Here is a 57,671-nt window from a genome sequence, read left to right on the forward strand (position 1 = left end):
CCCCCCCCCATGACCCGCAGCGGCCCTCTGCTGCGCCCCCAACGCCCCTGGAGAGCCGCCACTGCCTCTGCCGACTGCAGCCGCTGATCGGTCATCAGAATGAGCGGATTGTCGAGCACCACCTGCATTCTCTCGATGTCCGTGACCATATGGTGAGAGAGGTAGCCGCGATCGAACGCCATCCCATCGACCACTTCGAGACGGGTTTCGACCGTCGTGCCGTACTCGACATCGACGATGCCATCGGGACCCACTCGCTCGAGCGCTTCGGCCACCATCGCGCCGGTGACCTCGTCATTGGCGGCGACCACGGCCACGGCGCGCACCTCTTCGCTCCCGCGCAGCGGTGTCGCTGCCCGCCTGAGCGCCGCGATCACCTCGTCTACCGCGATCTCCAGCCCCTGAACCAGTTCAACGGGGTTGGCGCCGTCCGCGAGACTGGCGAGACCCTCCTGGACCAATGCATCGGCCAGCACGGTGGCTGTGGTGGTGCCGTCGCCGGCGACTTCATTGGTCTGCTTCGAGACTTCGCGCACCACCTGCGCACCGATGTTTTCGAATGGATCTTCCAGCTCGATCTCGTTGGCGATGCTCACACCATCGCGCGAGATGATCGGCGTGCCAATCGGGCGGTCGATGATCGCATTCATTCCGCGAGGGCCGAGCGTGCCTCGTACCGCTTTGGCCAGTTTGGCGACACCGCGGCCGAGCGCCATGCGGGCCTCGTCGTCGTGCAGCATGATATTCGGCATGATTCATCTCCTCCTGTTGGAATATTCTGGATTGCTACATTTCGAACTGATACCGCAGTGTTGCCGAATTACGCCAGCCCGACGGCCCTCTTCCAGTCGCCGACCGGCACGAAGTGCACGGGCTTGATCTCGACTTGTGGCGCGGCTGCGGCTGCGTCCGCCTCGCCGTACCGCGCCGCCAGCAAGCCGCGACACAACGCACTGTTGAATTCCGCATTGACGCCGACCCGCCGCAAGGCACGCAGGTAGGCGCCAAGCCCATCCGCATCGAGCAACGCACCCTGGCTGTCGACGAAAGCCGCTTCATCGGCCTGCGCGGCACCACTGGCACAGCCTCTGACGACGAAGCGCCGCTCCAGATAGCGTTCCACGAGTCGTCGGCTTGCGGAATCGTCAGGCAAGCCAGCGAGTTCCGCCACGCTCATGCGCACGAGCCGCGCAGGTTCAAGGCCGCGTTCGAGCAGTGACGTCAGGAGCGCTTCCTGTCGCCGCTGAAAAGCCTTGACCATGAAGGTCCGGCGGATGTCCTCGAGTTCACCGCTGGCCTCGGCTCCAAAGGTGTCCTGGAATGACCGCCCGGCCGCCACGCCGCGGTTTATTTCGTCGGCATACATATGTTCGCCGAGTCCGATCGTCACCTTCGTCACCCACGGTAAGCCCGCGACAGCAATGCGCATGTCGTCGGCCATCAGGAAGGCGAAGTTGGCGGCGCACCAGTAAGTCGGCAAGCGGAAGCCAATCTGCACGCCGCCGCCTGCGTCCACCTCCACGCGGGTGACGAAACCCAGCTCGGTCACCGATTCGTCGAGTTCAGGGTCGGCGACCGATGCGAGTTGCGCCCACACCTCGGCGGTCCGATCGACGGCGGCCGTTGCGGCTTTCGCGTTCGTGGCGGCCATGGTATTCATGCCCCGACCGCAGCCGGCTGCCGGACATCCTTCAGCAACTTCTTCTGCGCCTCGACGTCAATACCGTACAACCGCGCCGCGTTGAGCCCGAGAATCTTCTTCTTCGCCGTCAGCGACAGTTGCACGCCAGTTTCCTTGCTGACGGACTCCGGCAATTCGAAGGCCATGAACTTCTCGATCAGCCACTTGGGCGACCAGATGCCGTAGTCGCTGCCGTAGAGGATCTTGTCTTCGCCGATCCAGAACAGCAGCTCCGAGATCACATGCGCGAAGTACTCCGGACGCGTGTGAATGAACGGCAGCACCACCGCAAGACCGCCGTAGACGTTCGTCTCCTGGGTCGCGATCCAGCAGAAATCATCCAGACGCGGCAGGCCGCAGTGCTCGACGATGAAGTTCAGGTTCTGGAAGCTGGTCGCCACGTCGTCGACATCGGCAACGTCGAAAGCGTCGCGATTCAGCGGCAGAATCGTCGGACCCTTGTGGACGTGGATGTTCTTGATGCCGAGCTTCTCGCAGCGCTCCAGGTACTTCTGCACGCTGGGGTCCGACAGCTTGTAACCCTTGCTGTCACCGCGCCACTCCGCCGTGTAGAGCTTGACGCCCTTGATCCCATACGTCTCGGACAGCTCGTCCAGGTAGTCGAGTCCCGCCTCGCCGTCGCGCGGATCGAACGCGCCATTGACGATGAAACGGTGCGGGTGTTTTTTCTTCAGCTCGTAATTTTTCTCAGTCGTGTTGAATCCGTTCTTGTAAAAGTCCGTGAGGTAAGTCGGCTGGCAGATCGCCATGTCGTCGTAACCTTTGACGAACAGGTCGTCATACATGACTTCCGGGCCGTAGTTGTCGAACTTCTCCTTCGGCCACAAATACTCCTTGGGACTCAGGTTCGAGTGATACGCGTAAAAGCAATCGATGAACTGCTGGCCATGCACGTTCTTCAAGTTGGCCTTGCTGCCGTCCCATAGATGGACGTGTCCGTCGATGATGAAGATGTCTTCACCGTCCGTGGTTCGATACATGGCATGTGTCTCCGTAGTTGTTGCGAGCGGCCCGCCCCCGTCAGGGCGGCCGGACGCCTCATCAGATAGCGGGCTGCACGGTCACTCGTAGGCCATCGCGTCGTCCATGTTGCCGAACAGCACGACGGTCTCGTCATCGACCATCACCATCCGCCCATAGTGAGTCGAGGTGGATATCTCGAACAGATGCGGGGTCATCTCCCGGCCCAGCGCTTCGCTGATCTCGCCCATTTTGAATTCGATCTTGCCCTGCCCATCGATCCGGATCATGGCGGGCAGATAGGTCACCGTGATGCCGGGTTTATGGGTCATCAATTCGGCGATAGCACGAGCCTCGACGCTGTCGTTCATCGTGACGCCGCACTGATGGGAAATGGTCTGCTCGAAGCGAACATCTTTCATCGACTTGAAAATGTTGTCGTTATGCACTGACATTGCGTACTCCTCTTCGCGGTTGGGTTGTGCGGTTGGGTTATGCCGTTAGCTTGCGCGGTTGGATCAACTGGGCAAGGAACCCGTCAGGCCTGGAGTCCCAGCGGAAAGTGGACGCCAATCTCTCTGGCGATCATCTCCGCCCGCTCGATCGAACTGTTCAGGCAGTCGTTGAACTGCGCCGTCTTCACATGCGGAATCGACCAGATCGGCTGCAGGTGCTTCGCTGCTGAGGCGGCAAGCGCACCGTGCTTCTCCAGCCACTCGCCGAACAGTTTCCGATTGGCCTCGCCGTGCCTCGGATCGTTGGCCAGCATGTGAAACAGTTCAACTGCATTGGCCAGATTGCGCTCGTAGTCCCCCTCCGCTGCGGACACGACCGTGGGCGTCAGGAAGTCGTTCTGCGAAGCGGCGACCTGCATGATGAAACCGCTGCGGAACAGGTCCGCCACCATCGGCTCGAACACGACATTCACCGCAAAGTACTTCTCGAGGAAATCGGTGGCGCCGCCGATAGCCTCGACGGCCCGACGCGTTTCCTGCCAGATGGGATCGTTCAGCCAATGCTCCTTGCCGGCGTCTAGATCCATATTCGCCAGGTCCAGTGCGATCTCACCCAGGTAGAGCGTCAGGTCCTGAGCGAAGCGCAGCTTGTAGGAGGCGTTGGTCAGGATCGCGCTATTGATCATCTGCGTATAGCCGTAGCGCTGGGCGTGCATGGTGGCGGTGCCGAGGCCGAACTCCGCATGCTTGTACGCGCCAAGATGCTGCTCCAGCACCTTGACCCAGGTCTTATCGAAGCGCTTCACCGCGCCCGAGCGCCGCGCGTTGTTGACGGCGCCGGTGATCATGCCGACGATCGTCGACTGACGCTGGTAATGCGTGCGTTCCCACTCCTCGTCGACCGCACGGAATTTATGCCAGTCCGTGCTTTTGACTGCCGTCCACGTTTCCGAATAGGTCGGCGTACCATCCGCGAACGCGAGAATCCAGTCCTGAAGCAGATAGCGCTTCGGGTCCGGCTGGACATCGACGGTCATGTCCTCGTAGTGGGTCGCCTTGCGGCCCTTGGGTTCGAAGTAGTTGTATTTGCGGCTCTCCGAGCCCGCAAACTGGGCCGCGCCGGCTGCGCCTGACTTCAACGGTGCGACTTCCTGTAGCGACGTGCTCATGTTGCTCCTCCTTCCTCTTTCGGTTATCGGACTTTCGATCTGGCGCGATGCCTTGGCTTCCGTCAGCGAATAGCCTGGGTAAATTTGTCGAAATAGAGCCGCTCGGGCGCGACGCCCGCCATCTGCAGGACCGGCATCACCGCGTCGATCATCGGCGTCGGGCCGCATGTGTACGCGTCGATCTCACCATCCAGCGATTCCTCGCGCAATGCGCGGCCCAGCACTTCGTGAATGAAGCCGGTCGCGCCGGTCCAGTCATCGCCCGGCTCGGCGTCGGAAAGCGCCGGAATAAAGCGGAAATCAGGCAGCCGGTCCTCCAGTTCCGCGAAATCGTCGAGATAGAACAGATCGCGACGGCTGCGAGCGCCGTAGAAAAAACGAATCGGTCGTTCTTCGCCGCTTTGCACGTGATCGTTGAGGATCGACCACAGCGGCGACATCCCCGACCCTCCGCCTACCAGCACCAGTGGCCCCGGTTGCTCCTCGCGCCGGAAACATGTGCCGTACGGTCCCTTCGCCACCAGCCTGTCGCCCGGCTTCAGACCGCCGTCCAGTTGCGACGAAAACGCGCCGTTGGGATACTTCTTGATGATGAATTCGAGCTTTCTCTGACCGTTTGGCGTGCTCGCCATCGAGAACGATCGCGTAATGCCGAGGCCCGGAATCGTCAGGTCCACATACTGACCCGCCCAGAAGCGCAGCGGCCGGGACAACTCCACTTCCAGCAGCCTGATGTCATGCGTCAGCGCGGTGATCTTCGTTAGCGTTGCGTCGTATTCACTCACGGCTATCGAACGGCGCATGAGGTCTTCGTCGTAGTTCAGCAGTTCGACTGTCAGATCGCTGAAGGCGAGCGCCCGGCACAACAGGATGTGATTGGTCTCGCGCTCGTAGTCAGGCAAAGCGAAGGTCGAGTACTTCTTCATTTCGACATCGCCCTCGATCAGCAAAGACTTGCAACTGCTGCACTGCCCCTCCTTGCACCCATGCATCACCGAAATACCCTGGCGAAAAGCGGCATCGAGCACGGTCTCGCCCTCCTCAACCGTCATCTCCACGCCGACCGGTTCGAATCGCACGGTATGAAGTACCTTGTCCTCTTCTGCGTCCGGCATGTCGGCCCTCTTCTCTTGCGTGTCACTCATGTCCATGTCGCCCACCTCACGCTTCTCGTTCGTCCGGGGCAGCCGCACCGCTGCCGCCGGACGACACGGCCTCGTCAGTTCACCGGATTGATCTTGAAACCAGCGCGATACTCGGCGATGTGTTTCTCGCGCTGTTCCGGTGTCATGTTGCGCAGCAGAACGATCGGGCTCTGGATGGTGTGCCCGCGAACATCGTCGAGCGTCCACATGTTCCTGTCATCGAAACGCAGATGCGGTTGCGGCACCAGCGTCTTGCCGTCACTGCGCACGAAGCCGAGATCCTTGATGCAATCGGCCAGATCCCAGCCGTGGTAGCACTCTTCCCATTCGCGGCGTCCGCTGAAGCGTCCCATTGCCGGAGTCGGCCGCCCCTCGTATTCCGAGGCGAACGCCACCTTGTGAGTCCAGCGGCACAACTCCGAGCAGTACGTGTAGAGCTGACCATCGACCTCGTCGACTACGAAGTCTTCACGGATCAGGCACGGCACCAGGCAGCTCCAGCAGCGGTGCGGATACACATAGCCGTTCTCCTGGTCGAACAGCATGTTGGTCTCGCCGGGCACGCTCTTCTTCGCGTACCACTTCCAGAAGTCGCCGAATTCGGCGTACCAGCCCGGGTACTTGTGCTCGAACCACTCGAAGTCTTTTTCGGTCTGCGCTTCGATGCGCCAGAAGTTGACCGGCCAGCCCACGGCAAAGAACTGCGCGACCTTGTGGACATAGTTCTGTTTGACGATGCGATCCCACGCCGCGGCGACATCGTCGTGATGGATCTTGATACCGTACTTTTCCAGCGGCAGCATGTAGGTACGGTAGTAATCCTCATAGATCCACCGGTGCCACAGCTCGGCATACGATTCCTTGTTCTTGTCGCGATCCGCGGTGCCGTATTCGATGAAGGTGCCGATGGCCGCGTCGACGATCGCGTGGTTTTGCCAGAAGGCGTAGCGCAGGTCGCGCTCGAGCAGCAGGTGGTTGTCCGGGTCGTTGATGATCGACATCACCAGCGAATGGCCATTGCCGATGTGCCGGCTTTCATCGGACTGCACTGAAAGAAACACCGTCGGCAGCGCATAGTCGCCGTTGCGTGCGGCTTCCGACGGCATGGCGACAAACAGCGTATTGGTGAATGCCGTTTCAGCGACCACCTGCAGAAACACGTTGGCCGCGGTCACCGCATCGCCGGTGAGGAAGCCTTCGGCGAACTGACGGCCGATGGTGGTGGCGTAGCATTTGCCGAATGCCGCCTCGGTAATATCGAACCCGGCGGGGTCGATATAGTTCTCCATGTACCACTTCTTCAGATTCATCTGGATCGTCGAGTGCCGGAACTCGTCGACCATCTGCATCGTGAAACCGGTTCGCAACTCTTCGCCGGGCGCGAGCCGTCCAAGCATCGCCATCGAACGTGCCGCCGAGATTTCCGGGAACGGGATGATCGCAAGGAACAGCTTCATCCACTCGACCCAGCGCGGCTCGACATTGCGGAACATGTCGCCGCGCAACGCCGCGTCGAGTGCGCCATAGACGCGGTTATCCTTTTCCTCCTGCATCGGAAAATACGAGCGCAGCACCTGCTTCATCGGGTCGCGCGGCGCCTTGCTGATCTTGTAGTCGGTCGGGAAGGTCATCGCTTCCTGGACGTAACTGGGTGTCCAGCCGAGATCGGCGACGCGACGGGCCGCCTCGCCGATACTGATCCCTCGCTGCGAGGTGATCTTGTTTAGCGTTAATCCATCAGACATTGGGCTCTCCTTGTTCCATTTCACGATAACCGTCGTACGGCGACGCTTCGGGGCAGGGCTGGCTCGTGCCGCGGCCAGAGTCAACAACGCGGGTGTAGTCGCGCACGCTAGCGAAAATTGGCGGGAGCAATGCTGAAGGACGTATGTCCAGATTCGTTCTTCATGAACGTGTCTCCTGCCATTTCTGTTTTGCGCTTCGGGACTGCAACGCTTTCCTTGTGACTTGCCTTAATAGAGCGATAAGCGTGCCAGGCAACGTTGGCTCAGGGTTGACGAGGCTGAGCCGTGCAAACAGGTCTTTGTGAAGCCATCAGCGCAAGTGTTCTGTTGTGTTATGCGACATTCGTGTTTGATGGACCTGTCCGATATTGGGACGCATCCCCTGCCGAATAAATAATCTGGTGTACTGATCTAACTTCGTGAATGACGGCCAGGGGAACCGCAAAAAATTCAGGTGCGAACTGCTACTAAAGGCCGATCCCCCCGTGACTCACGCCCTTATAGATCACGCTGGGAGAGTTATCGCCAGGCGGCTTGCCCTCGGCGACAAAGCGCGCGGCGAGGATCATGGCGCCCATGGCGAAATCTTTGCCATAGGCCGCGATCATCGCGTCTGCGAGCGAGCCTAACCGCTCGAAGAACTGGTCCTTGGACGGGTATTGCTCATTCATAGCTGCCTCCTTCCTCGCATGTGATGAATCTCGTTACACGCTCATCCCGGACTTCTGAAGCGGAACAACAGGTCCGGCAAGAACACGAGCGCAAGCTCGCCGGCCTCCGTGCCCAACGCCAACCGCGCGCCGTCAGGGGACCACGCAACGGTGCTGACCGGACTGCTGCCGGAATGCTTGATGACCAGGACATCGCCGCTGCCCGGCTGGCACAGCAGCACCGCGCCGCTGTGGTAACCCACTGCAATCAGCGGATGCGTGGGATGGCAGGCGACCTGGCTGACCGGCGTCTTGCTGGCCACGCCGCATTCGTGCGGCTGGTCATCGCCGCCGGGCGGATCGAACCGCCAGCAGACGGGCCGCAGACCACCGCTCGTTGCAAGAAACCGGCTGTCCGCGGAAAAAGATAGCGATCGAGGTTGCCCCGGGTACCCCCCCATTTCGATGTCGCCACCGTCGGAGAGTCGCCAGCCGTGCAGCGCGTTTTCTTCCATACCGCTCACCAGATAGCGGCCGTCAGGGCTCCACGCGACGGTGCGGTGATAACCGGGCCACGCCAGATGGTGTTGTTCAAGAGTGTCAGCGGACCATAGCGTGACTCCGCCCTTATGCGAGATCGCCACTTGCGTGCCGGTGGGATCGAAAGCGAGGGCCGTCGCAGAGCCGGCTAGTGTCAGACTGCCGGGCTTCGTCCCCAACAAGTGGACCCGGCGGCCGGTTGCATAGGCGCGGACGCCCGCAGGACTCGCGGCGACCAGGTCGATCCACTCGCCGGCCAGGTTCGCCAGGACTTCGCTGGCGCCATCGACGTTCAGGTGGACGAGGCGACCGTCGTCTCCGCCGCTGAGAAATCCTCCAGCAGGGTCGGCAGCAAGCCCAAGGCAGGTACTCTCGTGGACGCTAAAGCGCGCCAGTGGCGTGGGCGGTGCTTGCGCCTGCACGAACTCGACACCCCCGCTCTCGCGCGGCGTGAGCCGTGGCCCGCCTTCCCATGTGCCGGTTGCGAGCGCCAGCGTGCCGTCACCCAGCGCGAAGCCGGCGTATAGCCCGGTGGCGTCCCAGACGGCCGCGACGACGGGCGCCTCCGCCACCCAACGCGCGCCGAGCAACTCGATCAGAGGCGGGGGCGCATTCATGAGTCGATCTCACAGTGTCGGATGCTCTCGCGCAAGCCTCGCCGATCGAGATTGCGCCCGATGAACACCAGCCGGCTATCGCGATGTTCGTCCACTCGCCAGGGCCGGTCGAAGTCCGTGTCCATCGTCATGTGCACGCCCTGGAAGACGAAGCGGCGCTCCGATCCGGCCAGGTCGACGATGCCTTTCGCCCGCAGCAGATCCTGGCCTTGCTCAACCACCAGTTGCTGCAGCCACGAGAGGAAGCGGGTGCGTTCAAGGGGCCTGTCGACGCGCAGCGACACGCTGTCTATGTCGTGACTGTGCCGTCCGCGATGGATGGAAGCGCGAGAATCGACGCGAGAGTCGACGGGAACATAGCGATAGCTGCGGTCGCCACGCGGCAACGCGCTACTCTCGTCTTGCGACGGGGCGAGATGCATACGCTTGAGATCGAACGCACCGCGATCGAGCAGCGTAGCGAGTGGCACCGCACATCTGACACTGGGCAGCAGTTCCGCGGTCGGGTTGATGCGCCGGATTTCCTCCTGTATCGCCGCGAGCCCAGCCATGTCGACCAGGTCGGTCTTGTTGAGCAGCACGATGTCCGCTTGCGCGAGTTGCTCCGCAGCCTCGCGGCTGTCGGAGAGGCGCGCTTGCAGGTGGCAGGCATCGACGACGCAGATCACGCTGTCGAGACGCGTGTGCTGCCGGATGAGATCGTCGATAAAGAATGTTTGCACCACGGGCGCGGGGTCCGCCAAACCGGACGTTTCGATCAGGATTCCATCGAAACCGCCCTTGCGTCTGACGAGCCCCGACACCACGCGAATCAGGTCGCCCCGGACCTTGCAGCAGATACAGCCGTTATTCAGTTCGACGACTTCGTCTTCAGCGCCCACGACGAGATCGCCGTCGATACCGATCGCGCCGAATTCATTGACGATCACCGCATAGCGCCGGCCATGCTGCTCACGCAGAATGCGATTGAGCAGCGTGGTCTTACCCGCGCCGAGAAAACCGGTGAGAACAGTGACCGGGATTCGATTCATTGCCAGCCCCCCTGGTTTGCGCCCGGAAGCGTCGCATCGAGATTGACCAACTCGTCTTCGAGCCGGGCGCGCTCGGATTCGATCGCCTGCAATGCGCGTTCGGCGTCGCTCAGCCGTTCACGCAATTGCGCGATGTTCCGCGTGCCATCGGGCGAGACGCCGTCGCGCTTCTCGCATGCCAGCGCGCACGCCAACTCGATCTCGGCGCCCGCACGGCGGCTCTCGCCGCGCAAGTGGTGGGAGTTGACCTCAGTCAGTGCGATGACCAGTCGCATGCGCTCAAAGAGCCGCATTGCGTCTTGCTGCGCCACGGTGTTCTCCCTTCAGGCCGAAGCCGATCCGCTACGGAATCAGCACCGCACGGCCCTTGATCTTGCCGTGGTGCAGGTCTTTGAGCGCCTGGTTCGCGTCGCTCAAGCGGTATTCCCGGGTCGCCAGATGAACCAGTCCACGGTCGGCCAGCGCCATCAGTTCGACCAGCTCCGGATAGGTGCCGACCAGATTGCCGACAATCGTTTTCTCGCTGGTGATCATGTCGATGGTCGGCAACTCGATCTTCCCGCCATAGCCGACGATGTAATAGAACCCGGCGTTGCGCGTCATGGCGAGTCCCTTGGCGATCGCGTCGCCTTCGCCGACAAAATCGATGACCGCCTCCGCGCCGTTGCCGCCAGTCAACTCAAGCACGCTCTCGACTTCGTTTCCATCGCCCTTGACGGTATGGTGCGCGCCGCATTCCTTCGCAAGCTGCAGCGCGGTCTCGGACCGGTCGACCACGATGATTTCCGCCGCGCACAGTGCATTCAATACCTGAATGCCGATGTGACCCAGGCCGCCGGCGCCGATCACGACCGCAAACTGGCCGGGAAGCAGATGGCGCGACGCCTTTTTTGCCGCGCGATACGCCGTGAGTCCGGCGTCGGTATAAGGTGCGACGTCTTTAGGCGCGAGCGACTTCGGTAGCTGAATCAGCGAGCGTTCGCCGGTCAGCAGATACTGGGCATAGCCGCCATTCGCATTGATGCCGGGAAACCGGCTGTCGGTCGCATGCATGTCGTCGCCGCGGCGGCATGCAAGACAATGGCCGCTCGTCACCAGCGGATGGCAGATCACCGGATCACCCACCTTCACGCTTTCGACGCCGCGTCCGACCGCTTCGACCCAGCCGGCATTCTCATGGCCCATGATGTAGGGCAAAGCCACGTCGACCTTGCTGCGCCATATGCCTTCAACAACGTGAAGATCGGTGCGGCACACACCGGCGCCGCCGATACGGACGATCACGTCGGTAGGGCGTTCGATCTTCGGATCCGCGAACTCTTCGTAGCGCACGAATTCGTCGCGGGACAATGACTCGTCGTACTGATGCAGCACTGCGGCTTTCACGTTTCGCCTCCTCCAATCGTTGTGTTTCGAGTTCGAGCATGTGGCCGGCCACTGCAAGACTCGCCTCGGACGCTTGCGACTTTTTCTATCTCTTTCTGAGCAAGCCCTGTGCCAATGATCCTGAAATCACCAGGAGTGGGCGCGGTCTACACGATGGACAAGGCGCGACTGATACGCACGGAACTCAACGCCAGTCGTGGCCGGCCCGTACTGTCGCAAAATCGGACATAGGGTTAGAGACAGACCGTTGGGTCTGTTTCAAAATGGGACATATCGCATTTGCTGAAGTGTGCGGCTCTTCAAGGCATCGCGCGGCGGAGCCAAGCGTATGGCGCACCCTGGCAGGGCCGCGCGTGTACGCCCAGCGCCGAACGTTCGCTCGTTCATCGCGAGTCGGTTCGGCGCTGAGCCATCTCACTGCGCCCGAACTTCGATGGAAACCCGCCTGTCCGGCTGAAGGCAAGCGATAACTGCCCTGCTCTCGCCGGCTGGACATTGGGTTGTCGAGTCACGGGAGCCCACTCCCGTCGCGTGAATCACCTCACCGTTCAGCCCATGATTGACCATGTATTCCCGTATCGTCTCTGCACGGGCCAGTGACAATGGCTGGTTGAGCGTTTCCGGCCCGAGGCGGTCGGTGGTATGGCCGACTACCGAAATGGATTGAATACCGCTTCGTTGCTTGATACGCGCGATGACCTGCTCGAGGTTGGCCGCGCCGCCCGGCAAGATCGAAGCCAGACTGGACTGCCCAAAGGCAAACAGGGTATCGGTTTGCAGCACGAACTGGGCGACCGTTTGCTCGGACGCGCCCGGCTGCGCGGCCGCTGCAGGCGCGGTATCAGGCACGCCACCGCACGCGAAAGTGAGCCGTCGCGTTACATCGGCGTCGTCATTATCCGCCTGGAGGCGCCCGATCTTCTGCACCGCTCGAACAGGTTCTCCGCGGCATATCTGCTGGGCCACTTTCATACATGTGGCGGGCCCCTCGAAGAGCCCATGACATTCGACCTGATGAAGCCTCGTACCGTCCGCGGCCGTGACCGTATAAGCATTAAACGTCGGCCCGGAGGCACTCGAACATCCGGCAAGCAAAGCAAGGCTCAGCGATAAGCCCCATCCAGAAAGCTGCTTCATTGTGTTCTCCATACTGTTTTTCGTACGTGCGGTTCGGAGCACGATCACGTTGTCCGTACTTGAGCGAAGGCGTCTGCGCTCTACCATTGCATGGCCGCGCCCATCCCGAAGGTCGTGCCGCCGGGACTCATGCCCACACCGGCTTTCATCTTGATGTTCTCGGTGATGCGCGCGGTTCCGCCCAGCGCGACGGCCTGATAGCCGCGGAAACCCGCCGTGCCGATGCCAAATGACAAGGTTCTGTCCTTGTCGACCTCCGGAATCATCGTCAAAGCCGTCGCTGCGGCGATACCGGAATAAGCGTTGCGCGCGACGGAGTTGATGCCCGATTGCAACTGGTCCACCCGTTGATCGGTATAGGCATTCGCCTGCGCGAGCCCGGCATTGAGCTGGTTCACGTTGACTGCATCCGTCCCCTGCGTTCCCGCCGCCACATTCGCCACCTGCCGCGTATCGTTAAGTGCGCCGACAGATACCACGTTGCTGCGGCCCCCGTCCGTGCTATTGGAACCCAGCGCCACCGAGTTATTCCCGCTCGCGGCTGCGCCGACACCCACAGCGGTCGCGCCATTCGCGCTGGCTTGCGAACTGTTGCCGACCGCCGTGCTATTCGAGCCGGAAGCTACCGAGCCCTGCCCGCCCGCCGAAGAATTCGATCCGGTGGACGCAGGTGAAGAACCAGGAGTGGACGAGAAGGGGGCACCGCCGCCGCCGTTTTGATTATTGATCAGCGTGGTCAACTGCGTGGTGACTGCGGCAAGCTGGCTTACGTTCACCGCGTCGGTTCCAGCCTTGCCGGCTGCCACGCCGGTGATCTGCCGATTGCCGATATTGACCTCGCCCGCGGACGACTGCGGACTGCTCAACCCATACGCGATGTAGTTGCTCAACGCGCCAACCGTCGTCACCGATCCCGCGCCTAGCGCAACGCTGTTTGCCATCGACGCGCTCGCGCCTGAACCCATCGCGACCGCATCGATGGCGCTGCTTTGCGCCCCCGAACCGATAGCAATGCCGCCTGCATTCGCAGCCTTTGCGTTCGCCCCTTGTGCGATCGACTGGGCGCCGCTTGCGATGGAGCCGCTGCCGAGTGCAATTGCGTCGGCCTGTGCCGCATTCGAGCTTTCGCCGATTGCGACGCCACCCGGTGCAGTCGAATCGACGATGGCGCCGTTGCCGATACCCACGCCGTTGTCGCCGTTGACCACCGTTGTCGGTCCGACAGCAATCGACTGCGCGCCGACCGCGAGCGAATCCGCCGCCGTCGAGTTCGCGTGAAAGTACATCTGTCCGCTAACGGCGAACGACGACAGCGCGCCGGCAAGCTGCCTGATGGTCACCGCATCCTGCGCCTGCGTGCCGTCCGCGACGTTGGTCAACTGGCGATACGTATTGCCGGTCGCGCTGCCGAAAGATACTGCGCCGAGCAGTGTTTGATCCGACGTGTTGAAGGGAATCGCATGGGTGCCGTTGGCGATCGAACCGATGCCGGAGAGAACCGCGCGGTTGGACACCGAGCCAGAGCCGATGGCGACCCCGCCGGCCACCGATGCGCTCGACAGAGCACCCAGTGCAAGCGCGTTGTCCGCCTGTGCGGCAGCGCCGTTGCCGCCGGCGAAGCTGCTCACGCCGCTTGCGGTTGCCCCCACGCCCGCCGCCAGTGCGTTGGTGCCGGTGGCGCCATCGTTGTTGTAGTTGCCGCCCTGCGTGCCGCCATCGTTGACGCTGTAGTAGTGCGTCTTGCTGGCCGTCACTACGCTGGCGAGGCTGCCGACCGCCTGATCCGTCGCGTAGAGCTGCGAGCCGTTCACCGCGTCGGTACTGGTCGCGCTCACCCGGCCTGCCGCCACGTTGGTCACCGTACGCTCGTTACCTGCGCTGCCCACGCTCACCGTGCTCGTCGGGGCAGTACCTGCGTACGTGTAGGCCGTGCCGTTGATCGTGTCGCCGGTCGTCACCACTGCCGCAGCCGTGGTCGAACCGCTGCCCAGCGCAACGGCATTGGCGTTATTGGCCACCGCGCCCTGACCCAGGGCCGTGCTGTTGGCGCCGGCCGCGGTGGCGGCCACGCCCGCCGCAAGCGCGTTGGTGCCGGTGGCGCCGTCGTCAGCGTAGTTGGCACTCTGAGTACCGCCGTCGTTGACGCTGTAGTAGTGCGTCTTGTTGGCGGTTATCGTCGTGGACAGACTGCTGACTGCCTGATCGGTCGCATACAGCTGCGAGCCGTTCACTCCGTCGGTGCTGGTCGCGCTCACCCGGCCTGCCGCCACGTTGGTCACCGTGCGCTCGTTACCCGCGCTGCCCACGCTCACCGTGCTCGTCGGGACAGTACCGGCGTACGTGTAGGCCGTGCCGTTGATCGTGACGCCTGTCGTCGGCACCGCCGCGGCTGTTGTCGATGCGCTGCCCAGCGCCACGCTATTGGCAAACGTCGAGCTCGCCCCTGCTCCAAGCGCTACGGCGTCCGTGGCGCTACTCTGCGCGCCTGAGCCCACAGCAACGCCGCCCTGGTTAGCGGCATTCGCGTTGGCACCTTGCGCGATCGACTGCGCACCGCTCGCGACTGCGCCGCTGCCGAGCGCCATGGCGTCGGCCGCGGCCGAATGCGTTTGCTGGCCGATTGCGATCCCACCAGGCGCCGTCGTATCGACCACTGCCCCGTCGCCGACACCGACGCCGTTGTCTCCGTTGACGACGGTCGTCGGTCCGACAGCGATCGACTGCGCACCCACGGCCAGCGAATCGGCCGCCGTCGAATTCGCGTGAAAATAGTTCGTGCCCGTCACCGAGAACGATGACAATGCGCCCGCGAGTTGCCTGACGGTGACTGCGTCTTGCGCCTGCGTGCCGTCGGCGACGTTAGTCAACTGACGGTAGGCGGTGCTACTGCCGACGGACACCGCACCCAGCAAGGTCTCGTCGGAGGTATTGAACGGAATCGCGTGGGAGCCGTTGGCGATAGATCCGACTCCGGGCAGAACCGTGCGATCTGAAACCGATCCCGATCCGATCGCCACACCGCCGACGATCGAAGCAGTCGCTTGCAGTCCGAATGCTGTTGCGTTGTTTGCCAACGCCTGGGCGCCGTTGCCCAGTGCCGTACTGCTTACCCCCGAAGCCAGGGCGCCGACACCCGCAGCGAGGGCGTTAACGCCAGTGGCGCCGTCGTCGGCATAGTTGGCGCCCTGTGTACCGCCGTCGTTGACGCTGTAGTAATGCGTCTTGTTGGCGGTTACCGTCGAGGACAGAGTGTCGACTGCCTGATCGGTCGCATACAACTGCGAGCCGTTCACGGCGTCGGTACTGGTCGCGCTCAACCGGCCCGCAGCAACGTTCGTCACGGTGCGTTCCGCGCCCACCTTGCCGACACTCACCGTACTCGCCGGCGTGGTGCCCGCAAACGTGTAGGCGGTGCCGTTGATGGTTGCCCCTGGCGTCCCCACCGCTGCGGCCGTCGTGCTTCCCGCACCCAGTGCCACCGCGCCGGCATTGGTGACCGTGGCTCCGGATCCGATCGCGACACCTTGCGTCGCCGCGGCCGACACCGTAGCAGCGTCGCCGAACGCAACCGAACCGGCATTGTTCGCTTGCGATGCATTGCCGAGCGCGACAGCGCCCTGCCCAGTCGCTGTATTGGCATTGCCGAGCGCCACCGCGCCCTGGCCGTTGGACGTATTGTTCGCGCCCATGGTTATCGCACCGGTCCCGATCGCCGAGTTCGGATCGCCGATGGCGACCGCGCCATTGCCGCTGGCAGTATTGCCAACGCCAATCGACACGGCCTTACCACCTGTCGCCGTTGCCGTCTGACCAATCGCTATGGCACCGGCCGTGTTCGCGGTTGCCCCGGTACCCTGGGCGATCGAATCGCCGCCCGTGGCTTGAGCCCCGTTGCCCAAGGCAATATCGTTGGCCGTCGTCGGCGCGCCATTCACGCCGGCTACCGCATTCAGGCCCTGGGCGATTGAATCGTTGCCGAAAGCATTGGCAGCCGGCCCCACTGCAATCGCGTTGGTGCCAGTTGGAACGCTGTCCGCCAGCACCGAATTGGTGTGGAAATATTTGATCCCGGCGCCATTGTTGATGTTGGAGATCGCCGTGGTATTGACCGATACCTGCTGGTTGGTTGCAAACAGCTGCGAACCGTTCACCGCGTTCGTGCTCGTAGCGCTCAGTTGCCCTGCCGCCACATTTGCAATCTGCCGGTCAGCGCCTGCCGTGCCCACGCTCACGACACCTGCCGGCGCACCGCCGGCAAATGTATAAGCCGTGCCGCCAATGATCGCACCGGTGGTGGCGACAGCGCCAGTTGTCACAGTGCTGCCCTGGCCCAGCGCAACATTGCTGCCGGTCGTACCAGCGGCAATGCTTGCACCCTGGCCCAATACCGTCGCATTGGCATTCCCGTTGTCAGTAGACTGGTTGCCCAGCACCGTGGAGGATGCACCCGTCGCGCTCGCGCCGAAACCACCGGCACTGGCATTGGCTCCGCTCGATACCGGTTGTACTGCCGTCACACTGTTGTTCGATACAAATGGACCAGACTGGCCGTTGACGATAGACGTCAGATTCTGGTTCGTTGCAAACAATTGCGACCCATTCACAGCGTCCGTGCTTGTTGCGTTCAACGCAGCCGGCGCCATGTTGGTAATCGTCACCGGGGACCCGGCTCCCACTCCGCCAGTCGCACCGAGGGTGATCTTCGTACCACCAGCCGCGTCGTATTTGACCGCGATATTCGCCGTGTTATCGATATTCGTGTTCAGCGCAGTCAAAGCACCCGCAACCGTCGTCTGCGCCGAGGGTCCGGTTACGGCTCCGGTACTGCTGACGCTGTTGATCGGCTGACTAAAGCCAGTGAGATTGCCGGTAGCTGCGCTATAGCTTGCGCCGCCGCCTAATGTGCTCGCCGTCGACGTGCCCAGGTTATTGACGCCGGTGACGACGGTATTCAGCTGCGAGCCGTTGATGGCATCGGTGCTGGCGGCCGAAATCACGCCCGCCGCCACGTTCTGCAGTTGCCGCTCCTGCCCCGCCGAGCCGACCGACACCACGCCGTTGGCCGCGCTCGCGATGCCGGCCGCGGTGCCGCCGTAAAGGGCAGTGGTACCCGCATGCGGCGCTGCAGTTGTACTTCCCGCACCCAGCGCAACGTCATTCGCGTTGCTGGCCGACGCGTTCGGTCCGATCGCGACACTGTTGGCGCCCAGCGCCTGGCTGTCCGGTGCACTCGAGTTAGCGTGGAAGTACTTGATGCCCGGCGTCGTGCCGCCACCGGTCAAGGCGTTGACCAGATTCTGCACCGAGGTATAGGTATTGCCGCCGTAGCTCAGGCTGGTGGTCAACGCACCGGTCGTGGTGTTATAGGTGCTGCCACCGCCCAGGCTGGAGGCCGCACTGTTGCCCAGACCGGTCACCTGGCCGCTCAGCGTATGGCCCACGTTGTACAACTGGCTGCCATTCACCGCATCGGTGCTGGTGGCGCTCACCTCGCCGTCGGCCAGTTGGGTAATCTGGCGCTGACCGACCGCCACCGCACCGTTGGTCGGCGCCTGGCGCACGGTGAAAGTCTGGCCGTTCACCACGGCATTGGCCGTCGTGTAGGTGGTGGTCGCGTCCGCTCCGTTGCTGGTCGTGCCGTTACCGAGCGCGACATCCCCCGCGCCGTTGGCCACCGCCCCCGAACCCACCGCTGTGCTGTTGGTGCCGGTCGCCGTTGGCGCCGTATATGTGGTCGGATTACCGGTGATCCACCTGTTTGCCGCCGAGGTGGTCGAGCTGGTCAACTGACTGACGTTCACCGCATCGGTTGGATTGACCCCCGCGGCGAGGTTGGTGATAGTGACGCCGCCCGCGGGTGCGCCCACGCCGCCGGTCGCACCGAGGGTGATCTTCGTGCCACCCGCCGCGTCGTACTTGACCGCGATATTCGCAGTGTTATCTATATTCGTGTTCAGCGCAGTCAAAGCACCCGCAACCGTCGTCTGCGCAGTAGGTCCGGTCACGGCCCCGGTACCGCTGACGCTGTTGATCGGCTGGCTAAAGCCGGTGAGATTGCCGGTGGCTGCGCTATAGCTGGCGCCGCCGCCTAATGTGCTTGCTGTCGACGTGCCCAGGTTATTGACGCCGGTGACGACAGTATTCAGTTGCGAGCCGTTGATGGCATCGGTGCTGGCGGCCGAAATCACGCCCGCCGCCACGTTCTGCAGTTGCCGCTCCTTCCCAGCCGAGCCGACCGACACCACGCCATTGGCCGCGCTCGCGATCCCGGCCGCCGTGCCGCCGTAAAGCGCAGTGGTGCCCGTATGTGGCGCTGCCGTTGTACTGCCCGCACCCAACGCGACGTCGTTCGCGTTGCTGGCTGACGCGCCGGCACCCAGCGCGATCGCACGGGCCTGGTTGGCCACCGCCGAATCGCCAAGTGCCAGCGCGCTCGCGCCGTTCGCGTTGCTCGCGTTGCCCAGCGCGACGGCGCCTTGACCATTGGCGGTATTGCCGTTGCCCTGCGCTACCGCGCCATCGCCCGTGGCGGTATTGTTCGCACCCACAGCGACAGCACCATTGCCGGTCGCGGGATTGGGATCGCCAATCGCGACCGCGCCGTTGCCGCTGGCGGTCTGCGCCTGACCGAGCGCCACTGCGCCCGCCCCGCCGAGTACCTGTGAGTTGTGCCCGCCGGCGAACGAACCCGCGCCGGCTGCGGCAGCGACGGTGCTGCTGTCGCCGATGGCGACCGTGGAAGCGGCGAGCGCACGTGCGCCATTGCCTATGGCAGAGGCATTGGTAGCGTTAGCCGTCGCTGAGGTACCCATGGCGACGGCATCGGTATTGGCTTCCGTCTGGGCCGAATCGCCTATCGCAATGGACGAGGAGCCAGCCGAGCTCGCGCCAGAGCCAATCGCAATGGCGCGGATGCCCGACGCCGCGGCGCCCGCCACCGTCGCTGGGGCAGACGCGCCGCCTTCCGCGACAGAATCCGCTCCGCCCAACGCTATCGCATTAGCACCACTCGCATTGGAGCCGTTCATCATGCCGAGCGAGTTGAGCCCTGAGGCGGCGGCGCCCGCCCCCAATGCCACCGCATTCTGTGCCGTGGCTTTGGACACTGTGCCGGCGGCCAGCGAAGAGGGACCGGATGCAGTCACGTCCGTGCCAATGCCAATCGCACCCGCCGCCGTTGCGCCCGTGCCTGCGACGGCACGCGGCCCAAGATAAACGGCGTTGAGGCCGCTTGCGATGGATTGAAAACCGACTGCGACAGCATGCGTCCCGGAGGCTGTGGCGATATAACCCATCCCGACGGCTCCAGGCCCGCTCACCACCGCCTGGAAGCCAATCGCGGTGGCATAGTCAGCGTTCGAGGTAACGTCGGTGCCAATGGCAATGGACGATATCCCCGTCGAACCGGTACCCGCGACGGTGCGCGCTCCCAGATAAACGGCGTTGACACCAGTGGCACTGGCTCCCGAGCCAACGGCTACACCGTTGGTTTGCGAACCGGTGGCTCCGCTGCCCAACGCGACGACGCCCGACGCGGCAGCGTTGGCGCTCGCGCCCAGTGCAACGCCGTTATCTCCAGTTGCTTTCGCCAAGGGGCCGACGGCAGTCGACTGGTTGCCGCTCGAGACGACGTCAAGGCCAACACCGATGGCCGACGTTCCGGTAGCGGCGACATCCGTGCCAATGGCAATCGCCGACTGTGCGGTCGCGCCGGTACCCCCGGCGCTGCGCGCACCCAGGTAGATAGCGTTGGTAGCACTGGCAATGGCTTGAAAGCCAACGGACAAGGCATTAAGTCCCGTACTGTTGGCGGCATAACCTACCGCAGTGGCTCCGCCTCCAGAGGCCGTGGACTGAAAGCCCACGCACGTGGTGCTGCCGCTATAGAAGTTGAAGGGTGCCGTAGCGCAGCTCACCTGCGCCTGCGCCTGCGCGGCCCACCCCCCCAAACCCATCAACAACAGTACGGTGACGACACGCGGACTGGAACCGTGCAGCGCCGAAGCACCATGTTCACCATGCTCACCGCTGCGCCCATCGCATAGGGAGGCAGCCGCTCCTGACTTTCCCTTGCCGCGCGACGTGTCCAACTCCGAAGCGGCTACGAAGGCGCCCAGCGCCTTGTTCCAGATGGTCCGATATGCTTTGTTCATGTCGTTGCCTCACCAGATAATTGAAATGAGAAGTTCATAAGCACGAGCGTGTGCATGCACCCTAATTACTAAGGATGCCTATTTATAGTGTTTAAGACGTCTCGCTACGGCGCGAGTTGCTTTAGCGCTGGAGCTTCGGCAAGTTGTTTCCGCCCTCGGTGAATGACGAATTCTGAGCGCGAGCGAATACCCACGCAGACGATGTAATTCGCATGAGTAATTAGGCGATGAGGGTCGGTCCGATGGCCGGCTTTCGGCGGAGCTGGCCGCTGATGCGTTCGACGAATGTCTGGGTTATGAAGGTCCGAAGGGGAGACGTAGAGGAAAGGCGGTCGCGTGGCGGAGCGCCAATTGCCGGCCAGGCTGATGCGCTTTCTTCGCCGAGCCAGTGCCCGGCTCTGTTCCGACTGGGATATTCATCGTTACTGCCCCTCAGTAGCCTGTTGCAACGTTCCCTCGGCTCGTGGCATGACAAATAGTCTTGCGCCAGGCTACACGCACCGCTTTTCTTTCTCGCAACATCTTGAGCACTATGTGAGACGAAGACCGCCAAGCTATTCGCATCGAATGCGACATCTCTCTTTATTAAATCGTGTAATGAAAAGAAAGTTAAGTGCTCGCAGGGAACTTTCTCATAGGTCTTTTAATTTGTCTACAAAAAGCCTTTGCGACATCTGGGCATTGCAAAATTTAACAATTGGTGAGCCATGAACCTATTGCGAATTCGCCTTTGGACTGCGTCACGCTCGACGCGGCATGGTGTTTGCATTGCGGCCATAAATCGCTGCCAGCGGGCTGCCGGGCCTTGCTGCGAAAGTCATCGATGCGCGGAACGTAATTTATTTCATAATCCTTTCAACGCCATACAGATTAAATACGCATCGGGATTTCCTTACGGAAAACTAAGGATTTCCTGTACTTTTCCCGGTATTTTTTAAGTCAGTTTTGTGAAACAATTCTTATTAATTAAATTCATGCAAGACAGATAACGAAGACTCTTCCAGTCTCGCCATTGTTCTCACGCCCTTGTGAAAGCCAGGGAGTGAAAATGAAATGGAAATTCATTCGATACTGCTGTGTTCCCAGCCGCTTCTACTCCTTCAACGTCCGCCCGCGCCGACTGATTCGTTTTTCGCAGAAGCAGGAGCGGGATTGATCGACGCGTTTTCATTTCGTGCCACTTCGCACTTTTATTAACATGCTCTTCCTCTGCAACTTTCCCCGGCGCTTCGCCCGCTGCCGCGACACAAGGGCGGCGGCAGCGGGATACCGACAAATCACTTACCAGCGATAGCCAACGCCCGCGCCTGCACCCACGGAACCGTGACCAGAAACACCCGTAGTAATCGAGCCTTTGACCATCCACTTTTGCGTCGCGACCGACAGACCCAGAGCCATCGCAGACTGCCCGCCGTAGCTGCCGGCTCCGAGTGCTACAACCTTCTCACCCGGCAACACAGCTTGCGGCAAATTCGCCATGGCGATTGCGGACGCTGTACCCGCGCTCGCGTCACGGCGATATTTCTGCATGTCATCGCGAACGCTGTTGATTGCGCCATTCAACTGCCGCACGTTGACTGCATCAGTCGGAGCCGTACCGTCTGCAACGTTGGTAATCTGACGCTCAGCACCCGGCGCACCGACCGAAACCGTGTTGTCCCGGTCTGCAACTGAATTTGCACCCAGGGCAACCGAATTATTCGCGGTGGCCTGGCTGTTGGTGCCGATTGCGGTCGAATCCGTGCCTGTGACTTTGGAATTCGTGCCGATGGCGGTTGCACGCAAAGCCGTGACTGTCGAGTTCGTGCCGATTGCCGTACCATCTTGACCCGAGACATTCGAGCCGTTACCAACAGCCGTTCCGTTGGGAACGGATACGACCGAATTGTTACCAACTGCCGTACCTGTCGGGTCTGCAACCGTGCCATTCGAGCCGGATGTCGAAATCCTGTCGACCGTGGTTGTGATTGACGCCAGATTGGTCGAGAGTGCCGAAACCTGCGAAGCAATTGAGAAAAGCTGCGAGCCGTTCACCGCGTCCGTACTCGTTGCGCTAATCTGCCCTGCGGCGACATTTTGCAACTGGTGTTCCTGACCCACCGCGCCGATACTCACGACACCGGTCGGCGTCGCGCCTGCGAAGCCACCGAAGGTGACACCGTTCAGCGTGACGCTACTCACGTTCGTCGCCGCACGCGTAACCGCTCCGGAACCAAGCGCCGTCGATTCAGCGGTCGAAGCCGCGGCTGCGTTACCGATCGCGATTGAATTTGCGCCTGTCGCTTGCGCGAGAGTGCCCAGCGCAACCGCATTGGCCGATGCGGCGTTCGCATTAAATCCAATCGCGACAGAAGTAATTGCTGATGCGGTTGAAGACTGACCAATTGCAATAGCCGATCCCCCGCTCGCCAAGCTTGAGTTGCCGAGCGCCGTCGCGCTGCCGCCGCTTGCCGTCGCTAAGGGACCAACTGCCGTGGCGCTGTTGGTGGTTGCGTTCGACCCGGCCCCTAACGCTACGGAATTCACATCAACTGCCGAGGCATTCTCACCAATAGCGATTGCGTTCTGGGCAGTTGCCTGTGCGCGGGAAACTGCAACGCTACCGATCCCGGATGCAACGGAATCCACACCTATGGCCGTAGCGTCACCTGCACTCGCGTTCGCCTGAAAACCCACCGCCGTGCCGCCCGCGGCTGAACTATTGGTGCCGACCGCCGTTGAGAACTGAAAAGTAGTGTGTGCCTGAGCACCAATCGCAGTCGAGTTAGGATTCGCCGCGCTCGACCCACCGCCGAAAGCTACTGCTTGGTTGCCGGTTGCGACCGAATTTGCGCCAACTGCCGTGGCATTCTGGCCGCTTGCAGTTACCGTATCACCCAGAGCGGTTGCGGCCCCGCCCTGCGCTGACACATTAACGCCAACAGCAGTATTCTGGCTTGAGCCGTCGGCACCAGCCGCAGCAACGAAACCACCTCCGCCAGTACTGGCGACCGGCGCCGTTGCACCACCAATCGTTACGACGGTAGTTCCGGTTTCACCGCCCACTGCAAGGTTGTCCGCATGCGCATATCCCGCCGACAGCATGAGTGCTGTCAATACAGCCAGCGGCACTTTGGACGTGAGCGGACTACCACCCTGCCCCATTTCCGTTTGTCCCGCTTCGCCCTGCACGCCGCGCTGCGTCTCGGCTGCCGCGACCAGCGCGCCAACTCGACGATTCCAAACCAACTTATATCTGCTTTTGTTCATTACGTTCCGCTCTCGCTTGTCTGATGATCAATAAAGGGATTCATATCCGGTCTCCGTCACGCTCAATTTGATGAGTCTTTGGCTTGCCCGCGCCGTCTGTTTTTCCCGGCGTGCCGTTCGATAGCGCCTGTCGCTACAAGGCGCCGATCGCCGCAGTCAAACCGCTGATGTCCACGGCTACAAATGTTTGAATTAGCAACTTTGTGTAAGGACGCGAGGAATTATGGGCAGCGTTACTGCCGCAATCGTTTTGCTCGAGGGACGAAATGCTTTGCCGGAGGGAAAATTCTTTTGCTATCCGTGTGGAAACCGCTCGATTTAAATTGAATTAACAATCTGGTACGCTTCGCGGCTTTATGCTGGCGACCGATCCCCGCGAGCCTCAAGCTGAGCAATCAGCCGCCGTTATCCAGGAACGTACCCGTCAGCTCCTTTCGCCTACACGATGTCGCCCCGAAACACTGCCCTCACGGATGCCCATCTTCTTGTGGTAGACGACCAGCCGGACCAGCTTCGATTGTTGATTGACGTATTGCGCAATGCTGGATGCCGGATCAGCGTCGGATTCGACGGGTCACAGGCTTATCAACGAGCACTGGCGATTTCACCCGACCTGATCCTGATGGACGTACGGATGCCGCGGATGGACGGATTCGCCGCCTGCCGGCTGCTTGCCGCTGACCCCCGCACCTCTGCGATTCCCGTCATATTTCTGACCGTGGCTGGGGACCTTCACGATCGGATCAACGGTCTGGAAATCGGTGGCGTGGACTACGTACTCAAGCCATTCGAGGCGGACGAGGTACTTGCACGGATTCGCGTACACCTCGCCCGGACGCGCGGCAATCGGCACACCGACGATGAGGTATCCGCTTCGGACTTCACAGGCAACAGCGTCATCGTTCGCGCGGCCATTCGACATTTGTCGCAAAGGCTGAACGATGCGCCAACGGTCGAACAACTCGCCCGCCTCGTGGGGACCAATGAAAAACGACTGTCGCGTGCGTTTCGGGACAACCTTGGCCAAACAGTATTCGAGTATCTCCGCGACGAACGCTTGCGGATTGCACAAAAGCTATTGAGCAGCACGCCGTTGAGTATCGCAAGCATCGCCGAAGAAATTGGCTTTTCCAGTGCCGCGAATTTCGCCACGGCGTTTCGCGAGCGATTTGGTATGCCCCCGTCAACCTATCGGGAGGAATTTCGCAGTCGGGATCTGGCTGATACCGTGGAAACCGCCCTCGAGGCAGAGTAACGACATCATGACTACGACTAGGTGGCTCCGCTTACTGTGCTTATGTCTGAGCTGGTGGGCCACTCACTCGTTGGCCGTCGGTCTCGACGCCACTGGGAAACAGACACAACGGGTCCCCACCCTGGACCAGGTGCAGGTATTCGAAGACGTCTCGGGCAAGATGAGATTGGACGACATACTCACACTGTCCGCCGGAGCCACGCAAGGCTTCCTTCCCATGCAACGGAGTCGACTGAAACCAGGTTTCACCCACTCGGCATGGTGGCTCCACGTGTCGGTGAGCAACCACAGTTCAACAGCCCTCCCGCTCGTTCTCGTGCTCCCGGACGCGCGCCTCGAGAACGTAGACTTTTACACCGAACGCAGCGGCCACTGGACACATGACCGCAGCGATCCCACCAGCCTCGCATCCCAGCCCTTTTCGTCCCGGTATCCGTTGGCGGATTTCACGCTCGCTCCCGGTGAACAGCGCCTGTTTCTCATCCGGGTGGCCAGCGATACCGCAATCACGCTCGAACCGAGGCTGTATTCCGCAGCGGCATATGACGCGCTGGAGAAACGCGCAGCGCTCTGGGACGGAGGATTGATCGGCGGCACACTTGCACTGGCGTGGTGCGCGCTGCTCATCGCCTATTTTTCCCGCAGTGTCTCGTTTCTCGTCCTGACAGCACTGTGTGCCATGACGGCGCTGTTCGAAGCTGCGGATCGCGGCTATACGAAGCTATATCTGTGGCCGTTCGCAACCGAGTGGAGTGCGAGAAGTGTGACGGTGCTCGGATGTACTGCCGTGCTGCTGTTCATTGTCTTTATCCTGCGCATCTCTCACAGCGAAAAAGCAAACCTGCCAGCACGCTACATACTGTTCGGGTTTGCGTTGCTGGAGTGCGTTGCCGCAATAGGCGCCGCATTCGGCAATCTGTTCGTGTTCGCACAAGTCGGCGTGTATGTCAATGCGCTGTTCGGTGTCTTCACGGTGATTATCGCTGCACGCCTCGCGCGTCAGTCGACCCCCACCGCGCGGATCATGCTGCTCGTCATGATCTTCTCGCTGTTCAGCTTTGCGTTGCGCATGCTCGAAACGCTCGGGTCCTTGCCGACAGCTCTCGCCTGGCTGAAGTCCGACATTCATCCGAACCCGGTCGTTGCAATTATTGGCCTAGCCACCAACCTTATTGTGCTTGCAGCGTGGATAAACCACGTCGGAAAGCAGCGAATAGCGGCAAGGACAGAACTTGCGGACTGGCAAAGAAGCGAACACGAGCGCCTACGCGATCAGGTTGCACAGCGCACATTGGAGCTGAACGAAGCATTGCTTTACGCCGAGGAGAAAAACCAGCAACTGATCGAAACCTTGGGTTATGTCAGTCATGACCTCCGTGCGCCGCTCGCTACGATTACGGGTTACGCCAGACAGCTACGGGATCTGGCGGATTCGAAGCAGGTGCGACCGATCCAGGCAATCGAGCGCAGCGTGAACTATCAACTCGGCCTGATCGACGAACTGGTTGGGTACGCGAAAACTGAGTTGCAGCCGTTGGATATCGCCCCGGTCGCAACCAACCTGCCTGCACTTCTCGACGACATTGCCGAATACGCGCTCGCACTCTGCGCGCAGTTGAACAACCAGTTCAACTATCAGGCACTGACGTCGTTGCCCCGTCGACTGACGATCGACGGCCGCCGGTTGCAACAGGTATTGCTCAATCTGCTGTCGAACGCGTCCAAGTTCACCCGCGACGGCTTCGTCACGATGACCGTGAGCGCGCGCCTGCAGGACGATCAATGGCACATGAGTTTTGAGGTCGCCGATACCGGCATCGGTATCGACATTGAAGCGCAATCGAAACTCTTTACGGCTTTTCGCCAGATACAGGCGGTGAACGGTAGCACTGGCCTCGGCCTCATTATTGCGCAGCGCATTGTCAACACAATGGGCGGCGACTTGCGCGTTTCAAGCGCGCCGCAACGTGGCACCTCGTTTTCTTTCGGACTCATCGCTCCCATTACGGAAGATACGGATGCTTCGCCGTCGAACGTCGCACAGTATTCTTCCGGCGGCTCTGCTCATATCCGCCCACAACGCAAACACGGGTTCGCCGTTTCCGCTCCTCCTGAGAGCGACCGCCAGGAACTGGCAGTTCTCGCGAAGGACGGACGCCTGACGGACATAGAGCGATGGATAGAAAACATGATCAGGATTCACCCCTCGTGCGCAGCGTTTCTGACTGAAATGCGGCGCTGCCTCGAAGCGCTGGATTTCGCAGGCATCGAGGCTCTTGCTCTCGCACCGCACGAAACAAACGATGTCTCGCGCCCCTGGTAACGTAACAGGATGCTGTCACCGGTGTTGGCCGCGCAACCTGGAATGGGAGCGACGGCCGGACGGTTGTCGCTCATTGAAAAACGGGCCGGCCGAGCAGGCGGCCAGCTAGATGGAGCAACAGAAGATGGGGTGGGCAACGGGCACGGGGCGACGTGCGATCACGGTTGCTGCGAGGGGGATATTTTGCGCAGCGGCTACCGGCCACGCGCACGCGCAGGTGACGCAACCAGCGAATGATGCGCAAGCGAAGGACACCGCGGTACAGGCGGATGTTGCGCCCGGCGTCACGCTGTCGGAGATAAAAGTGAAAGACGTGGCGAACCTGTCGTCACTCGGGCTCGTCGGCAAACGCACCACAACCGGCACGAAGACCGACACGCCGATCACCGAGGTTCCTCAAACGATCAACGTCGTCACTGCGCAGCAGATCGAAATGACGGGCGCGACCGACCTCAACCAGGCGCTGCACTACGTGCCAGGCTTCGCATCGTTTGGGTCCGACAGCCGCACCGATTTGTATGCAGCACTACGCGGCTTTACTCCGACTTTGTTCGTCGACGGATTGCAAGCGCCGAATACGACACCCATCGCGAATTGGCGCGTCGACCCGTATATGATCGACAGCGTCACTGTGCTACGCGGGCCAGCGTCGGTTCTGTATGGGGCCGGAGATCCGGGCGCGATCGTCGACGTGCAGACGAAGCAGGCCGACGGCGAGCGCGTGCGCGAGGTTGGCGTGCAGATCGGCAACTACGCGCGCAAGCAGACGATGCTCGACATCGGCGACAGGCTCGACGACGACGGCAAGTACGCGTATCGCTTCGTTGGCGTCGCGCGCGACGGCAATGCGCTGAGCGGCCCGAACGCGGACCAGCGCGTCGCGCTGGCACCGTCGCTCCGCTGGCGGCCGGATTCTGACACCTCGTTGACGCTTACTGCGACCTACCTGCAGGACTGGAATGATATTTCACACAACTTCCTGCCCGCGCAGGGCACCGTCCTGCCAAACCCGAATGGTCAACTGTCACATGACGTCTACACGGGAGAACCGACATTTAATGACTACCGAAAGAAACAGTGGTCGCTCGGCTACCAGTTCTCGCACGATCTGAATTCGATCTGGACGTTGCGCCAGAACCTGCGCTGGATGCACTTGTCGCTTGACGACGCGTCGGTCTTCGGCGGCGGTCTTGCCGAGGGCAGCACGACCGACATTACTCGTTACGCAGGGCTGTTTCAACTGAACTACAGCCGCTTCGACATCGACAACAACGCGCAGGCGCGTTTCGGCACGGGGCCGCTCGAGCATTTGCTGCTGCTCGGCTTTCAGTACAACCGGCAGACGACGACCGACAGCATATGGCTCGCGCTGGCGCCGGACCTGAACCTCTACAACCCGGTCTACACGCCGGTCACGACCGAGATCTTCTCGGGCCCGACGTCGTTCGGCCGCCAGGACTTGCACACGGCAATGAACACGTTCGGCGTGTACGCGCAGGACCAGGTCAAATGGAACCGCTGGGCCTTGACGCTCGGCGGCCGCGAGGATTGGGTCAACATGCAGCAGGACGACCACGAGGCCAGCACACAGACGAAACAGGATGTCAGCGCGTTCTCGGGCCGCGTCGGCCTCACGTACCAGGGCGACTACGGGCTGTCACCGTACGTCGGCTATTCGACCTCGTTCAATCCGGTTATCGGCGTGAGGATGTTCGGCCGCGGATTGCCCGAGCCGACGCGCGGCAGGCAGATCGAGGCGGGCCTGCGCTGGCAGCCGCCGCGCAAGAACCTGATGTTGAGCGCAGTCGTCTATCAGATCAACCAGACGAACGTCGTGACACCGACACCGACGAATCTCGACCCGACCGGCACGTCCTCCGTACAGACTGGCGAGGTGCGTTCGCGCGGTATCGAGCTGAACGCGGTCGGAGATGTGTCGCGCGAACTGTCGATTATCGCGTCATACATCTATCAGGATGTGAAGAACGTAAAGGCAAACGACGCGTCGCTGAACAACTGGCCGGTCGACGTCCCTCGCCCTCGCCAGATGGCATCGCTGTGGACCGACTGGACATGGCATACAGGAGCGCTCGCCGGCTTCGGGATCGGTGGTGGGATCCGCTACCAGAGCGCGTCCGCGGGTGCGCCGGACAACTCGCTGACGGTCGCAAGCTATACGCTGTACGACGCGGCACTGCACTATCACAGCCGCAATTGGCGTTTCGCACTGAACGTGGCAAACCTGTTCGACCGTCACTACATCAGCGGCTGCCAATCGTACGCGGTCTGCGCGTTCGGCAACGAGCGAACCGTGCTAGCCAACGCGAAATACACCTGGTGATAAAGCATCCCCGATTTTGGGGCAGCTTCAGATAACGGAATTTAAACCACGCCAAGCCGTCAGCCACGACTGGCGGGCAAGACGGCAAAGGCAAAAAAACCTATCGCGCTTTGCCCGCCCCACCCCAGTTGAAACCAGAACTGAACTGCAGCGCCGGCGCCCACTTCGCGCATGCCTGAAAACTCAACGCAGCGCCGCCGACGGCAAACAAAACTGGAATCAGAAAGTCGTGGTTCACCCGGGTAAATTCAAAAACGAGCACCACAGCCGTAACCGGCATCTGCATCGAAGCAGCCAGAAACGCCGTCGCGCCGACAACGGCAAACGCGCCTGAAGAAGCGCCCGGCCAGAACAGACTCCAGGCCCCGCCGAGCACGATCGCCAACAACGCGCCATTCGCAAGCCCGGGCGTCAACAAGCCGCCTTCAGCACCCGCACGCAAACTACTCGCGGTGATCACCACCTTCAGCACCAGCAGCATGGCCGCGAGCGCCATCGTCAGGTTGCCGTCGAACGCCAGGCCCGCAGGCCCTTTGCCATTGCCGAGCAACTGCGGAAAGTGCATCGCCAGTACGCCGATGATTGCGAAGTTCAACAGCGACAACACGGGCAAACGCCAATCCCTGGGCGCCTCTGCACGCGCGCGTTTCGTCAGCTCCGTAAAGCCCCACGCAGCAGCACCGAAAATCGGACCGCACACCACAGACCAGACGACCAGCGACGTACTCACCGTCAACGACGACACCAGATATTGATGCTCGTTGCCCAGACCGAATTGCGCGACCAGCGCCGCGACGGCCGATGTCACCACGGCAGGCACCAAGGCCTTCGAGCCAAACGTGCCCAACAGAACCTCGAGCACGAACACCGCGCCACCGAGCGGCACGTTGTAGACAGCGGCCAGACCCGCGCCGGCACCGCACGCGACCATGATCCGGCTTTGCTCGACCGATAAGCCCGCGCGGCGCGAGAGCCAGCCGGCCAGCGCCGAACCGATCTCGCGCGGCGCGACTTCGCGTCCGAGCGGCGAGCCGAGCGCCACCGTCACGATCTGCAGCAGCGAATGCACGGTGGTGCTCACCACAGGCATACGCGGATCGTCGGATTTGACGGCCTGGCGAATGCTGACGAGCGGCCGCCCGAAGCGATACAGCAACCACCAGCCGAGCCCGGCCACCAGTCCGCACATCGTCAGGACGAGCACACGCCGCTCAGGCGTCGCATCGGTGACACCTTCCAGGAAACTCTCGCTGCTGATGACGTGCGTCACGCTGTAGCCATATGCGAGGTGCTGAATGCCGTGCAGCAGCAAGGCGAGTAACATGCCGCCGAGACCGGCGCCGATCCCCGTCAGCAACGTGACGACGGCCAATGCTGCAAGTGGATTGCGCGCGCGGCGCCGTGGCTCCGAAGTAATTGATTTGACTGACATGGTGCGTCGACAGAGGCGGAATTAATGGGATAGCGATCATCTTATTCCGCGTCGCAACATGAATCAAATTGCTTTTTCTACTCGACTGATGCGTCATGCGCATAGGTGGCACGCATCCGCTTCCTGCAACAGAAACGTAAGCCCTTGAGCCTGTCCGGATCATGAGAGCGGACGACGCATGCATTTGTCGCCCCCCCACCGCTCGTCTTACCTCAGTTCACCGACACGAAATACATTACGAATAACAAACAATTTATCAAACGCGGTTAATACGATAATTACATTAAGCCGACATCCGCCATGCATTGAGATTCGCACCGGAATTCGCTCCAGGGATTAATACGGATAAACGCGGCATCAACCATGCAAGCGTTTAACGCTCGGCGTACACTCGCTCGAAGCCCGCGCCACGGGTCGCACGGGGCTGCAGAGCCGCCCGTCGTCAAACACGGGTTATTGGAGACTCAGGAGAACAATCAATGAGCTGGACACGGGAACAGAGAAACGTCACGATCGCCGCCTATCTGGGCTGGACTCTCGACGCATTCGATTTCTTTCTAATGGTGTTCGTATTGAAAGATATCGCGGCGGAATTCAATACAAACATCCCGACGGTTGCCTTCGGCATTATGCTGACCCTGATAATGCGTCCAGTCGGCGCATTGATTTTCGGCTGGCTCGCTGACAAGTACGGTCGCCGTCCGACGCTGATGGTCAACATCGCGTGCTTCTCGCTGCTGGAATTGCTGTCCGGCTTTTCGCCTAACCTGACCACCCTGCTCGTGCTGCGCGCCCTGTTCGGTATCGCGATGGGCGGCGAATGGGGCGTGGGCGGCGCACTGACGATGGAAACCGTGCCGCCCAAGTCGCGCGGCATCGTCTCGGGCCTCCTGCAGGCCGGCTATCCGAGCGGCTACCTGCTCGCCTCCGTCGTGTTCGGCGTCTTCTATCAATACATCGGCTGGCGCGGCATGTTCTTCGTCGGCGTGCTGCCGGCGTTGCTCGTGCTGTACGTGCGAGCACACGTGCCGGAGTCGCCGGCCTTCAAGACGCTCGAGAAGAAAGTGCGCCCGGGTCTCGTCGCCACGTTGAAGCAGAACATCGGCCTGTCGCTCTACTCGATCGTGCTGATGACCGCGTTCAACTTCTTCTCGCACGGTTCGCAGGATCTGTATCCGACCTTCCTGCGCGTGCAGCATGGATTCGACGCGCATACGGTGTCGTGGATCACGATCACGCTAAACATCGGCGCGATTTGCGGCGGCCTGTTCTTCGGCTGGTTCTCGGAGAAGATCGGCCGCAAGCGCGCGATCTTCATCGCCGCCTTAATCGCGTTGCCGGTGTTGCCGCTGTGGGCTTTCTCCACCACGCCTGTGCTGCTCGCGGCCGGTGCCTTCCTGATGCAGATCTCCGTACAAGGGGCATGGGGTGTAATTCCGGTGCACCTGAACGAAATCTCGCCCGATGAAATTCGCGCGACGTTCCCGGGCCTCGTGTACCAGCTCGGCAATCTGATCGCGTCGGTGAACGGCCCTCTGCAGGCGAGCGCTGCCGAAGCACACGGCAACAACTACGCACTGGTCATGGCCGTCGTGATCGGTATCGTGGTGGTGGTGATCGCCGCGCTGATTCCGTTCAGCCGCGAACGCCGCGGCATCGACATGACACAATCGGCGAAAGAGGTCGCGGCAAGCACCTAAGGAAGCCGCCTCGCGGCACAGCTTCAAGCGTTCGAACTAAACAGCTATTTCGCCGGCGCGTTATCGGGCACAATAGCTACAAAGGCGGCTCGAACCGCCACAATGCAGCGCAAGCAGCAATGCAGGCGCCGGGCAAACGCAAAGCAGGAACGCTCGAACCCGGCGTCAGAAAACAAACGCAAGGCCAAACACAGGTAGCAAGCAATACGAGGCCGTTCCGATTTCGATCGGAACGGCCTTTTTTATTTCCGCGCGGCTTGACGCGCCCGCGCGCATTGGAAAAACGGACCTTCGTCAGGTCTTCTAGAGGAGTTAGTCCACACCGAGCCCTTGATCGCAGTCCCGATCCTTCTTTATCCTGAAAAAAACGGCTGTTTCAAATAGTCATTTGAATCGCTTGTTTGCGGGCCGGATGCCCGGCAACTGGGAGACGCAAAATGGCAGTTCGCACAACAGGCCGGCATGCCGGCGACACGAAGTCCCGCATCCTCGACGCCGCCGAAACACTGTTCATCGAATGCGGCTATGAGGCCATGTCCCTGCGCCAGATTACTTCGCGGGCCGAAGTGAATCTCGCGGCAGTCAACTACCACTTCGGCAGCAAGGAATCGCTGATTCACTCGATGCTGTCGCGCCGGCTCGACCGGCTCAACCAGGAGCGGCTCAAGCTGCTCGACCGCTTCGACGAAATGCTCGGCGCGCGTCTGACCTGCGAGCACGTGCTCGGCGCCATGTTCATTCCGGCGCTGCGGCTGTCGCGCGATCCGCGCATCGGCGGCAAGGCGTTTTTGCGCCTGCTGGGGCGTGCCTATACCGATCCGTCGTCGTTCATTCGCGACTTTCTCAATGCGCATTACGAGTCCGTTGCGATTCGCTTTTTCGATGCGTTCCAGCGTGCGCTGCCGCATCTGCCGCGTGAAGAACTCGGCTGGCGTCTGCACTTCGCGATCGGCGCGCTATCCGGGGTGCTGGCCGGCACCGATACGGACAGCCTGATCTCGGAGTTCTCGCAGGGCAAGTCGATGAACGACCTGCAACTGATCGCGCGTCTTGCATCGCTGATGGTGGCCGCGCTGAAAGCGCCCTTGCCCGACGGCTCGCAACTGGCCACGTTTGCCGCCGTGCTGGGCGACGCCACCGAAGGCGGCGCCGAAGGCCAGATGGAATGCGCGAACCCGGCAGCGGGTACACAGCAGGCCTCAGGCGGATTTGAATCGTCGGGACCCGCAGTCTCGGACGGCGAACAACGCGGCGGCAGCATGGAGGCGAGTCCGTTTCAGCCCGCGTTGCACGGCACGGCTTGATCGGAACTGAAGCTGATGCGGGCGGTGCTGCGATGGGCCGTCCGCGTGCAAAAACATGAATGAATACCGCATATCCGAGCAGCACGTCTAAGTCCCGCACCTAAACAACATCACGCTGTCGAATTGAAAAAACGACACGAAGAGCGCAGCAGGGGCGCAACGCAAAAGCGCCCCGAGCGCGCGACGCAGCAGTAACACCGCCAGTCAGAAGACCAACAGAACGCGAGCCGTCCGCGATCCGTGGATGCGTTCGCACGCACCATCGAAACAGGAGGAAACGTTATGTCGTGGTTCACCCTGGTACTCGTCATTGCCGCTCTCGCGCTCGTCTACGTTCAGGCGCGCGCCTCATGGTGGCTTGCTTTCATGATCGTCTGGGTGGCGGCCGCGCATATCAGCGGAGCGGCGGGGCCAGTGGCGACAACGTTGCTCGCGATCGTCTTCGTCTTCCCCGCCCTCGTCCTCACGATCAAACCGCTGCGCCGTACGTGGCTCACGAAACAGGTGCTCGACATTTTCCGCAAAATCCTGCCGGAGATGTCGCCGACCGAGCGCGACGCCATCGAAGCCGGCACCGTCTGGTGGGACGCCCAACTGTTCTCCGGACGCCCGCATTGGGACACGCTGCTCGGCTACGGCACGGCTACGCTCACCACCGAGGAGCAAGCGTTTCTCGATGTCGAATGCGAGCATCTGTGCGATCTCGCGAATGACTGGGAAACCACCATGGTGTGGCAGGACCTGTCGCCGAAAACCTGGCAGTACATCAAGGAGCGCGGCTTTCTCGGCATGATCATTCCGAAGCAGTACGGCGGCAAGCAGTTCTCCGCTTACGCGCATTCGCAGGTCATCATGAAGCTCTCCACGCGCTGCTCGGCCGCCGCCGTTTCGGTGATGGTGCCGAACTCGCTCGGCCCGGCCGAGCTGCTGATGCACTACGGCACCGAAGAGCAGAAGAACCACTATCTGCCCCGCCTCGCCCGTGGCGACGATATCCCCTGCTTCGCGTTGACGAGCCCTTACGCCGGTTCCGATGCAGCGGCGATTCCCGATGTCGGTATCGTCTGCAAGGGCACGTTCGAAGGCCGCGAGACACTCGGTTTTCGCGTCACGTGGGACAAGCGCTACATCACGCTGGGACCGATCGCGACCGTACTCGGCCTTGCATTCCGCGCGCTCGATCCGGACCATCTGCTTGGCTCGGACGAAGAGCCCGGCATCACCTGCGCGCTGATTCCGACCGACCATCCGGGCGTCAACATCGGCCGCCGTCACTGGCCGCTAAACGCGGTGTTCCAGAACGGTCCGAACTCGGGCAAGGACGTCTTCATTCCGCTCGACTGGGTGATCGGCGGCCGCGCGCAAGTCGGCAACGGCTGGCGCATGCTGATGGAGTGTCTCGCCGCGGGCCGCGCGATTTCGCTGCCGTCGTCGAATGTGGGGATGGCGAAGATCGCCGTGCGCGGCACCGGTGCCTATGCCGCGATACGCCGCCAGTTCCGCACGCCCGTCGGCAAGTTCGAGGGCGTGCAGGAAGCGCTCGGCCGCATGGGCGGCAATCTCTACGTGATGGACGCCGCGCGCCGCCTGTCCGCGCAGGCGGTGGACCTCGGCGAAAAACCCTCGGTGATTTCGGCGATCGCGAAGTATCACATCACCGAACGCGCCCGCATGGTCATCAACGACGGCATGGACGTCGCCGCCGGCAAGGGCATCTGCATGGGGCCGTCGAACTTCCTCGCGCGCGCCTATCAGCAGGTGCCGATCGCGATCACCGTGGAAGGCGCGAACATTCTCACGCGTTGCCTGATCATCTTCGGCCAGGGAGCGATTCGCTGTCATCCGTATGTGCTGAAGGAAATGGAGGCCACGCGCGAAACGGATCGCAGCAAGGCGCTGCGCGATTTCGATGCGGCCTTCTTCGGTCACGTCAGCTTCACGCTCTCCAATGTGGTGCGCAGTTTCGTTTATGGCGTCACGGGCGGCGCGTTCATCACCAAACCGCGCACGGCGTACGCCCCGCTGCTGTCGTACTACCGCGCGGCCACTCGCATCTCGACGGCTTTCGCGTTGCTCGCCGACGTCTCCATGTTCGTGCTCGGCGGCGATCTGAAACGGCGCGAACGCATCTCCGGGCGCCTCGGCGATGTGCTCTCTCAGCTCTACCTGATCTCCGCGACGCTCAAACGTTTCGAAGACGAAGGCCGTCAGGAAGAAGACCTGCCACTGGTGCGTTGGGGCGTCGAAGATTCGCTGTACAAAGCGCAGCACGCGCTCGACGGTGTGCTCGCGAATTACCCGAACCGCCTCGCCGCGGGTCTCGTGCGCGTGCTGGCATTCCCATTCGGCCTGCCGTATCGCGAGCCGTCCGATCGCCTCGGCACGGAGATCGCGGAGCTGATGCAAACGCCGGGCGCGGCACGCAACCGCCTCGTGTCCGACTCGTACGTGCCGCATCCGGATGTCGACGCGCTCGGCTACGGCGAGCTGGTGTTCGAGTTGAACCCGCGCTTCACGCAGATCGACCAGAAACTGCGCGACGCAGTCAAACAAGGCCTGCTCGAACCGATGCCGCAGAGCCTGCCGCAACTGGCCGCGTGGACCGAGACGGCGCAACAGAAAGGCCTGATCGACGCGGACGATCGCCGCGTGCTCGAGGACTATGCGCGGTATGGCGCGCAAGTCGTGAAGGTCGACGACTTCCCGCCCGACTTCGACATGCTCGCCAATCTGCAAAAGCGCAAGGACGCGCTCGAAAAAGCGCTGGAGTTCGCGGCCTGAGCGCCTTGAAAAAAACATCCAGGCGGGGCTCACCCAGATGCCCCAAACTGGGTGCACACTGACACACGTTTGAAGTCCCCGATGGGACTTCCTTCGGAGCGTGGCCAGCGGAGCAATCAATAATATGAAAGACTCTTACCTGAACTTCGTCAACTCGCCATTCGGCGCGCGCCTCGCGCGCTCGTTAGGCTTACCGAAGCCCGAGGTGCTGCACCGTTATTGCGCGGACCGGCCTGAGTTCGACGGACTGATCGCGATCGGGGCGGGCCGCGAACCGCGTCTGCTCGATGCGCTCGCGAATCTCGTGACGAGCATCGGCATGACCAGCGTGGCCCATGAAAGCGCGGCGCTATGGGTGCCGCTCGCGAATCGCCATGGTTTGATGACGGGCCGTTTCGAACCGGCGGAGTCCGGTTCGCACGGCAAGCTCGCCGCCCTGCTGTTCGATGCGAGCGGTATCGAAGACAGCAGCCAGCTCGAACCGCTGCACAGCTTTTTCCACGATACGCTGCGCTCGCTCGGCAAGTGCGGCCGCATCATCGTACTGGGGCGGCCGCCGGAAGCCTGCGCGAGCCCGCGCCAATGGACCGCGCAGCGCGCGCTCGAGGGCCTCACGCGTTCGCTCGGCAAGGAGGCACGGCGCGGCATTACCGCGAATCTCATCTACGTGGAGCAAGGCGCCGAGCACGGCATCGAGGCGACGTTGCGATTCTTTCTATCGCCGCGCTCCGCGTATGTGTCGGGCCAGGTGGTGCGCATCGGCGTACACACCGGTGCCGATGCCCTCCCGGCATTCGACTGGATTCAACCGCTCGCAGGCCGGCGTGCCGTGGTCACCGGCGCCGCGCGTGGCATCGGTGCATCGATTGCGAGCGTGCTCGCCGCGGAAGGCGCACACGTGATCGGCATCGACATTCCCACGGCGCGCGAGGCGCTCGACTCGACCATGCGCCAGTTGAACGGCACCGCCCTCGCCTTCGACATCGCCGCGCCCGAAGCGCCCGCGCAGATCGCCGCGGCGCTCGACGAACAGGGCGTGAACATCGTCGTGCACAACGCGGGCATCACGAAAGACAAAACCATCGCAAAGATGACCGACGCCGCGTGGCAAAGCGTAATCGACATCAACCTGTCCGCGCAGGAACGGATCGATGACGCCCTGCTCGCGGCGGGCATTCTGCGCGACGGTGGCCGCATCATCGGCGTGTCGTCGATCAGCGGCATTGCCGGCAATCTCGGCCAGACCAATTACGCCACATCGAAAGCCGGCGTGATCGGCCGGGTGCAAAGCATGGCGCCGCATCTGCGCGCGCGCGGCATCACGATCAACGCGGTGGCGCCCGGCTTTATCGAAACGCAGATGACCGCGAAGATTCCGTTGACCATCCGCGAGGCCGGCCGCCGGATGAACTCGATGAGCCAGGGTGGCCAGCCGGTGGATGTCGCGCAGGCCATAGCGTGGCTCGCGCATCCGGGATCGGCGGGCGTGAGCGGCCAGATCGTGCGCGTGTGCGGACAAAGCCTGATTGGAGCGTGAGCATGAGTGAACCGGGTGATCCGTTCCGGGGTGGTCACGCAGCGGGCGCGGCCCGTCCGAAGACCGTCTTCATCGAGCAGTTGCCTGCGCCGGCGAAACTGTATGGGCGCGCGTTGTCCGGCATCGTCAAACGCGGGCGCGACACACACCTGCCGGCGTTGCGCCTCGTGCGCCCGGCAGTCGCCCTCGACCCGGGGCCGATCTGGCGTTATTCGCGGGTCTGCGGCTTCATCCCCGAGCATGGCGTGCCGCTCACGTATCCGCATCTGCTGGCCTTCCCGCTGCATCTGCTGATGCTCACCGACCCGGCGTTTCCCTGGCCCGCGCTCGGCCTCGTGCATCTGGCGAACCACGTGCGGCTGCGCCGGCCGCTCAATTACAAGGACATGTTGCGCGTCGAGGTGGAATTCGGCGCGCTGCTGCGTCACGACAAGGGCCAGGCGTTCGTGCTGCATACCCGCATGTACCGCCGTGGCGAAGCGGTTTGGGATGGCGACAGCGTCTATCTGAAACGCGGTGTGCCGGCGAGCGGCAGTTCGCTCGATCCGCTGGAGCTCGGGCACGTCGCGCTGGAACGCATCTCGCGCTGGCAACTGCCGCCGCAACTGGGCCGCGACTACGCGCGCGTATCCGGCGACTACAACCCGATCCACCTGAGCGCGCTGTCCGCGAAGGCATTCGGCTTTCCGCGTGCGATTGCACATGGCATGTGGACGCTGGCGCGCGCCGCCGCCGCGCTGCAACCGCCGAAACCGCTCGCCGAGGCTACATTGAGTGCCGAATTCAAATTGCCGATGCTGCTGCCGGGCGAGGCGTCGCTGTGGAGCGCATCGCCTTCGCTGATCGAGCGCGACATCGAGGTGCGCGACATTACCGGAGAAAAACCGCATTTGCGTGGCCGTATGCAGTGGAAGCTGCTATGAGGCACCGGCAGACACCCACAGGCACGCGCATGCTTTCGTCACCGCATGGAATTGAAGCCGCCTGCAAATCGTTGCTGAGCTTGCAGACACACCAACGCAAAGCAGCCTTACTCGCCGTTCGTATCATTTGCACCGTTCGCACCGTTCAATAACCAGGGAACGACCCAAAGGAGCCAAGCATGTCCAACCCGCTGCCCGCCGTGCGCCGCGTCGCCATCATCGGCGGCAACCGGATTCCGTTTGCCCGCTCGAACACCGCTTACGCGACCGCGTCGAACCAGGACATGCTGACCTTCACGCTGCAAGGCCTGATCGACCGCTACAACCTGCACGGCGAACGTCTTGGCGAAGTGGCGGCCGGCGCCGTCATCAAGCATTCGCGCGACTTCAACCTGACGCGTGAATCCGTGCTGTCCACCACGCTCGCCAAGGAAACGCCCGCCTACGACGTGCAGCAGGCCTGCGGCACCGGGCTGGAGGCGGCCATTCTCGTCGCCAACAAGATCGCTCTTGGGCAGATCGAAGTGGGCATCGCGGGCGGCGTCGATACGACCTCCGATGCACCGATCGGCGTCAACGAGCGCATGCGCAAGATCCTGCTCGAAGCGAATCGCGGCAAGAGTACCGGCCAACGTGTCGGTGCGCTCGCCAAACTGCGGCCGGGCATGTTTTTCAAGCCGCTTTTGCCGCGCAACGGCGAGCCGCGCACCGGGCTTTCGATGGGCGAGCATTGCGAGCTGATGGCCAAGCGCTGGAACATCTCGCGCGAAGCGCAGGACGTGCTCGCTTACGACAGCCATCGCAAGCTCACCGAAGCCTATGCGCGCGGCTTCGTCAACGATCTGATGACCCCGTATCGTGGCCTTGCGCGCGACAACAATCTGCGTTCCGACCTGACGCTCGAAAAACTCTCCGGTCTGAAGCCGGTATTCGATCGCGACGCGGGTACGCTGACCGCAGGCAATTCGACGCCACTGACTGACGGCGCGTCCGCCGTGCTGCTCGCAAGCGAGGAATGGGCAGCCAAACATGGCCTGCCAGTGCTGGCGTATCTGAGCTGGTCCGAAACCGCCGCCGTCGACTTTTTCGACAAGAAGGAGGGCCTGCTGATGGCGCCCGCCTACGCCGTGCCGCGCATGCTCGCGCGTGCCGGGCTCACCTTGCAGGACTTCGATCTATACGAAATTCACGAAGCCTTCGCGGCGCAAGTGTTGTGCACGCTCGCGGCGTGGCAGGATGACGAGTATTGCCGCACGCAGCTCGGGTTGCCTGGGCCGCTCGGTGCGATCGATCGGGCAAAATTGAACGTGAATGGCAGCTCGCTCGCCACCGGCCATCCGTTTGCCGCCACGGGCGGCCGTATCGTCGCCGGACTCGCGAAGATGCTCGCGCAACTCGACAAGCCGGCCGGCACCGCGCGCGGACTGATCTCGATCTGCGCGGCGGGCGGCCAGGGCGTAGTGGCAATTCTGGAACGCTAGGCGTCGCGCTTGCCTCAGCGCGTGTTTCAATGAATGCCTTGTTTCGAAGGCTGCAGCAATGACCGCTTTGATTGCCGCCTTGATGACTTCAATGACTGGCTGCAAGACCAGCATACAAACCGATGAAGCGACTGCTTCAGGAGACGACCGATGACCCAGCCCACGCAAGTCCCGCTCTCGCCCGCCGCCGGATCCACACCGCTTGCGAATGCAGCGGACCCGGTGCCCAGTCAGGCGGCGAATCGCGCGCCCAACACCGACGGCATCTGGTACGCGTCGTATCCGGCAGACGTTCCGCATGAGATCGACGTCAACCAGTACGAATCGCTCGTGCAGTTCTTCGACGAATGCATCGCGAAGTTCCGCGAGCGCGTCGCGTATGTGAGCGTCGGCGCGAACATGACGTATGGCGAGCTCGGCCGCAAGGCCGCCGCATTCGCCGCGTATCTGCAAAGCATCGGTGTGAAGCCCGGCGAGCGCGTCGCGATCATGCTGCCGAATACGTTCCAGTATCCGGTGTCTCTGTTCGGCGTACTCAAGGCGGGCGGCGTAGTGGTCAACGTGAATCCGCTCTACACGGTGCGCGAGCTCGCGCACCAGTTGAAGGACAGTGGCGCGCAAACCATCATCGTGTTCGAGAACTTTGCGAAGACCGTCGAAGACGCACTGCCCGGCACCAAAATACAGAACGTCATCGTGACGGGTCTCGGCGATCTGCTCGCCGACGGCCTGAATCTGAAGGGACGTCTGCTCAATTTCATGCTGCGCCATGTGAAGAAGATGGTGCCGGAATACAAGCTGCCGAAAGCGGTGCCGCTGCTCGACGCGCTCTCGATCGGTTACACGCGGCCGCTGACGCCCGTACGTCCCACGCACAACGACATCGCGTTCCTGCAATACACCGGCGGCACCACGGGCGTGGCCAAAGGCGCGATGCTCACGCACAGGAACATTATCGCCAACCTGCTGCAGGCGAAGGTCTGGTCCGAGGGGCAGTTGAGCGGCGACATCGAAACGGTGCTCACGCCGCTGCCGCTCTATCACATCTATTCGCTGACGGTGAACGCGCTGATCTTCATGGGCCTCGGCGGACGCAACATCCTGATTGCCAATCCGCGCGACATGAAGCGCGTGATGATGATCATCCGTCACGAGAAATTTACCGGCATCACCGCGGTGAATACGCTCTACAACGCGTTCCTCGACAACGAAGAGTTCTGCAAGCGCGACTTCTCGAACCTGAAACTCGCGATGGCCGGTGGCATGGCCACGCAGAAGTCGGTCGCCGATCGCTTCAAGGCGGTCACCGGCAAGCCGATCATCGAAGGCTATGGGCTGACCGAGTGCTCGCCGATCGTGTCGATGAATCCGGTGGACCTGACCAATCTGCGCGACTTCGAAGGCTCGATCGGTCTGCCCGCACCGTCCACGCAAGTACGCTTCAGGAAAGACGATGGGTCGTGGGCAAACATCGGTGAGGCCGGCGAACTGTGCGTGAAGGGTCCGCAGGTGATGAAAGGCTACTGGAATCGTCCGGAAGAAACCGCCAAGACGATCGACGACGCCGGCTGGCTCGCCACCGGCGACATCGGCGTGATGGATTCGCGCGGCTTCATCCGCCTGATCGACCGGAAGAAAGACATGATCCTGGTGTCGGGCTTCAACGTCTATCCGAACGAAATCGAAGACGTGATCGCGATGCTTCCGGACGTGCGCGAAGTCGCCGCAATCGGCGTGCCCGATGCGGCGCAGGGCGAGCGCGTGAAGGTGTTCATCGTCAAGCGCAATCCGTCGCTGACCGCGGAACAGGTGATCGCCCACTGCCGCAAGAACCTCACGGGGTACAAGGTGCCGAAGCTCGTCGAGTTCCGCGACGAGCTGCCGCAAACCAACGTCGGCAAGATTCTGCGCCGCGCGCTGCGCGACGAGGAACTCGCGAAGCAAAAACCTGCCTGACAGGCAAGGCGCCTGGCACCACGCCTTGCGCCGTCCTTTCGGAGAGATTCATGGAGCACAGCATGTCCGCACGCTCACGCCGCTCGAGTAGCTTGAGCCGCTCGCGTAGTTCGAGCCGCTCGCCGGCCTTCATGCGCCTCGCCCGTCTTTCGTCGGAGACCGCCACGTTGGGCGCGTCCCTAGCCGCTTCATTGCGTGCGGTTTCGTCACGGGGACTTCTGATCGGCGCGCTAGTGGCCAGCGTCGCCGCGCTGGCAACGCCGCCGGCATTCGCACAGAACGACGACACGCCGCCCGCGCTCGACACCAACAGCGCCGTCAAGGCGCCCACCACGCCGTCCTCGCAGGTCGGCAAGCTCACGCTCGACCAGCAGGTCAAGTGGCTGCGCGCCGCGCAACAGAGCGGCGCCATGGAGAAGCTCGACGACGCGCAACTGGTCGCGCTGTTCCAGTCGCTCGATCCGCTTGCGTTACCGCGCTACATCAAGGAAGGGCCGAACGGTTTTCCGTCATACGAGTTCACCATGTCGCGCTCGGAACGCATTCATGGCCAGTGGCCCGACAAGCCCGATCACATGCTGGTGCGCATCGCCCACGATCCGCTGCGAATCTACGCAAAGTGGCTGCCCGACGGCGCGCACGCCGGCCAGGAAATCATCTACGACGAGTCCAAGCGCACCGACGAAATGTACGGCCACCTTGGCGGCATCATGAATGTGATGCCGCTGTGGACCGCGTTGAACGGCGCCCTCGCTCGTGCGCAATCGAACCACCAGGTGCGCGATCTCGGCACCGAGTACATTGCCGGTCAGTACCTCTCTGAATGCAAAAAATACATTGAGGCCGGCATACCGCGCTCGAATCAGGTGGAAGTGAAAACGATCGACGGCGTGCGCGTGGTCGCCTTCACCTTCGAAACACCGAACGGCCCGCCGCAGTTCTATGCGAAGAAAGAAACGCTCGGGCTGGATCTGCGGCATCCGTATTTCCGCACTGTCGAGTCTTATGACAACGACGGCAAGATCTTCGAGAAGATCGTCTTCGAAAGCATCACGCCGAAAACGCTCGACGATTCCACCTTCGATCCAAAGAACAAAGCTTATAAGTTCTAGGGTTCTAGCGGATAAGACGCGGCGTCAACGCGAAAGCGACATGCGCGACGAGCCCCGCACCCTGCTCGTGGCTGTGCTCGACCAGTTGGCCTACGCGGGTGGCAAGTTCCCTGAGCACGAAGTAATCGGATGCGCGTGTGAGGCCGATCAGCGACGCCGGTGTTTGCGTGGGTGTCTGCCTGAAACGCGGCGCAAGTGTCGTGTACCAGAGGGCGCCGATGTCGTCACCGGCTTCGAATACGGGCAGCTTCATGCGTGCGACGTAGTCGGCGAATGCGGGGCCGCCCGCGAGGGTGGAATCGATCACGGCGAGCGTGTCGCGGCGAGCGGCGGCATCGGCGAGCCACGGCCATGCGCCCCCTGCCGCGGTCGAGAGCCATGCGCCGGTCATCATGAAAGCGCGTCGGTCCATTGCCTGTTCACCTCGCTCACTGACTCACTAACTCACTCACGCGCCTCACGTATAACCCCGCCGGTCGCGCCACGCTGCCGGCCAGATCCCCTGCTTGCCCGGCGCGAGAATGCCGTTCGGGTCGAGGGCGTCCTTGATCGTTTCCGAAAGCCGCAGCAACGCGCCGTCGTTGAAACTGTACTGCGCCGCCGCGAAATCCATATACGCGAGATGCGCGCGATATTCGCCGTAACCCGCCGCGCGCGCATCGCTCATCAGCGAACGCAATAAAGCGCCCGCCTGCTCGACCTGATTCGCGTCGTCGCGGTCGAAGATTGCCGCGAAGATGTGATGCAGATGACGCACACCCGCAGTAAAGCCACCGTAGTAATCGAAGCCGTATTCCGCCGCGCGCGCCTTGACCATCGTATATTGACGCAGCGCGTCGCGGCCGGTCGCTGGGCACACCGGCGCGAAGTCCACATGCGCGCCCGCGCCGCCGCGCCAGTCGAGCATGCGAAACGCGCTCATCGCGGGGATGCCGGCCAGGTTGCGATCGCCGCCCGCGGTGGGTTGCGCATCGCCCGTATAACGAACCGCCGAAAGTTTCGCCTGTGGCACGCGGGAGAACGCGCGCTGCACGATCGCATAACGCGCGTCGATCAATTCAGGCGTCCCGTACAGCGCGAAATGAAGATTCCAGCGGCCCACGTTCAGCTTGTCGAGCATGGCCGCCACCGCGCTTTCAGGCATCGCGCCTTTGCCTTCGTACCACTGCTGACGGGCCGACAGTCCCGCGGCCCGGCGCAAACCGCCTTCGATCACCGCATTGTTGCGGATCGTTTCATCGAGCCGCAATGGCCGCAAAATATCGACGATCGTTTCGAGATCCTCTTCGTGCCGGAACTGGATTTCGCCGAGCAGATACGCGGGCGGCGCGGGCATCAGCCAGACACCGAGCTTGGTGACGATGCCATAGTTCGACTGCATGAACATCGCATCGAACGAAGGCCCATAGCCCGGTTGATACAGTTGCCACGCGGTGCCGATTTCGATTCCGCCCATCCCGGTTCGCAACACGTCGCCGTTGGCGAGCACCACTTCCATGCCGCACTGCGTCGCGGCGTGATCGCCGTACGCGGTATAGCCGAAGCCGCGCTCGAGCGTATTGCCGACCACGCTGCCCCAACCCGCCGCGGGCGGATCGACCCAGAGCTTGTAGCCTTTTTCGCGAAGATGCGCGTAGAGATCGAAGTAGCTGACGCCCGGCTCGACCAACGCGTAAGCGAGCGTCTCGTTCACTTCAATGATGCGATTCATCCGCTGCAGATCGAGCACGACTGAACCCGCCAGCCGCGGTGCGGCGCCACCGTACGCGAAGTTGCGGCCGGTCGAGACCGTCCATAACGGAATGCGAAATTGATTGGCAATCCGCAACACCGCGCGAATCTCGTCGACCGACGCGGGCAGCAACGCGGCCGACGCGGAGAACGCTTCGCGCTCGCCGGGCGCGAACGGATCAAGGTACGCGGCGAGCCCGGCGGCCGAGGTCACCACGTGCGACTCGCCGACGATCGCGCGCCAGCCGGCGAGCGCGCGATCGAACCCGGCGGCGGAAACTTTCGGCGGCAAGCTACGCGTCAAGGCATCTCCTTTGCGGCGATACGTGTGTGCGGCGGCAAGCTAGCGGAGCATCCCACCGCCGTGCGACATGCCGTGCGACATGCCGCCCCACATGTGCGTCGACCCGCCGCCGTGCCAGCCGCCGCGCCCACCCATTCCATACGATCCGTGCCCATAACGCACATGATCCATGTGATGAAAATGATGAAAGCGGTCGACGAAAATGACCGACACGCCAGCGAATGCCACCGGCGGCCCCCAGTACCATGGATCGTAGTAATACACCGGCGCCGGCGCCATGGCCTGCGCGGCGGCATCGTCTTCGACGATCTGCCAACTGCCGTCGGGCTGCAGGCACGCGCGACCGCTGACCTGCTGCATGACGCCGTCGATTTCCGCCTGACCCACCACGAAGCGGCAGGTCGACGCGTCCGTCGGCGGCGCATTCGCATCCGATTGCGCTTCGACCGGCGCCGCGTAAACGGCGCACAGGCACAGACACGCTACGCCGAAACGCAGCCCCGTGCCGAACTGATGAAAAGTAAGCATGATTTCGCTGCCTCGACGTGCCGGCGTTGCGACTCGCAAAAAGCGTGTCGACACCGTAAAGACCCCGTCGGTTTGCCTCGCACGAGACCATGCCGTCCCAACGCGCTTGCAAGGCGGGACAGCATGATCCTGCAGCGAGTAAACGTGGCGCCGCGCGACGCTATTCCGACGGCACACGCGCGCGCACGGCGGTTTCTGTTACCACGTGTTGCAACGGAATCCGACGATCAGCGTTTTGCCTGGTCCGGGTGCTCGCCGCGCTTGCAGCGCTACTGCCAGGCCTCCGGCTTGCCGCCTAGCGCGCTGCACACTTCGATAGCAATCGAGCGCAGCTTGTCTTCCGAAATCGGCCCGGATAACGCGTAGCCCATGCGGTCGCTGACCCAGTAGAAGGTTCGGCGGTTACCGTCGCGGAACAGGCGGAATGCGGTTTCGTCGCGAGCAATTCCGGTGATGTACAGCGTGAGGCGCGCGCCGCTGGTATTTTCGTACATGAACTGCGCGGCCGGTCCTGCTTCGCCCGGCAACAGACGCCCTCCCACCAGCGAGTAACCGTACTCCTGCAACGACGGCACCGACAGCGGCCGGTTCAGGCGTTTGGACAGCCAGTTGATCAGATGCTCTTCCTCGTTCGCGGCGACTTCGACGGGATGACGCCGCTCGGGCGTGTACACCGCATAGGCGATATCGGCGCGCTCGGCAAAGCTCGGCGGCTGGCCGCCCAGCCCGTTCCACGCGCCGCCCGTCAGACGCGGGGCGAGCGGCCCCAAGGCGAGCGCGAGACCCGCGCCGGCCGCGAGCCAGCACGCCGCGAGGCCGACGCGTTGCCACCACGGCGTCGGCCGCCGCACCACGATGAAGGCCGGTTCGTCGTCCGCGTCGCTCTGTCCGACGCTCTCGCTGCGTTCGCTGCCCTGCGGCGCGCCGCACAGCGCCTGCAGCGCCGCTTTCTGCGCGCGCCATGCCGCCACTCTCGCGGCAGCCTGCGGCTGCTGCGCCAGTTGCGCCTCGATCGCGGCGCGCTCCTCAGGCGGCAATTCGCCGTCGACAAACGCCGACAGCGCCCGCGGATCGGGCCCCTCAGGCAAGCTGGAATCGTGCTCGTTATTCATCACGGATTTCTCACTACTTTCAGCGGCGGGACTTTGCGCGCCAACCCCACAGCGCCCCCTTCAAGCGGCCCCTCCGTCATCAGCACGCGCATGTGTTCCCGCGCGCGCGACAGCCGCGACATCACCGTGCCGATCGGCACGCCGAGCGCTTTCGACGCTTCCTGATAAGACAGTTCCTCCACGCAAACGAGCAGCAGCACTTCCCGCTGCTCGACCGGCAGGCAATATAGCGCCCGCTGCAAATCACGTAACACCAGACCGTCGACCTCGCCATGCGGCGCTTCGAGATTGCGCCACGGCGCGCTTTCATCGTCGACGGCAATCTCGCGGCGGCCGCGCAACTGATCGATGTAAAGATGCCGCAGGATCGTCAGGAGCCACGCACGCAGGTTGCTGTTCGGACGGAACGCCGACCAGCGCGCGAGCGCGCGCTCCGCCGTATCCTGCACGAGGTCGTCGGCCCAGGCGCGGTCGCCCGTCAGTGCGCGCGCGTAGCGGCGCAACTGCGGGAGCCACGAAATCACTTCAGCTTCGAAACTCACCCGGCGTGGCAACGATCAGTAGCCGCCGCCGCTGCTACTGTTACCGCTGGCGCCCGAAGCGCCGCTGTCGGTGGTGCAGCCGCTCGTTGCGAGCGAGCCCAGCGCGAGCGCCAGCAGCACGAAGGTGGCGGAAAGAATGCGGGATACTTTCATGGTGAGTCTCCTGATGAGCGCCCGGCCGGCGCCTGCGAGCCGGGGATCCGATCGGCCACGTGCGAAATGCAACGCTGCCATGTCTGAATTAACGTGAGCGGGCTGTGATTTATTCCACGTACGGCAGCGACACGCACCATCTTTTTCCGCCACCCCGATCTGGCGTGCTCGAACGTGGCCGAAGAAAGCGCTATTCGTCGGCAGATTCGTAACTCAACGTTACAGCTAATAGTTATCAGATGCTTATGTCCGCGCAAGCCGTTATAGTGGACGCAGTTCGCCCGCCGACGCGTTCTGCCCCCACACAGGGTAGAATCGCGGCGAACAACCGTCTTCCTAACCTGAATTGTCCATGGCTTCCGCAGAATCGCATCCGCAAAACGACTTCATGAACGCTGCGCGCAAAGAACGAAAGCGCGTCGAGATCTATCTTGTCAACGGCATTCGCCTGACAGGGTGCATCGAGTCGTTCGATCAGTATCTGGTGATGCTGCGCACGCCTGTCGGCCTGCAAGGCATTTACAAGCGCGCGATCTCGACGATCCAGCTCGACACCGGCACGCGTCCGGCGCCGCGCGCCGGGGGGCGGCCTTCGCACGGCGAGCACACCACGCGTGGCCCGCACGGCTCGCGTGAACCGCGCGATCACCGTGAACCGCGTGAACCGCGCGAGTCGTATGGCGCGCCGTCTTCGGATCGCCCTGCGCCCGATCGTAGCAACAGCACGTCCGACGGTCCGGTGGTCGTGACACGCCGCCGGCGTCTGTTCGGCACGGGCGGCGGCGACGGTGGCAACCATGGCGGCGGCAATCATGGTGGTAATGGTGGCACCGGCGGTGGCACCAGCGGTGGCAACGAATAAAACGCCGCCTTGGCGGCCGGCTACTCCGACGGATAGCCGAGCCGCTGCAAGATTTTCTCCAGCCGCATCACCTGCAAGTCCGTCAGCTCGAATCCGCATTTGACCGCCAGCACGCGGCGGCGCCAGTACACGGCGTCCAGCATGCGCAGCGCCGGTTGCCGTGTCGCCCAATCCAGATGCTCCAGTTCGGCTTCCACCACGTGTGATGCGTTGAAGCGCTGCGCGCGCGCCGGGTTTTTTCGGTCCATGTCGTTCGCTGCCTTGTTGTTCGCTGCTTCTGGTTGCTCCCCTCCCGAGCTTGGACGTTGCCCGTTCACGGTATGCCGTGTTTTTTTGCCGGGCTGTGTGGCCGGCGGATGCTTTTTGTTGTCAGGCGACACTCGGAGAACGACTTGATGCGGGTTGGTTTTAAGTTTTGTTTTTTTGCTTGTTGTTTTCTGATTTCAGTTTTTTTGGGGTTTGAAGGAAATGCTTACGGTGCGGGGGATTGGGTTGTTCGGCTGATGCTCTGCCCGGGGTTGCTTTGCGCTATGCTGAGTTGTCGAGTCTCTTCCAGTGGAGCACGTCATGACCAAGCAGAAGCAACACGCAACTCATCACAAGGAAGCGGTGCAGCCGCCCGCTGAGTCAGCCGATAGCCGTCTCGATGAGGCTCTTGAAGAAAGCTTTCCTGCTAGTGATCCGATTGCAGTCGATATGAGTGAGCCGCGGCACTCGGCTGTGGATGAAGTGCCTTCGGCGGGGAAGAAACGGCATTAGATTGGGGGCTTTTTTCCTCGCAGGGCGCGCGTTTTGGTGGGGCGCCTTGGGGTGGTGCCTTTCCTTGATTTGCTAGTGGTCTATTAGCGTTGCCCCTGTGCGGGGCGGCACTTACTTTCTTTGCCGCCGCAAAGAAAGTAAGCAAAGAAAGCGGCTCAAACCGCTAATGCTAAGCGGGAACCGTGGCCTGCAAGTGGTAGTGGCTCCGTGGAATCCGGGCTCGTGCACCTTCCAGCGCTTGTGACAAAGGTGTCATCAGCTCCCACTCCGCACTACGTGCGTCGCGGACGGGTCTGCATGGGAAACCAGGGGGCGTGCGAGTGCCTGTTCGTGCGGCAGGGATGCTTCAGAAAAGAGCTTTCTACTGCGGGGATGGGTGACTTGCGTTACTAAACGGCTTGTATGCTGGGCTTGTGTGTCCGGCTCGTACGTCTGATGGGGGTGGGCGGCACTTTCAAAGCCGCCTTGCCCGCCCATCTTCCGGTATTCCGGCCATCGCGTTCAATGCGACGGCAGGCCGGTTTCCAGTTGGCGCTGCAGTTCGCGGACCTGGCGTTGTGCGGCGCGCAGTTGGTCTTGCGCGGCAGCCTTCTGCTGTGCCAGCGCCGTTGCTTCGGCGCGGGTCTGCTGCTGCTGGTTCGCAACAATCGTCTGCTGCTGATGCGCAACGTCGAGGTCGGCCTGCAAGCGGTTGGCGCGGTCCTGCGACAACGCGATCATCCGCTCCGTGAACGCCTTCTGCGCTTCAAGCTGCGTGCGGCGAATCTCGACGTCCGACAGTTGCAGCGTCTGACGCACAAAATCCTTGTAGATCATGTCGGCACGCGTGGCGTCCTGCGTCTTGATGACGCGCCAGAAGTTCTTCTGCTGGAACAACGCCACGTAGTACGTCATCTCCTTGCCATAAAACAGCAAGCTCGCTCCATAGCTGCCGTTGTATGTCGTGCGCAATTCGCTCAGATCCGAACCCCGGATCATCTGTTGCAATTCCGCTACATTGCCCGCTGCAGACTGCTTGGCTTCGTCCGGCGTCAAGGCGCTCGTCTGCGCCTGAGTGGACGGCAACGCCATCGTCGTGCCCGGCTGGGAAACGACGCCAGCGCTCGATCCGCTATCCGGCAGAGCCTGCGCATTCACGCTCTGCACGGCCCCCATCGCGATGATTGCAGCCAGGGCAATCTGCCGTAGTTTCGACTTTCGGTCCATGTAAATCCTGCTTGAACAGTTTTTGTTTTAGTACAACCGTCTCATTATTACTCACTTTCGCGTGTTTCGGGCTCTTCGTCAAAAATTTGGTATTTGCGCATCTTTTCCCACAAAACCTTGCGGCTGATCCCCAGATATAGGGCCGTGTCCTGCCGGCGCCAACCGTTTGCGTCGAGCGCGGCCAGCACGCGGTTGCGCTCGGCCATGTCCCATTTGCTGCGGTCCACCAGCACCTCGGCGGCGCTCTCGGCCGGCACCGGCTGGCTGGTGCGCGCCAGCGCGAGCAGCCGTTGCAGGCGCGCCGCGTCCCACGCGCCGATCTGACGTACCGTCACGCCAATCCGCTCGGCCAGGTTGCGCAGTTCACGCACATTGCCAGGGAAGTAGGTGTCGGCCACCGCGTCGGCGAGCCAGTATGGCAGGTCCGGCAAGGCGGAGAGACGCTCGCTGCCGACGATCTGCGCAATGAACGCCTTGAAGATCGCAATCTTGTCGACCGCGCCCCGCTCTTCGAGGGACGGAATCTTCAACTCGATCACTGCAAGCCGATAGTAAAGATCGGCGCGGAAGGTGCCGTCCTTGACCAGTTGCGGCAGATGCTTGTTGGTCGCCGCCACCAGCCGGAAATCGAGCTTCACCGGCGTGGCCGAACCGATTCGCGTAACCGCGCTGTCTTCGAGCACGCGCAGCAGCTTGACCTGCTGGTAGAGCGGCAGATCGCCGATTTCGTCGAGGAACAGCGTGCCGCCGTCGGACTGCTCGAAGTAGCCCTTGTGCGCGACCACCGCGCCCGTGAACGAGCCTTTCGAGTGGCCGAAGAACAGCGATTCGAACAGACCATCCGGAATCGCGCCGCAGTTCACCGCGACGAACGGCCCCTGGCCGTAGCGGGTATGTTTTTCGTGCAGCAGTTGCGCGATGCGCTCCTTGCCGACGCCGGTTTCGCCGTGCACCAGCACGCTCGTGTCGCAGTCGGCAAACGTGTCGACTTCGTGCAGCAGCGCCTGCATGCACTCCGAGTTGGCGATCATCGCATCCGACTCGTGCGTCTTGGCGCTGTGCGCGCGCAATTGCAGCACCAGCTTCATGACCATGCCGCGCAATTCGGCGCAGGTGAAGTCGAGCGGCAGGATGTGCGAATAGTCGGACGGGTAAGTTGCCGGATCATGGTCGCGCGGCGCGGCGCCGACCCACACGACGGGAATGCCGTGCGCGGCCTGCCAGTCGCGCATGAGCAGCGCGCCGCTGTCGATCACCGACACGCTGATGATCGCGAGCGACGGCCGCAGCGCTGTCCGTTCAGGCGAGATCGCGATATCGTCCGCGCGGATCACTTCGACGTCGAAGCTCGCCATGCAGCGCGCGACCCGGTCGACGATGTCGGCCTTGCCTTCCCAGACGTAGATATCGAGTTCCTCGATTTTGGGGTTGGTTCTCATCTTGTCTTGGTTACGCTAGTTGACCAGTTGCGAGACGCCGCATGTCAGCGACATATTGTGGACCGTGGCGGTGCCGACCTGAATGCCCAGCAGCGAAAGCGTTGGGACAATGACGGTGTCGAGCAGGCCGAAGACCGGTTGCAGCAGAGGTGTCAGGGCGTTCGTCACGGCTGTAGTAATCCCCGTGAGGAGCGAAGAGATATCGATCAGATTGTTTAAAAGCGACACCTTCAGTATGTTGCCCAGATTCCCGAGCAATTGCGTGGTCAATACCGAAGCATCGCTGCCGAGCGCGTTGGAGTTCGCGCTCTGGCTGTAGTCAAAGTTACCGGACGACCCATTGAATACCAGCGGCGTAGTCGTACCGGGAGCAAGCTTCAAGGGCACATTGTTCAATACGACATTTGCGACGTGCGCGGTGAAACCGAGGAGCGTCGCCGTGACCGTTGCCACATTGACCGGTGCACTACACGATGCATCTCCAGCAATACAGGCTGTAAGAATGCCTGGAGTAACCTGAATCGTCGCGGTAGTGGCCGCCTTGGTGCTTTCGCAGTCGACCGGACTCAACGTCGCCTTGCCAGGCGCGACGGCCAACGTCACCACGAGCGGCGTACTCAGCGCTGAGATCGAAGCTGATACCAGTGGTGGCAAACCCACCGTTAATGTCGGCAACAGCGCCGGTACCAGACTGATGGTCGCATTGACCACCGCCGTGCGCGCCTGCGTGCGGAACACAGCATTCGCGCCGGTGCCTACCGTACCGCCCTCACCCACGGCCAGCACTGGCGGATTGATGACCTGCAACGAAATACCCGCCACACCGGCCAAGCCTGTCGTCACATTGATCACCGGCGCAACGCCGGTCGTTGGGTCCGGACGCTGCGCGATCTGCGCGGCAACCATTAACGCGTCGAAGGCATTGATCGTCGCGGTCGTCGCGGCATTCGGGTTGGCCAGTCCAAGTGAGAGAAGCCCAGGCGCAGATGTACCGCCGTCACCCACAGTGATGTTCTGACCGCCAGGAATCGCGACGGCCAGCGTCTGCAAAATCGCGGCGTTAACGGTATCGCCACCCGCCTGTAACGCCTTGACCATTGCGACCATCAGGGTCTGGTAACTCACCGTGGTGGTGAGCAGGCCCTGCATCGTCGATGCGCCCAGCGCCACCATCAGATCTTCCAGCTTGATATGCGCGGTCGCCAGACTCTGCGTGTCGCCCACGCTGAGCGACACGCTGGTATTCAGTAACCCACCAAGGATCGCGTTCAACAGCGCCGATTGCTGCGTGTTGATCGTCGCGATGCCGGTACTGAGCGAGAACGCATCGATGTTCGACGCGAACGCGGTGGACGTCGCCGTCACGGTGCGCGTCGGTCCGAGGAAGAAATAAGGTACCACCTGGCTCGTCTGCACCTGCACCGCATTGAGCGGGTTGCCGGTGGTGCCGAAGTAGGTATTGGAACTCGTGTCCCAGCGCCCGCAGGTCGTGTTGAGGATGGTCTTGGTGCCGTCGGCGGTGAAACCATTGGACGACGCATTCTGCTGCGCGGCCGTGGTCGCCGTCGTGCAGGCGCCCGACGTGCTGATGACCTGGACCGCAGCCATCGCCGCCAGATCCGCCGTGCGCTGCAACTGCCTGCGCACGAAAAACAGATTGCCGATATCGATCGCGCCGAGCGCCGCGATCGCGATGACCAGCCAGATCACCGCCAGAACCGCGATCGCGCCATGCTGGCGGCGCGCGCCAGACATCGGCGCGCGGCCGAGCCGCGCGCGCAGCGAGCGCGGATAGCGAGCGGCCACGGTAAAGGTCGAGGGGCTGCGCATGTCAGTACGAACCGCCCCCAGGGCCAGTCCCGCCGGTTGCGCCCATCGCGCCACCGCCGCTGCCTCCACCCCCGCTGCCGGAATTCAGCGCCGACCCGTACAGGTCGGGAATTTTGCTCTTGAACGATTCCATGTAACGACGGTAGGCAAGCCCGGCTTCGGCGCCGAGCATCGGCAGCGCGGGCGCGGCTTCCGTGTTGCTGCTTTGCAGGTCGAGCCATGCGCGGGTCGAGTGACCCACTTCGCTTGCTCGAACCATAGGCTCGGTGGCCTTTACCGGCTGAGCAGCGTCGTTTGTCTGCGCAACCGCTGAAGCCGCTACCCCCATCGCCACACCGAAGCACAGCCCCCACAGCACCGATGCCTTGCAGCCCCGCTTCGTTGTTCTGTCATTCATCTCGATTCCCCTGATTGCCTGATCGGTCACTGCGCGCTCATTGCGCGAAACGCTGCAATAAACGCGGCGCCGGTTCGATACCCTGCGCGCTCGCAACCGTGCCGGTGCCTGCGCCCGCCTGCCCGAACTGTTGTTGTGGTTGCGCCTGCGACCCGCGTGTTTGCGCGCGCCCCGCCGCGGCCACCTTCGCCGCATCGCTGCGAATCGCCGCACGCACGTCCGGCGTGAACTTCTGCTGGTTCATCACCGCCAGCGCCTGTGCCTGGTCACCGTTGGCGAGCAGATAAAGCACCATGTTGCTGACGATCTTCGGATTGTTCTGATCGAGCTCGGCCGCCTTCATAAGCGGTACGCGCGCGCCGTTCACATCGCCATCGCGCAGCTTCGCGTAGCCGAGATCCGACAGGGTCACCGCATTGGTCGGCGCGAGTTGCGCGGCCTGCTGCAGTTCCTGAGCCGCACGCGCAAAGTCGCCAGCCGCGCCGGCGATCAGACCAAGCCCTCGATAGCCGCGCGTAGCGAGCGGCGTCTTCAGCAGTTGGCCGTACGCGGTCGCGGCGGCGTCGGGCTGATCGGTCATCCGCAACGCGTCGGCGCGCAGCAAAATCGTGTCGGGGCTCGCACCGTACTGCTTCTCGTACGCGTCGATATGCGCGAGCGAGGCGAAGTAAAGCCCCTGCGACTGCATCTGATCGATCAGTCCGAGATACATGCCTGGCGTGTCCGGCGCGGGATCGCGATTGGCTTGCTGAGCCATCGCCGCTCGTTCGGCCTGCGGCCCGACGCCGTAACCCACGACGTCTTTGGACGCGCACGCGCCGAGCAGGCACAACGCGGCCAGCGCCACGCTGCAGCGTGTGGCACGGCGCACGCTATCAGCCGGGCGCGTCAAAAATTCGAACGATAGACAGTGAGCCATTGCTAAATCCTTACCGATGCATCGTGCGCAACGAATGCTGGACAGCCAGCACGCCCGGGCCGGCTGTGACGATCATCAGCGCGGGCAATAATGTGATGATCATCACGCCGGTCATCTTCACGGCGAGACGGCCAATGCGTTCGCGCAACATCGCCCGGCGCGATTCGCGCAGGCGGTCGCCGAACTGCTTGAGCGGTTCCTGAACAGCGCCGCCGTGCCGGTCGACCTGTACCAGCAGGCGCACGACTGCGCGCAAATCTTCGTTGTCGTAACTCGAAGCCAACCGGTTCAGCGACTGCTCGCGGGTGCGGCCCGTCGCAAACTGGCGCTGCGCGATTTCCAGCTCGCTCGAGAGCACGGGCAGCATCGTGCGGAAATCGTTGACCATCACTTGCAAGCTCTGATCGAGCGACAAGCCCACGCCCTGCAGCAGGCGCAGCAGATCGACCAGCAGCGGCAATTCGTCAACCACCCCGAGCCGGCGCTTGCTAGCTCGCCGCCTCAGGACGATCTTCGGCACCATGAAGCCCACCACGATCGAGATAACCACCAGCACGACGTAGCGCGGACCGTCCAGAGAGCCGCGGGCCAAGGTACCGACCAGCACCGGCAGCACCAGCGCGCCCGCCAGCCGCGCCACCAGAAACAGGCCGCGCGTGCGCGTATCCACGAAGCCGCACTGCTCAAGCAGGCGGCGGTCTTCTTCCGCCACGACCTGGCGACCGAACGGCGTGTCGAGCCAACGAATCCCGGTATGCGCAAAGCGCTCGAGCAGTCCTTTGAAACCCTTGGGCCGCACGTTTCGCAAAGCCGCGTTCGAGGCGCCCTGAGCGCCGTCCGCGCCACGTGCGGCCGCAGCGGCCGCGAGCGCCGCGGTCTGCAATGCGCGTTCGTCGAGCGCGTGTCTGAGCGTGCGTTCGCTGCGCCACACGGCGGCCACGCGCGCCAACACCAGCCCGGCAATCAACAGCAGCGCGAGCGCGGCCAGTGCCAGTGCGAGAGCGACGAGTTGATGGACTTGCATCGTCATGTCCTCAGACTCGTGAGGCGATACAGCAGATAGACGCCGGCGACCTGCAGGCCGAACGCCAGGTAGACGAGTTGCCGCCCGGTCGGATCGAACCACATTGAAGCGAAATATTTAGGATTGGAGAGGATCAGAAAACCGCCAATGCCGATCGGCAGCATCGCCAGAACCCATGAAGAAAGTCGCGTCTCCGCCGACATCGCCACGAGTTCGCGCTCGGCCTGTTCGAGATCGCGCATGAACGAGGACATGCGGTCGAGCATCACGTCGGCACGGCCGCCGTACTTGACCGACAGACGCAGCACGGCGCCAACCAGTTCGAGCTCGCGCACACCATAGATCAGCGCGACCTGAGACAGCGCGCGATCGATTTCGACACCGGTGCGCAGCATCCGCGAGACATAGTCCAGACATTCGCGCAGCGGCACCTCGGTGGTTTGCAACGCTGCCTGAAACGCCGCGGGCACGCTGTTGCCGAGCGTAATCAGACGCACGATACCGTCAAGGAACAGCGGCAATTGACGCACGATCTGTTGACGACGCTTGTTCGCGCGCATCGCCAGCAGAAAATAGATGAACATCGCGCACGCAATCAGCGTCGCGCCGGCGGCGAGGACGCCGCCTACCAACGCGGCCCAGGCGCACAGCAGCAGCACGATTGCGCCGGCAATCGCGGCAGGACCCTTGGCGCTGGCAATGCCCGCGCGAGCCGTCGCGTGTTGGACCATGAAGCGCACGCGCGCGCGCAGGTAGCGCCCTCGCGCGAGCCAGCCCGCAT

General features: G+C 62.4%; 43 protein-coding genes (1 of these 43 running past the window's edge). 13 read left to right on the forward strand and 30 right to left on the reverse strand.

The window, feature by feature from the left end; all coding sequences use genetic code 11:
* From FSO04_RS28680 to FSO04_RS28750, 15 genes are all read right to left on the reverse strand, one after another.
* Positions 1–752 (reverse strand): TCP-1/cpn60 chaperonin family protein (locus FSO04_RS28680; protein ID WP_325063539.1); only part of this gene is annotated, 752 nt, incomplete at its 3' end.
* 68 nt (positions 753–820) lie between these two features.
* Positions 821–1,660, reverse strand: a complete 840-nt coding sequence (locus FSO04_RS28685; protein WP_174825318.1) for a metal-sulfur cluster assembly factor — start codon at positions 1,658–1,660, stop codon at positions 821–823.
* Positions 1,657–2,682: an amidohydrolase family protein gene (locus FSO04_RS28690; protein ID WP_093632509.1), complete on the reverse strand. Its 1,026-nt coding sequence runs from the start codon at positions 2,680–2,682 to the stop codon at positions 1,657–1,659. Before FSO04_RS28690 ends, FSO04_RS28685 begins: the two co-directional genes overlap by 4 nt.
* Positions 2,683–2,763: 81 nt before the next feature.
* The gene (locus FSO04_RS28695) at positions 2,764–3,117 is read right to left on the reverse strand and encodes an MmoB/DmpM family protein (RefSeq protein WP_093632508.1); all 354 of its coding nucleotides are present in this window, start codon (positions 3,115–3,117) and stop codon (positions 2,764–2,766) included.
* A gap of 83 nt (positions 3,118–3,200) precedes the next feature.
* A complete protein-coding gene (locus tag FSO04_RS28700) occupies positions 3,201–4,286 on the reverse strand; it encodes an aromatic/alkene monooxygenase hydroxylase subunit beta (protein ID WP_154564847.1) in 1,086 nt (361 codons plus the stop codon).
* A gap of 62 nt (positions 4,287–4,348) precedes the next feature.
* Positions 4,349–5,431 carry an NADH:ubiquinone reductase (Na(+)-transporting) subunit F gene (locus FSO04_RS28705; protein WP_154564849.1) on the reverse strand — a complete coding sequence of 361 codons (1,083 nt, stop codon included), beginning with the start codon at positions 5,429–5,431 and terminating at the stop codon, positions 4,349–4,351.
* A 74-nt stretch (positions 5,432–5,505) separates the two neighbouring features.
* Positions 5,506–7,176: an aromatic/alkene/methane monooxygenase hydroxylase/oxygenase subunit alpha gene (locus tag FSO04_RS28710; RefSeq protein WP_093632506.1), complete on the reverse strand. Its 1,671-nt coding sequence runs from the start codon at positions 7,174–7,176 to the stop codon at positions 5,506–5,508.
* Between the two features lie 467 nt (positions 7,177–7,643).
* Complete coding sequence (locus tag FSO04_RS28715) at positions 7,644–7,847, reverse strand: hypothetical protein (protein WP_154564851.1); 204 nt, start codon at positions 7,845–7,847, stop codon at positions 7,644–7,646.
* 41 nt (positions 7,848–7,888) lie between these two features.
* The gene (locus FSO04_RS28720; RefSeq protein WP_154564853.1) at positions 7,889–8,983 is read right to left on the reverse strand and encodes a WD40 repeat domain-containing protein; all 1,095 of its coding nucleotides are present in this window, start codon (positions 8,981–8,983) and stop codon (positions 7,889–7,891) included.
* The gene (locus tag FSO04_RS28725) at positions 8,980–10,014 is read right to left on the reverse strand and encodes a CobW family GTP-binding protein (RefSeq protein WP_154564855.1); all 1,035 of its coding nucleotides are present in this window, start codon (positions 10,012–10,014) and stop codon (positions 8,980–8,982) included. The genes FSO04_RS28720 and FSO04_RS28725 overlap by 4 nt, the downstream gene beginning before the upstream one ends.
* Positions 10,011–10,325: a hypothetical protein gene (locus FSO04_RS28730; RefSeq protein ID WP_233465011.1), complete on the reverse strand. Its 315-nt coding sequence runs from the start codon at positions 10,323–10,325 to the stop codon at positions 10,011–10,013. The genes FSO04_RS28725 and FSO04_RS28730 overlap by 4 nt, the downstream gene beginning before the upstream one ends.
* 31 nt (positions 10,326–10,356) lie before the next feature.
* On the reverse strand, positions 10,357–11,400 hold the full coding sequence (locus FSO04_RS28735; RefSeq protein ID WP_093632502.1) for an NAD(P)-dependent alcohol dehydrogenase: 1,044 nt from the start codon (positions 11,398–11,400) through the stop codon (positions 10,357–10,359).
* A gap of 414 nt (positions 11,401–11,814) precedes the next feature.
* Entirely contained in the window at positions 11,815–12,537 is a 723-nt protein-coding gene (locus tag FSO04_RS28740; protein ID WP_154564859.1) for an OmpA family protein, read from the reverse strand.
* Between the two features lie 80 nt (positions 12,538–12,617).
* A complete protein-coding gene (locus FSO04_RS28745) occupies positions 12,618–20,690 on the reverse strand; it encodes an ESPR-type extended signal peptide-containing protein (RefSeq protein ID WP_154564861.1) in 8,073 nt (2,690 codons plus the stop codon).
* Positions 20,691–21,971: 1,281 nt separating this feature from the next.
* Positions 21,972–23,939, reverse strand: coding sequence for a YadA family autotransporter adhesin (locus FSO04_RS28750; protein WP_154564863.1), 1,968 nt, complete (start codon positions 23,937–23,939; stop codon positions 21,972–21,974).
* A 445-nt stretch (positions 23,940–24,384) separates the two neighbouring features.
* Here FSO04_RS28750 and FSO04_RS28755 point away from each other — a divergent pair, with 445 nt between their 5' ends.
* From FSO04_RS28755 to FSO04_RS28765, 3 genes are all read left to right on the forward strand, one after another.
* Positions 24,385–25,194 (forward strand): response regulator transcription factor, encoded by an 810-nt coding sequence (locus FSO04_RS28755; protein WP_154564865.1) that lies wholly within the window; start codon positions 24,385–24,387, stop codon positions 25,192–25,194.
* A gap of 7 nt (positions 25,195–25,201) precedes the next feature.
* Positions 25,202–27,517, forward strand: a complete 2,316-nt coding sequence (locus FSO04_RS28760; protein WP_154564867.1) for a sensor histidine kinase — start codon at positions 25,202–25,204, stop codon at positions 27,515–27,517.
* A 124-nt stretch (positions 27,518–27,641) separates the two neighbouring features.
* Positions 27,642–29,858, forward strand: coding sequence for a TonB-dependent siderophore receptor (locus tag FSO04_RS28765; RefSeq protein WP_154564915.1), 2,217 nt, complete (start codon positions 27,642–27,644; stop codon positions 29,856–29,858).
* Between the two features lie 100 nt (positions 29,859–29,958).
* Here FSO04_RS28765 and FSO04_RS28770 read toward each other — a convergent pair whose 3' ends face one another.
* Positions 29,959–31,290, reverse strand: a complete 1,332-nt coding sequence (locus tag FSO04_RS28770) for a chloride channel protein (protein WP_154564869.1) — start codon at positions 31,288–31,290, stop codon at positions 29,959–29,961.
* 479 nt (positions 31,291–31,769) lie between these two features.
* On the opposite strand from FSO04_RS28770, the gene FSO04_RS28775 reads away from it, so the two are divergent.
* From FSO04_RS28775 to FSO04_RS28810, 8 genes are all read left to right on the forward strand, one after another.
* The gene (locus FSO04_RS28775; protein ID WP_154564871.1) at positions 31,770–32,990 is read left to right on the forward strand and encodes an MFS transporter; all 1,221 of its coding nucleotides are present in this window, start codon (positions 31,770–31,772) and stop codon (positions 32,988–32,990) included.
* Positions 32,991–33,427: 437 nt separating this feature from the next.
* Positions 33,428–34,294: a TetR/AcrR family transcriptional regulator gene (locus FSO04_RS28780; RefSeq protein WP_154564873.1), complete on the forward strand. Its 867-nt coding sequence runs from the start codon at positions 33,428–33,430 to the stop codon at positions 34,292–34,294.
* Positions 34,295–34,576: 282 nt separating this feature from the next.
* Positions 34,577–37,075 carry an acyl-CoA dehydrogenase gene (locus FSO04_RS28785; protein WP_154564875.1) on the forward strand — a complete coding sequence of 833 codons (2,499 nt, stop codon included), beginning with the start codon at positions 34,577–34,579 and terminating at the stop codon, positions 37,073–37,075.
* Between the two features lie 124 nt (positions 37,076–37,199).
* Positions 37,200–38,612: a 3-oxoacyl-ACP reductase gene (locus FSO04_RS28790; RefSeq protein WP_154564877.1), complete on the forward strand. Its 1,413-nt coding sequence runs from the start codon at positions 37,200–37,202 to the stop codon at positions 38,610–38,612.
* A gap of 2 nt (positions 38,613–38,614) precedes the next feature.
* A complete protein-coding gene (locus tag FSO04_RS28795; RefSeq protein ID WP_154564879.1) occupies positions 38,615–39,535 on the forward strand; it encodes a MaoC/PaaZ C-terminal domain-containing protein in 921 nt (306 codons plus the stop codon).
* 179 nt (positions 39,536–39,714) lie between these two features.
* The gene (locus tag FSO04_RS28800) at positions 39,715–41,016 is read left to right on the forward strand and encodes an acetyl-CoA C-acetyltransferase (RefSeq protein ID WP_154564881.1); all 1,302 of its coding nucleotides are present in this window, start codon (positions 39,715–39,717) and stop codon (positions 41,014–41,016) included.
* Between the two features lie 150 nt (positions 41,017–41,166).
* Positions 41,167–42,972 carry an AMP-binding protein gene (locus FSO04_RS28805; RefSeq protein ID WP_154564883.1) on the forward strand — a complete coding sequence of 602 codons (1,806 nt, stop codon included), beginning with the start codon at positions 41,167–41,169 and terminating at the stop codon, positions 42,970–42,972.
* Between the two features lie 50 nt (positions 42,973–43,022).
* The gene (locus tag FSO04_RS28810) at positions 43,023–44,084 is read left to right on the forward strand and encodes a DUF1571 domain-containing protein (protein ID WP_407674815.1); all 1,062 of its coding nucleotides are present in this window, start codon (positions 43,023–43,025) and stop codon (positions 44,082–44,084) included.
* A gap of 4 nt (positions 44,085–44,088) precedes the next feature.
* Here FSO04_RS28810 and FSO04_RS28815 read toward each other — a convergent pair whose 3' ends face one another.
* From FSO04_RS28815 to FSO04_RS46485, 6 genes are all read right to left on the reverse strand, one after another.
* Positions 44,089–44,496 (reverse strand): hypothetical protein, encoded by a 408-nt coding sequence (locus FSO04_RS28815; protein WP_154564885.1) that lies wholly within the window; start codon positions 44,494–44,496, stop codon positions 44,089–44,091.
* Positions 44,497–44,541: 45 nt separating this feature from the next.
* Positions 44,542–46,119 (reverse strand): FAD-binding oxidoreductase, encoded by a 1,578-nt coding sequence (locus FSO04_RS28820; protein WP_154564887.1) that lies wholly within the window; start codon positions 46,117–46,119, stop codon positions 44,542–44,544.
* 39 nt (positions 46,120–46,158) lie between these two features.
* Positions 46,159–46,647: a hypothetical protein gene (locus FSO04_RS28825; protein ID WP_154564889.1), complete on the reverse strand. Its 489-nt coding sequence runs from the start codon at positions 46,645–46,647 to the stop codon at positions 46,159–46,161.
* 269 nt (positions 46,648–46,916) lie between these two features.
* Positions 46,917–47,759 carry an anti-sigma factor gene (locus FSO04_RS28830; RefSeq protein ID WP_154564891.1) on the reverse strand — a complete coding sequence of 281 codons (843 nt, stop codon included), beginning with the start codon at positions 47,757–47,759 and terminating at the stop codon, positions 46,917–46,919.
* Positions 47,759–48,301: an RNA polymerase sigma factor gene (locus tag FSO04_RS28835; protein WP_168435880.1), complete on the reverse strand. Its 543-nt coding sequence runs from the start codon at positions 48,299–48,301 to the stop codon at positions 47,759–47,761. Before FSO04_RS28835 ends, FSO04_RS28830 begins: the two co-directional genes overlap by 1 nt.
* A 15-nt stretch (positions 48,302–48,316) precedes the next feature.
* Complete coding sequence (locus FSO04_RS46485; RefSeq protein WP_166618265.1) at positions 48,317–48,454, reverse strand: hypothetical protein; 138 nt, start codon at positions 48,452–48,454, stop codon at positions 48,317–48,319.
* A 352-nt stretch (positions 48,455–48,806) separates the two neighbouring features.
* On the opposite strand from FSO04_RS46485, the gene hfq reads away from it, so the two are divergent.
* On the forward strand, positions 48,807–49,316 hold the full coding sequence (gene hfq / locus FSO04_RS28840) for an RNA chaperone Hfq (protein WP_154564895.1): 510 nt from the start codon (positions 48,807–48,809) through the stop codon (positions 49,314–49,316).
* Positions 49,317–49,336: 20 nt separating this feature from the next.
* Here hfq and FSO04_RS28845 read toward each other — a convergent pair whose 3' ends face one another.
* Complete coding sequence (locus FSO04_RS28845) at positions 49,337–49,564, reverse strand: hypothetical protein (protein ID WP_154564897.1); 228 nt, start codon at positions 49,562–49,564, stop codon at positions 49,337–49,339.
* Between the two features lie 319 nt (positions 49,565–49,883).
* Between FSO04_RS28845 and FSO04_RS28850 the strand changes: the two genes are divergently transcribed.
* Complete coding sequence (locus tag FSO04_RS28850; RefSeq protein ID WP_154564899.1) at positions 49,884–50,075, forward strand: hypothetical protein; 192 nt, start codon at positions 49,884–49,886, stop codon at positions 50,073–50,075.
* A gap of 501 nt (positions 50,076–50,576) precedes the next feature.
* On the opposite strand, the gene FSO04_RS28855 is transcribed toward FSO04_RS28850, so the two are convergent.
* The 7 genes from FSO04_RS28855 to FSO04_RS28885 all read right to left on the reverse strand — a co-directional run.
* Positions 50,577–51,281 carry a DUF2968 domain-containing protein gene (locus FSO04_RS28855; RefSeq protein ID WP_154564901.1) on the reverse strand — a complete coding sequence of 235 codons (705 nt, stop codon included), beginning with the start codon at positions 51,279–51,281 and terminating at the stop codon, positions 50,577–50,579.
* 47 nt (positions 51,282–51,328) lie between these two features.
* Entirely contained in the window at positions 51,329–52,720 is a 1,392-nt protein-coding gene (locus tag FSO04_RS28860) for a sigma 54-interacting transcriptional regulator (RefSeq protein WP_093632485.1), read from the reverse strand.
* Between the two features lie 15 nt (positions 52,721–52,735).
* On the reverse strand, positions 52,736–54,550 hold the full coding sequence (locus FSO04_RS28865; protein ID WP_154564903.1) for a TadG family pilus assembly protein: 1,815 nt from the start codon (positions 54,548–54,550) through the stop codon (positions 52,736–52,738).
* Between the two features lies 1 nt (position 54,551).
* On the reverse strand, positions 54,552–54,947 hold the full coding sequence (locus FSO04_RS28870; RefSeq protein WP_154564905.1) for a DUF3613 domain-containing protein: 396 nt from the start codon (positions 54,945–54,947) through the stop codon (positions 54,552–54,554).
* A gap of 37 nt (positions 54,948–54,984) precedes the next feature.
* A complete protein-coding gene (locus tag FSO04_RS28875) occupies positions 54,985–55,866 on the reverse strand; it encodes a tetratricopeptide repeat protein (protein ID WP_233465013.1) in 882 nt (293 codons plus the stop codon).
* 10 nt (positions 55,867–55,876) lie between these two features.
* Positions 55,877–56,890 carry a type II secretion system F family protein gene (locus FSO04_RS28880; protein ID WP_154564907.1) on the reverse strand — a complete coding sequence of 338 codons (1,014 nt, stop codon included), beginning with the start codon at positions 56,888–56,890 and terminating at the stop codon, positions 55,877–55,879.
* Positions 56,891–56,892: 2 nt separating this feature from the next.
* Positions 56,893–57,671: part of a type II secretion system F family protein coding region (locus FSO04_RS28885; RefSeq protein WP_154564909.1), annotated on the reverse strand (this coding region is incomplete at its 5' end). The annotated region continues 58 nt past the right edge of the window; the window shows 779 of its 837 annotated nt.

This window comes from Paraburkholderia madseniana (assembly GCF_009690905.1).
GTDB lineage: Bacteria > Pseudomonadota > Gammaproteobacteria > Burkholderiales > Burkholderiaceae > Paraburkholderia > Paraburkholderia madseniana.

Excerpts from the sequence above, each read along its gene's own strand:
- FSO04_RS28685 (WP_174825318.1), bottom strand. The coding sequence starts at position 1,660 with ATGAATACCATGGCCGCCACGAACGCGAAAGCCGCAACGGCCGCCGTC.
- FSO04_RS28690 (WP_093632509.1), bottom strand. The coding sequence starts at position 2,682 with ATGTATCGAACCACGGACGGTGAAGACATCTTCATCATCGACGGACAC.
- FSO04_RS28695 (WP_093632508.1), bottom strand. The coding sequence starts at position 3,117 with ATGTCAGTGCATAACGACAACATTTTCAAGTCGATGAAAGATGTTCGC.
- FSO04_RS28700 (WP_154564847.1), bottom strand. The coding sequence starts at position 4,286 with ATGAGCACGTCGCTACAGGAAGTCGCACCGTTGAAGTCAGGCGCAGCC.
- FSO04_RS28705 (WP_154564849.1), bottom strand. The coding sequence starts at position 5,431 with ATGAGTGACACGCAAGAGAAGAGGGCCGACATGCCGGACGCAGAAGAG.
- FSO04_RS28710 (WP_093632506.1), bottom strand. The coding sequence starts at position 7,176 with ATGTCTGATGGATTAACGCTAAACAAGATCACCTCGCAGCGAGGGATC.
- FSO04_RS28715 (WP_154564851.1), bottom strand. The coding sequence starts at position 7,847 with ATGAATGAGCAATACCCGTCCAAGGACCAGTTCTTCGAGCGGTTAGGC.
- FSO04_RS28720 (WP_154564853.1), bottom strand. The coding sequence starts at position 8,983 with ATGAATGCGCCCCCGCCTCTGATCGAGTTGCTCGGCGCGCGTTGGGTG.
- FSO04_RS28725 (WP_154564855.1), bottom strand. The coding sequence starts at position 10,014 with ATGAATCGAATCCCGGTCACTGTTCTCACCGGTTTTCTCGGCGCGGGT.
- FSO04_RS28740 (WP_154564859.1), bottom strand. The coding sequence starts at position 12,537 with ATGAAGCAGCTTTCTGGATGGGGCTTATCGCTGAGCCTTGCTTTGCTT.
- FSO04_RS28745 (WP_154564861.1), bottom strand. The coding sequence starts at position 20,690 with ATGAACAAAGCATATCGGACCATCTGGAACAAGGCGCTGGGCGCCTTC.
- FSO04_RS28750 (WP_154564863.1), bottom strand. The coding sequence starts at position 23,939 with ATGAACAAAAGCAGATATAAGTTGGTTTGGAATCGTCGAGTTGGCGCG.
- FSO04_RS28755 (WP_154564865.1), top strand. The coding sequence starts at position 24,385 with ATGTCGCCCCGAAACACTGCCCTCACGGATGCCCATCTTCTTGTGGTA.
- FSO04_RS28760 (WP_154564867.1), top strand. The coding sequence starts at position 25,202 with ATGACTACGACTAGGTGGCTCCGCTTACTGTGCTTATGTCTGAGCTGG.
- FSO04_RS28765 (WP_154564915.1), top strand. The coding sequence starts at position 27,642 with ATGGGGTGGGCAACGGGCACGGGGCGACGTGCGATCACGGTTGCTGCG.
- FSO04_RS28770 (WP_154564869.1), bottom strand. The coding sequence starts at position 31,290 with ATGTCAGTCAAATCAATTACTTCGGAGCCACGGCGCCGCGCGCGCAAT.
- FSO04_RS28775 (WP_154564871.1), top strand. The coding sequence starts at position 31,770 with ATGAGCTGGACACGGGAACAGAGAAACGTCACGATCGCCGCCTATCTG.
- FSO04_RS28780 (WP_154564873.1), top strand. The coding sequence starts at position 33,428 with ATGGCAGTTCGCACAACAGGCCGGCATGCCGGCGACACGAAGTCCCGC.
- FSO04_RS28785 (WP_154564875.1), top strand. The coding sequence starts at position 34,577 with ATGTCGTGGTTCACCCTGGTACTCGTCATTGCCGCTCTCGCGCTCGTC.
- FSO04_RS28790 (WP_154564877.1), top strand. The coding sequence starts at position 37,200 with ATGAAAGACTCTTACCTGAACTTCGTCAACTCGCCATTCGGCGCGCGC.
- FSO04_RS28795 (WP_154564879.1), top strand. The coding sequence starts at position 38,615 with ATGAGTGAACCGGGTGATCCGTTCCGGGGTGGTCACGCAGCGGGCGCG.
- FSO04_RS28800 (WP_154564881.1), top strand. The coding sequence starts at position 39,715 with ATGTCCAACCCGCTGCCCGCCGTGCGCCGCGTCGCCATCATCGGCGGC.
- FSO04_RS28805 (WP_154564883.1), top strand. The coding sequence starts at position 41,167 with ATGACCCAGCCCACGCAAGTCCCGCTCTCGCCCGCCGCCGGATCCACA.
- FSO04_RS28810 (WP_407674815.1), top strand. The coding sequence starts at position 43,023 with ATGGAGCACAGCATGTCCGCACGCTCACGCCGCTCGAGTAGCTTGAGC.
- FSO04_RS28815 (WP_154564885.1), bottom strand. The coding sequence starts at position 44,496 with ATGGACCGACGCGCTTTCATGATGACCGGCGCATGGCTCTCGACCGCG.
- FSO04_RS28825 (WP_154564889.1), bottom strand. The coding sequence starts at position 46,647 with ATGCTTACTTTTCATCAGTTCGGCACGGGGCTGCGTTTCGGCGTAGCG.
- FSO04_RS28830 (WP_154564891.1), bottom strand. The coding sequence starts at position 47,759 with ATGAATAACGAGCACGATTCCAGCTTGCCTGAGGGGCCCGATCCGCGG.
- FSO04_RS46485 (WP_166618265.1), bottom strand. The coding sequence starts at position 48,454 with ATGAAAGTATCCCGCATTCTTTCCGCCACCTTCGTGCTGCTGGCGCTC.
- hfq (WP_154564895.1), top strand. The coding sequence starts at position 48,807 with ATGGCTTCCGCAGAATCGCATCCGCAAAACGACTTCATGAACGCTGCG.
- FSO04_RS28845 (WP_154564897.1), bottom strand. The coding sequence starts at position 49,564 with ATGGACCGAAAAAACCCGGCGCGCGCGCAGCGCTTCAACGCATCACAC.
- FSO04_RS28850 (WP_154564899.1), top strand. The coding sequence starts at position 49,884 with ATGACCAAGCAGAAGCAACACGCAACTCATCACAAGGAAGCGGTGCAG.
- FSO04_RS28855 (WP_154564901.1), bottom strand. The coding sequence starts at position 51,281 with ATGGACCGAAAGTCGAAACTACGGCAGATTGCCCTGGCTGCAATCATC.
- FSO04_RS28860 (WP_093632485.1), bottom strand. The coding sequence starts at position 52,720 with ATGAGAACCAACCCCAAAATCGAGGAACTCGATATCTACGTCTGGGAA.
- FSO04_RS28865 (WP_154564903.1), bottom strand. The coding sequence starts at position 54,550 with ATGCGCAGCCCCTCGACCTTTACCGTGGCCGCTCGCTATCCGCGCTCG.
- FSO04_RS28870 (WP_154564905.1), bottom strand. The coding sequence starts at position 54,947 with ATGAATGACAGAACAACGAAGCGGGGCTGCAAGGCATCGGTGCTGTGG.
- FSO04_RS28875 (WP_233465013.1), bottom strand. The coding sequence starts at position 55,866 with ATGGCTCACTGTCTATCGTTCGAATTTTTGACGCGCCCGGCTGATAGC.
- FSO04_RS28880 (WP_154564907.1), bottom strand. The coding sequence starts at position 56,890 with ATGCAAGTCCATCAACTCGTCGCTCTCGCACTGGCACTGGCCGCGCTC.